The sequence below is a fragment of the Streptomyces sp. SCA2-17 genome, assembly GCF_044336695.1.
The window spans coordinates 2,453,329-2,508,663 of record NZ_CP117521.1 but is presented as its reverse complement, the minus strand read 5'-3'; the positions used below and the strand labels follow the sequence as shown (position 1 = coordinate 2,508,663).

Below are 55,335 nucleotides of genomic sequence, written 5' to 3'. Positions count from 1 at the left end.
GGCGGGTGGGACAGCTGATGGCGACCACGACAGCATCCGACTCCGAGCAGCAGCACCCGGTGCGCTTCTGGGCCGTGGAGGATCTCCGCGGGCTCGACTTCGACCCGTTCATGGCCGAGCGGCTCCGCGAGGAGCCCGTCTCCCGGGTCAAGCTCCCGCACGGGGAGGGCCACGCCTGGCTCGTGACGCGCTACGAGGACGTCAAGTTCGTCACCTCCGACCCCCGGTTCAGCCGCCAGGCCGTGCTCGGCCGCCCGATCACCCGGCTCGCCCCCCACTTCATCCCGCTCGACGAAGCGGTGGGCTTCGCCGACCCGCCCGAGCACACCCGGCTGCGCAAGGCCGTTGCCCGCTCCTTCACGCCCGCGAGCCTCGAACGGCTCCGGCCCCGCGCCGAGCGCGTCGCCGGTGAACTCCTCGACGCCATGGAGCACGAGGGCCCCCCGGCGGACCTGATGAAGCACCTGAACGGCCCCCTGCCGCTCGCCGTCATCAGCGACCTGATGGGCGTACCGGACGAGCACCTGCCGCGGATGGCGCGCTGGACGGAGATCCTGCTGTCCGCGGGCCACGGGCGGGAGGCCAGCGACACCGCCAAGGCGGAGATGGCCGGCTACTTCGTGGAGATGCTGGGGCGCAAGCAGAAGGAGCCGGGCCCCGACCTCGCGAGCGAGCTGGCCGCCTCCGTCGCCAAGGGCGACCTCAGCACGGAGGAGGCCGTCGCCATCGCCCTGCTGATCCAGGCCAGCGCCGCCCACGCCGTGCGCAACAACAGCAGCAACATGGTCTACGCCCTGCTCACCCACCCGCAGCACCTGGAGCGGCTGCGCCGCGAGCCCGGGCTGCTGCCGCAGGCCATCGAGGAGCTCCTGCGCTACATCCCGCACCGCAACGCCGTCGGACTCGGCCGCATCGCCATGGAGGACGTCGAAGTGGGCGGCGTGCTGATCAAGGCCGGTGAAGTGGTCCACTCCTCGTACCTCACGGCCAACCGCGACCCCTCCGTGTTCGACCACCCGGACGAGATCGACTTCGACCGGGAGCACAACCCGCACCTGTCCTTCGGACACGGGCCGCACTTCTGCCTGGGCTCGATGCTCGCCCGCCTGGAATCCGAGGTCATCCTCACGTCGCTGATCACGCGCTTCCCGGACCTGCGCCTCGCGGAGCCGGTGGAGAAGATCCGGTGGCAGAAGAGCGCGCTCATCAGGGGACCGGAACACCTTCCGGTGGTGTGGTGAGCGGGATGACGCAGCCTTCGAACGGGGCCGGCCCGAACGGGGCCGGCCCGAACGGGACCGGCTCGGAGGGGACTTCCGGATCCGGCGGGGAATCCTGCCCGATGGCCGCCGTCCGTACGCCGGGGGAGACGGTCCACGACTGGCCGGTCGACCATCTGCCCGCCCTGGCCTTCGACCCGCTCATGCACCGCCTGCTGCGCGAGGAGCCGATCGCCCGGATCCGGCTGCGGTTCGGTGAGGGCGACGCCTGGCTGGCCACGCGCTACGAGGACGTGAAGACGGTCGCCGCCGACCCCCGGCTGAGCCGCGCGCTCACCGTCGACCGGCCGGTCACCAGCATGACGCCGCACGTCGTGGCCCCGGCGGGCGGCGTGGGCCGCACCGACCCGCCCGACCACACCCGCATCCGCCGCCACGTGGCCCTCACCTTCAGCCGCAAGCGCGTCGCCGCCCTGCGCCCCCGCGCCGAGGAGCTCGCCGAGCAGATGCTCTCCCGCATGGCGGAGCACGGCGCCCCCGCCGACCTGACCGAGTGGCTCACCGGCCCCCTGCCCGCCCAGCTCATCGGCGAGCTCCTCGGCGTCCCGCCCCGCGACCTCGACCGGCTGCAGGACTGGCGCAGCGTCATCCTCTCCAGCAACCACTCCGAGAAGGAGAGCAACGCCGTCAAGGGCGAGATCGCGGGCTACTTCAAGGCCATGGCCGCGCACCGCCGCGAACAGCCCGGCGACGACCTGTTCAGCGCCCTGGTCGCGGCCCAGAAGGACGGCGGCCTCAGCATGCCGGAGCTGATCTCGCTCGCGGTGATGCTCGTCCTCAACGGCATGGACGCCGTACGCAACCAGGTCTCCAACATGGTGTACGCGCTGCTCACCCACCCCGAGCAACTGGCCGCCCTGCGCGCCCGCCCGGAGCTGCTGCCCCAGGCCGTCGAGGAGCTCCTGCGCTACATCCCGCACCGCAACGGCGTCGGCCTGCCCCGCATCGCCACCGAGGACTTCCAGGTCGGCGACGCGACGATCCGCAGTGGCGAGGTCGTCTACGTCTCCTACCTGGCGGCCAACCGCGACCCCTCGGTCTTCACCGACCCGGACCGCCTCGACCTCACCCGCGACGAGGCCCCCAACCTGTCCTTCGGTCACGGCCCGCACTACTGCGTAGGCGCGATGATCACCAGGATGGAAGCCGAAGTCATGCTCACGGCCCTCCTGAACCGCTTCCCCGACCTGCGCCTGGCCGTCCCCGAATCCGAGATGCACTGGCGCCGGGGCTCCATCAACCGAGGCCCGGAGTCCCTGCCGGTTGCCTGGTAGAGCGGATCACACTGTGAGTGCCTCGGGGAGCTCCGCCCGGGCGAACTCCTCACCCCTATGGGGATGCAAAACGGCCCCGGACGGGGAATCCGGGGCCGAACAAAGCACTTCGCCGGGGAGCGACCCCGGATCGGCGTGAGCCGATGAAGTGCCCCCGGGCAGATTCGAACTGCCGACACCCGCTTTAGGAGAGCGGTGCTCTATCCCCTGAGCTACGGAGGCGGGGCGGGGCTTGCTGATTGTTTCGGGGAAGTCCTGGCGGAGCTTCGCCGAGCCGCCTCAGCAGGCTCCTCGGCCGCTCGTGGGAGCGGTCGAGGACAGGTTAGCGGATGGGCGGGGCCGGGCGCTGGGGCCGGGGGCCCCGGTGGGCTTGCGGCCTTGTCATCCGGTCACGCGCCGAGGCTCCAGGAGAGGGTGTGGTCCGTCGTGGCCAGGGTGGCCAGGATGATCAGGTCGGCGGCGCCCAGGGTCAGGCCCAGGAGTGCACGGCCGCGGCGGGTCGTGCCGCGGAGGAGGGCCAGGGTCGCCAGGGCCAGGGCGAGGGGGCCCAGCACGACGTTGAAGATGAGGAGGCCCACCAGGCCCAGGACGAAGGAGGTCACGGCCATGCCGTCGGCCTCCCGGTGGGAGGTGCGCGGGGGCTGCGGCCTGCGGTCCGCGAGGTCGTCCGTGGTGCGGGGCGTCTGTCGCGTCAGTGTCGTCTGCATGTCAGTGCTCCCTCCTGCGTTCCCGTACGGCGAAGATCAGCAGCCACAGGGCGATCGCCGTGGCCGCCGGGACCACTACCGGGAGCGAGAGGTGGGCGGCGGCGCCCACGAGGACTCCCAGGAGGAGCACGGCCGCCACTAGGAAGATCATGTCCTTCCCCTTCTTGGGTGAACAGTTGGAATGACAGTTGTTCACTGAAATCCAGCGTAGCGCTTCTGGCGTCCTGTGGCAAACAGTTGTTTACTGAAACCATGAACAGCAGCACCCCCGCCACGCTCGGGGTCCGCCAGGCCCAGAAGCTGAAGACTCGTCAGGCCCTCCTCGACGCCGCCCTGGCACTGCTGGAGGAGCAGAGTCTGAGCAGCCTCGGTTTGCGGGAGGTCACCCGGGTCGTCGGGGTCGCGCCGGCCGCGTTCTACCGGCACTTCCGGGACATGGCGGAGCTCGGGGTCGCGCTCGTCGAGGAGTCGCTCGCGAGCCTGCACGTGATGATCCGGGCCGTGCTGGCCGACCAGCAGGAGGCGGAGGAGGTCATCGACCGCAGCGTCGAGGCCGTGGCGGATTACGTACGGCGGCATCCGGCGCACGTGCGGTTCGTAGCCCGGGAGCGGCACGGCGGGGTGCGGGCGGTGCGCGAGGCCATCGCGGCGGAGCTGGCCCGGTTCGGGAACGAGGTCGCCGCCGCGCTCGCCGTGCAGGAGGCGTCGGGGGGCTGGAGCGCCGAGGACGTACGGATGCTCGCCGGGCTCTACGTCGACCACCTCGTGATGACCGCGTCGGCGTTCGTGGAGGCCTCCGCGGAGGACCCGGCGGCGGAGCGGGCCATCGCCGACACCGCCCGGCGGCAGCTGCGGCTGATCAGTCTCGGCCGCCGTCACTGGCCGGCGGCCTCCTGACCGTCCGCACCCGTACGCGCCAGTCGCCCTCGTCCGTCGCGCCGAGCACGTCGACCGTCACGCCGGGCCCCGTGTACCGCTGCCCGGCCGCGTACGGGGCGTCGCTCAGCGCCGCGTTCACGTTCAGGTCGCTCGTGTAGCAGCCCCGGCTGCCGGGCGTGGCGTCGGCGACGCGCACCGGTCCGGAGCCCGTGTACATCGTGGTCGTGACGGCGGTGACCAGGACGCCCGGGCGGCACACCGCGTGGTCGAGCGGGCCGGGCGCCCGCGCCTCCAGCGTGATCGCGGTGTGCCGGGAGACGGGGAGCACGGCGAGCTTGAGGCCGCCGGGGAAGGCTGTTGGGGTCAGGGCGAACGAGTGGATGCCGGGCCGGTCCAGGCAGCGCACCTGCGCGGGGGCCAGCCAGCCCAGCTTCCACTTGTGCCAGGCCAGGAAGTCCTCGGACGGGCCCCAGTCCTCGTCCATCGGGTCCCAGTGCCCCACCGGCGTCTTCAGCAGGGCGGCGCCGCGGCCCGTGTAGTAGAGGTCGGGCAGGCCGAAGCTGTGCGCGTTCTCGTGGTTGAGGACGCGGAAGGGGCTGTCGCCGGTCTGGCGGCTCCAGATGAACGACACGTTCCGGAAGGGCGTGCCCTCGGCCGTCGTCAGACCGGTGGGGGTGCCGGCGAAGGTCACCGACCGCACGTCCTCCGTGGCCGGCGGGCCCGCGTCCGGCGTGACCAGCACGTTGATCAGGTCGTAGCGCCGGAAGTCGACGGTGTCGTCCGCCGCGTCGAGGATCTCCGCCGACAGCGCGGCGTAGCCGTCGTCGGTGCTCGCGTCGAAGGGCGTGCCGCGCTCGATCCCGTAGGCGCGGTACGGGCGGGACATCCGGATCCAGCGCAGGACGGGCGTGGAGCGGTAGTCGAGCCGGCCGTAGGAGCTGGTCCGGTAGTAGTCGGCGACGGCCGGGAAGAACTCGGCGTAGCGCTCCTGCGGGCTGATCGTGGCGGGGGAGTCCGGGAAGTCGATCAGGAAGGTGATCGCGCGGACGACGCCGCTGGAGGGGGCGTAGCCGGGCGGTGTGAGCGCGGTCTCCGAGACGTTGTCGGTGGCCCCGGGCAGGGCGCACGGGCCGGAGGGCGGCCGGGCCCCGGTGTCCGCGAGAGCCGGCGGGCCGCCCTGCGCGCCGGCGCCGCCGTCCGCGCCGGAGCGGCCCGCGGGCACGGGTGAGGTCATGGCGAGCGTGGTCACGGCCATGACGACGAGGGCGAGCGTCTTCACGGCCACGACGGCCGCGGTCCGCGTGGCCGTGGTCCGCAGGGCTGCGGTTCGCACGGCTACGGGTCGCGTGGCCGTGGACCTCATGGCCGCGGGCCGCGTGGCCGCATTCCGCACGGCCGGGCCCCTCATCGCCGCGGTGGCGGCATCTTCGCGGGCGCGGTCCTCGCCGCCGCGATGGCCAGCGTGCTCATGCCGGGCGCCTCCCAGGGGCGGCCGCCGCGCCGCCCTCTGTGATCACCTTCCGCCGCCGGCCCCCGGCGCGCTCCCCGGACTGCGGCAGATGGGGCATCGCGCACCGATCGCGGCCACACCCGTCACCGCCGCCCCCATCACCCCATCCCTCCAGGGAACCCTCCAGGAGACGTGATGCGCATCACTGCCCGCCGCCGAAATATCCGGGGACCCGATCCCCGTTTACCCCTCGTACGGACGAACCGGGGAGTCTCTCCCCGGTTGCCGGGCCCCTCTTCAGTCGCTCTTCAGCCCCTCTTCAGCCTCCTCGGAAGGAGTAAAGATCGTGGTCACCGCGCATCCGCCGCGCCTGCGCGCCGACGCCCTGCGTAACCGCGAGCGGATCATCGTCGCCGCGCGGGAGGCGCTCGTCGAGCACGGGGCCGAGAGCTCCCTCGATGAAATCGCTCGACGCGCCGGGGTCGGCAATGCCACGCTGTACCGGCACTTCGCGGACCGCCGCGAGCTGATCCACCATGTCACCCTCTCCGTCATGGCCCGCCTCGCCGAGCAGGCCGAGGCGGCACGAGCCGAGGAGCCCGATGCTTTCCGATCGCTGAGGCGGTTCGTCCACGCCGCCGCGGACGAACGCGTCGGTGCGCTCTGCACGTTGCTGGAAGAGGGCATGGACCCCGGCCACCCCGAGCTGGTGGCCGCGCGTGACCGCCTCGACGCCCAGATCGAGCAGATCATGGCCGACGCGCGCGCGTCGGGTCAGCTGCGGGATGACATCGCCGTCGGCGATCTCATGGTCGCCGTCACGCAGTTGACCCGCCCGCTGCCCGGCAAGGGCTGCGCGGTCTTCGATCAGTTCATCCACCGGCACCTGCAGCTGTTCCTCGACGGCCTGATGACTCCGGCCCGGTCCGAACTGCCCGGCTCCGCCGTCACCTTGGAGGAGCTGCGCCGCCAGAAGCACGGCGCGGCCGCCGGGTCCGGCCGGCCCGCCGGACCCGGGCATCCCGCCTGACACCGCAGACCGCCGGGCAGCCACAGACTTCGCGGGCCCGCCGGGCCCGCACCACTCGCACCACCCGCACCCCACCGTCCCGCTCCACCACCACCGCCGCCGAGGTAGGCCCACACATGCCAGACACCAGTACCCCCCTCGACCCCAAGCGCTGGAAAGCGCTCATATTCATCGCCCTGGCGCAGCTCATGGTCGTCCTCGACGCGACGATCGTGAACATCGCGCTGCCCTCCGCCCAGACCGACCTCGGCATCTCGGACGGCAACCGGCAGTGGGTCATCACCGCCTACGCCCTCGCCTTCGGCGGCCTGCTGCTCTTCGGCGGCCGCATCTCCGACCTGTGGGGCCGCAAGCGCGCCTTCGTCGTCGGCCTGATCGGCTTCGCCGCCGCCTCGGCCCTCGGCGGCGCCGCCGTCAACACCGGGATGCTGCTGGGTGCCCGCGCCCTCCAGGGCGTCTTCGGCGCCCTGCTCGCGCCCGCCGCGCTGTCGCTGCTCGCCGTCCTCTTCACCGAGGGCAAGGAGCGCGCCAAGGCGTTCGGCATCTTCGGTGCCATCGCCGGTGCCGGTGGTGGCGTCGGCCTGATCCTCGGCGGCCTGTTCACCGAATACCTCAACTGGCGCTGGACGTTCTTCGTGAACATCCCCTTCGCCGTCGTCGCCGCGGCCGGCGCGATCGCCGTGATCCGCGAGCCGGCCGGCAGCCGCAACTCTTCGAAGCTGGACGTCCCCGGCGTCATCCTGGCCACGCTCGGCCTGGTCTCGCTGGTCTACGGCTTCACCCGCGCCGAGTCCCACGGCTGGACGGCCGGCAGCACCCTCGGCTTCTTCATCGCCGCCGTGGTCCTGCTGTTCGCCTTCGTGGTCGTCGAGAAGAGGGTCAAGGCCCCGCTGCTGCCGCTGCGCGTGCTCACCGACCGCAACCGCGCCGGTGTCTACGTCTCGCTGGGCCTGGCCGCCATCGCGATGTTCGGCCTGTTCCTCTTCCTCACGTACTACCTCCAGGTCGTCCGCGGCTACTCGCCGGTCAAGACCGGTCTCGCGTTCCTCCCGATGATCGCCACGATGATCACCGGCTCCACGCAGATCGGCGCCCGCCTGATGAACCGCGTCCCGGCGCGCTGGCTGATGGGCCCGGGCTTCCTGCTCGCCGCCGTCGGCATGGTCCTGCTCACGCAGATCGACCTGGACACCTCCTACACGACGGTCGTCCTGCCCGGCCTGATGCTCATGGGCCTCGGCATGGGTACGGCGTTCATGCCGGCGATGAGCCTCTCCACGTACGGGGTGCAGGCGCGTGACGCCGGTGTCGCCTCCGCGATGGTGAACACCTCGCAGCAGGTCGGCGGCGCCATCGGCACCGCGCTGCTCAACACCATCGCCGCCAGCGCCACCACGGACTACTTCAAGTCGCACATGAAGTCCGCGGGTGACCCGAAGCTGCTCACCTTCCAGTCGATGGTGCACGGCTACTCCACCGCGGTGTGGTGGGCGGTCGGCATCCTGGCCCTGTCCGCGCTGATCGCGGTCACGTTCGTCAACGCCGGTCACCAGGGCGGCGTGGTCGCGGGCTCGGGCGACGGCGAGGGCGCGGAGAACTCCGTGCCGGTCATGGCGCACTGATCCGCAGGATCCCTACGCGCGAAGGCCCCCGCCGTCCAGGCGGGGGCCTTCGCCTATGTACATACGCGCATGCACATAGGCGACGTGCGTACGTACGTCAGCGCAGCCAGGGCAGGTCCGCCCCCGCCGGCTGCAAGCCCGCCGCGATCGTCCGGCACGTCTCGCCGAACTGGGCCGCCTGCTCGGGCGACAGCCGGTCGAAGAGCGCGGCCCGGACCGCGGCGACGTGGCCCGGCGCGGACCTGCGCAGCATCTCGAAGCCCTCGTCCGTGAGGACGGCCAGCTGGCCGCGCTTGTCGGACGGGCAGTCCTCGCGGCGCACCCAGCCGTTCTTCTCCAGCCGGGCGACGGCGTGCGAGAGCCGGGACCGGGTGATCTTGGCGTTCCGGGCGAGGTCCGTCATCCGCAGCCGCCGCCGCGGGGCCTCGGACAGCTCGACGAGCAGGCCGTAGTAGACGTGCGGCATCCCGGCGTCGCGCTGGAGCTGCCGGTCGAGGTGGTCCTCCAGGAGGGTGGTGGCGTGCAGGTACGCCCGCCAGACGTCCTGCTCGGCATCGGTCAGCCAGCGCGGCCCGGCGGCGGCGCTGCTGCTGCCGGCGGCGGCGGTCTCCCCCTCCGGACGCGCGATGTCCTCTTCGGGTCGCTTGGTCATGGCATCCACTGTTTCACCCACTGGTTTCCCGTCGCTCCCGCACTGTGTCCTTGAAGTTTAAATAAGCGAGAGCTAAGCTCGCTCTTAGAGCTTGAACATTCAAGCATCTGGTTGTTCAGGATTCTGTCCCATTCCGTTCCATCCCGTCCCATCCCGACACGTCTCGGAGGGCACCATGCCACGCATGCCCGCGCTCTACCTCTCGCACGGCGCGCCGCCCCTCGCCGACGACGCGCTGTGGACCGCCGAGCTCGCCGCCTGGTCCGCCGGCCTGCCCCGGCCGGCCGCGATCCTCGTCGTCTCCGCCCACTGGGAAGAGGCGCCCCTCGCCCTCGGCGCGACGGAGACCGTCCCGCTCGTCTACGACTTCTGGGGCTTCCCCGAGCACTACTACGACGTCCGCTACGCCGCCCCCGGCGCCCCGGCCCTCGCCGAGCGCGTGCGCAAGACGCTGCGCGGCGCCGGCACGCCCGTACAGGACGTCCCGGGCCGGGGCCTGGACCACGGCGCGTACGTCCCGCTCGTCGAGATGTACCCGGACGCGGACGTCCCCGTCCTCCAGATATCCCTGCCCACCCTCGAACCGCGCCGCCTGATGGAGATCGGGCGCAAGCTCGCGCCGCTGCGCGACGAAGGCGTGCTGATCGTCGGCAGCGGCTTCTTCACCCACAACCTGGCGGCGCTGCGGCACGCGGGCTCCGGGCCGCCCGGCTGGTCGGCGGAGTACGACGCGTGGGGGCGGGAGGCGCTCGCGGCGCAGGACGTCGACGCGCTGCTGGACTTCGAGCGCAAGGCCCCGGCGGGCCGGCTCGCCCACCCGCGGACCGAGCACTTCGCCCCGCTGTTCGTCACGCTGGGCGCGGCCGAGGGCGAACTGGACAGTCAGCGCAGCGTCATCGACGGGTTCTGGATGGGGCTGGCGAAGCGTTCGGTCCAGTTCGGGTAATCCTTCGGGTAACTCTTCAGGCAGGGCGCGGGCGCGGTCGGCGGCGTCGCAGGCGTAGGGGTGCATCGGCTGCATAGGCTGCATCGGCCTTCACGCTAAGGCCGGTTGCGGGGCCGCGAAACCGTCTGAGGTCCTACGTCGCAGGCCTCGTCAGCGCCGTCCGCTGCTCCGCCCGCCCGCCGCGTCACATGTCGGCCCGGTGCTCGTGCCAGTGGAAGACGTAGTACGAGGCCACCCCCATGCCCAGCGCCGTCAGTACGCCGATGCCCGCGGAGCGCAGCACCGAACCGCCGCTGAGGGCGTGCAGGAACCCCATGCTGCCGCCGAAGAGCGCCCCGAAGGCCGCCGCGCGGACCTCGGCGATCATCGTGTTGCGCTCGCGGAGCAGGGCGTAGCCGGCCGCCATGGCGATCAGGCCGGCGACCACGCCGATGACGACCGCGGCGCCCGTGGTGTAGCCGTTGTTGCCGGCCAGGAAGATGGCGAAGAGGCCGAGGACGATCCCGCCCGTGACGGGCACGGCCCAGGTCCAGCGGGCCCGCTCCCCGGCGGGGAGGTGAGTGCCGCGCGCCACCGGGCCGGGGCCCTCGTGGGCGGGGTGGTGGCGCCCGGGCATGATCGAGTGCGTCATCGCGGGGCTCCTCTCTCGTCCCACCAGCGCACACCCGCGCCGGGGCGTGAGCAAATCGATCAGAGGGAGCGTGGCAACCGCGGAGCCGCCCGCGCCGTCCTTGAGGGTGGGAGACCGGTCAAGGGCGACGCTCCCGCCGGTGTGACGACCGTCTCGGCCGGCCGCGGCCCCTGGGGTCCGAGGGGCTGCCGGGACACCCCCGCCGTGCTGTCTGACCTGCGCTTCCGTAGGTCTCATCGGCACGCCTCCAGGCCTGCGGCCGCGCAGGATACTGCATGATCACCAAAAAGAAGATGTTCCGTGGGAATTCTGTCCGGATTCCAGTCGTTCTTTCCATCGGACGGGGTAACCGTGGCAGGGTCCGCTCGTACAGGGAAGCCCTACTGGGCCGCGCGCCCCGCCCGTCCCGCGACCGACTCATCGCAAGGGAGTACGCATGGCAACCCGTGCCGTCGCCCGTCGTCAGACTGCCGACAAGGGCGCTGAGGGGGCGAGCAGTATGCGCGCCTCCGGGGAGATCGCCGACCGCGATCTGGTCGGCATGTATCTCGACGAGATCGCGCGTACGCCCCTGCTCGACGCCGCCAAGGAAGTCGAGCTCTCCCAGACCATCGAGGCGGGCGTCTACGCCCAGCAGATTCTCGACGGCCTGGAGGACCCGGGCAAGGGCGCGAAGGCTGCCTCGCGCGAGGAGCTGGAGGCCATAGCGGCCGAAGGCGCGCGGGCCAAGGACGTCTTCATCAAGTCGAACCTGCGCCTGGTCGTGGCGGTCGCCCGCCGCTATCCGCGCAGCGGCCTGCCGCTCCTGGACCTGATCCAGGAGGGCAATGCGGGTCTCGTGCGCGCGGTGGAGAAGTTCGACTACACCAAGGGCTTCAAGTTCTCCACGTACGCGACGTGGTGGATCCGCCAGGCGATCACCCGTTCCATCGCCGACCAGTCCCGCACGATCCGGCTGCCCGTCCACCTCGTGGAGGAGCTCGGGCGGATCCGGCGCGTCCAGCGCGAGTTCAACCGCGAGAACGGGCGCGACCCCGAGCACGCCGAGATCGCCGAGGAGCTGGGCACCACCGCCGAGCGCGTCGGCGACGTCCTGGACTGGGCCCGCGACCCGGTCAGCCTGAACATGTCCGTGGATGACGAGGGCGAGACCCAGTTCGGCGATCTGCTGGAGGACACCTCCGCGGTGTCGCCCGAGCAGTCGGTGATCGCCCTGCTGCGCAGCGAGGAGCTGGAGGACCTCATCGGCCGCCTCGACCAGCGGACCGCTTCGATCATCAAGGCGCGCTACGGCATCGAGGACGGCCGCGAGCGCACCCTCACCGAGGTCGGCAAGCAGCACGGCCTGACCCGGGAGCGGATCCGGCAGATCGAGAAGCACGCCCTGCTGGAGCTCAAGAAGATGGCCCACGACACGGGCTTTGACGCGGCGGCGTAGCGGGGCGCAGTGCGCGGCGTAGTGACGTAGCGGCTTAATAGGGCATAACCTCATAGACCGGGCCCCGGCGCCACCCCCCCTGCGTCGGGGCCCTCCTCTGCCGCTTTGTCGTCCGCTTTGCCGTCCGCTTTGTCGTCACCCGGCCGCGCGGCTGATCCGTGCCCCCAGCTCGCGCAGGTGCTCCACCAGCTCCCGCGGCTCGTGGACGGTGAAGTCGCAGTCCAGCAGGGCCAGCCGGAGGGCCAGCCACTCCAGGGAGTCGGCGACCTCCAGGTCGAGCCGGCAGGTCGTCCCGTCGACGGGCCGCGGGGCCCCGAGGTGCTGCGGGAGCCGCGCCGCGACGAACTCCGCGGGAGCGTGCACCGTCGCGACGACCCGGATCTTCGGCTGCATCCGGCTCAGCGAGCGGTTCATGAACTCGGCCGCGTCCGCCGCCGGCAGCTCGCGCGGGGCGAAGCGGGCGCCCGTGGCGAACGGCTCGCTGACCCGGTCGACCCGGAAGGTCCGCCAGTCGCCGCGGTCGATGTCGTAGGCGACCAGATACCAGCGGCGCCCGGTGCTCACCAGGCGGTACGGCTCGACGAGCCGCTGCATCTCGGTGCCGTCCCCCTTGCGGTACGAGAAGCGCAGGCGCTCGTTGCCGGTGGCCGCCGAGGCCATGATCGTCAGCGTTCGCGGGTCGACCGTCGCGCCGTCGCCGGAGGTGATCGGGACCGTGGCCGCTTGCAGGGCCGAGACGCGGTGCCGCAGCCGGGACGGCAGCACCTGTTCCAGCTTGGCGAGGGCCCGTACGGACGCCTCCTCGATGCCGTCGACGGCGTGCCCGGCGCCCGCCCGCAGCCCCACGGCGATGGCCACGGCTTCTTCGTCGTCGAGGACGAGGGGCGGCAGCGCGGCGCCGGCCGCGAGCCGGTAGCCGCCGACGGCGCCCATGGTGGCCTGTACGGGATAGCCGAGGTCCCGCAGCCGCTCGATGTCGCGGCGGATGGTGCGCGTGGTCACACCGAGCCGATCGGCGAGCTCGCTGCCGGGCCACTCGCGAGGGGTCTGGAGCAGGGAGAGCAGGTTCAGCAGCCGTGCCGGAGTGTCGGTCATGACACCAGGGTGGCAGCGAAGTGGGACACAAGCTGTCCTATATGAGGACTACGGTCGGTCGTACGCCGAAACGCCGAAACACCAGAGGTGCCTCTTCTGCGGAGGCGCCCCTTCCGCCCCACTGAAAGGCCAGGTCCGTCCATGACCACCGATTCACCGCCCACCGACCGCCGCCGCTGGCTGGCGCTCGCGGTAGTGATGACCGCTTCCTTCATGGATCTGGTCGACGTCACGATCGTCAACATCGCGATGCCCAGCATCAAGCGCGACATCGACGCCTCGTTCAGCGTCCTGCAGTGGCTGAGCGAGGGGTACGCGCTGGCCTTCGCGATCGGCCTGATCACCGGTGGCCGGCTGGGCGACATCTACGGCCGCAAGAAGGTCTTCCTGCTGGGCATGGGCGGCTTCACGCTGGCCTCGATGCTGTGCGGCATCGTCAGCGACCCGCAGCTGCTGGTCGGGGCGCGGGTGCTGCAAGGCCTGATGGGCGCGCTGATGGTGCCGCAGGTGCTGTCGATCATCCACGTCACGTTCCCCGCGCACGAGCGCGGCAAGGTCTTCGGCATGTTCGGCGCGGTCATCGGCCTGGGCGCCGTCTCCGGTCCGCTGCTGGGCGCGCTGCTCACCCAGTGGAACCTCTTCGGCCTCGAATGGCGCCCGATCTTCCTGATCAACCTGCCGGTCGGCATCGCCGGCCTGCTCCTCGGCCAGCGCTTCATCACCGAGTCCAAGGCCCCCAAGGCCCTCAAGCTCGACCTCGTCGGCGTCGCCCTCGCCAGCGTCGGCCTGCTGATGCTGCTCTTCCCGCTCACCCAGGGCCGCGAGCACGACTGGCCGCTGTGGGGCTTCATATCCATGGGCGCGTCCCTGCTCGTCTTCGCCGCCTTCATCGCGTACGAGCGCCACAAGACCCGCAAGGACGGCTCGCCGCTGGTCGAGCTGTCGCTGTTCAAGGTCAGGAGCTTCACGGGCGGCGTCGGCGTCCAGCTGGTCTTCGGCATGACCACGGGCATCTTCTTCATGGTCTGGACGATGTACATGCAGATCGGCCTCGGCTGGTCCGCGCTGCGGGCGGGCCTGACCGGCATCCCGTTCTCGATCGCCGTCTCGGCGGCGGCCGGCATGTCCGTGCAGAAGCTCGTGCCGCGCTTCGGGCGCAAGGTGCTCTCGACGGGCGCGGTCGTGATGGCCGCCGGCGTCCTGATCTACATCTGGGAGGCGAAGCACTACGGCGCGGGCATCGAGTCCTGGCAGATGGCGCTCCCGCTCATCGTGATGGGCGCGGGCATGGGCCTGATCGTCTCCCCGATCACCGACGCGATCCTCTCCGAGGTCCCGCGCGAGCACGCCGGCTCGGCGTCCGGCCTGATCAACACCACGATGCAGCTCGGCAACGCGATCGGGCTCGGCTTGGTCTCCGTGGCCTTCTTCTCGGTCGTGGACGACGCGGACCCGCGGCGCGAGCCGGTGGCCGACATCTTCGGCGGCGCGTTCACGAACGCGATGTGGTGGGTCGCGGGCGGCCTGGTGCTGGTCTTCGCCCTCCTGTTCCTCCTCCCGAAGCGACGGAGGGTGGAGGACGCTCCAGCGATGGAACAGGAGCCGGAGGCGGAGCTGGCGGCGGCCTGAGTGGTCGCTCTCTGACGTGCCCTGGGCGGGCTGGATGCATCCAGCCCGCCCAGGGCTTTTCTGGGCACCCTCCTGCGGCCCCACCGTGAGCGGACTCATGCCGGGCCAGCCGGCCCACGGGGCGTGCATACCGCAGTATGCTCGCTTCATGGCGGATACGACACGCATCACGGTGACGCTGCCGACCGAGCAGGTCGCCGAGCTGAAGAAGCTCACGGACAACGTCTCCGGCTATGTCGCCGAGGCGGTGGCGCGTCAGCTGCGGCACCAGCTGCTCGGCGCCGATCTGGAGCGCCACCAGGAGGAACACGGGGCCTTCACCGAGAAGGAGCTGGCAGAAGCTCGCTCGAGGATCCTCGGGGCGCCGGAGGCCGGCGGATCGGCGAGCGCGGCGTGAAGGAGCGCGTCGAGACCGTCGTCCTGGACTCCCAAGGACTCTCCGCCTGGATCGCACAAGACCGCAAGATCCTCGCGATGTTCCAGGTCTTCCACGCCATGGGCACTGATCTCGTCATCGGAGCCAACACCATCGTGGAAGTCAGCCACGCGCGGATGAACGTGCCTCGATTGCAGTGGGCGCTCTCACGCGTCAAGGTCGAGCCTGTGACCGAGGACGCGGCGAAAACGGCTGCGGAACTGCTCAAGACCGCAGGTCTGCACGGCCACAAGTACGCGATCGACGCGACCGTCGCCGAGGTAGCGCTGCGCCAGCCGGGTCCGGTGGCCGTACTCACCTCCGACGTCGACGACATGGCCCGGCTGTGCGGTGACCGCGTCCGGATCATCGGCATCTGAGGGGAGCGGCCCACTCATGGGTTCGCCTCCGTGAGTTGTGTCTGGAATTGCTGCGTGGCGACGGCGTGATGCCAGGCCGCGTCCCGGGCCTGGCAGGCTCGGAGGACGGTTCGGGCGTCTTCGAGAACGCGAACGCCGAGATCCTTGCTTTGGTCGTCGAAGACGAACTCCACGACGGTGCGCGCATCGAAGAGCCAGAAGTCGACGTCCGGCAGACCGATGCGTACGGCGTCCGCCCGGTACAGGTTCCGGATGTCCTCGCCCGCCTCGACGTTGCCCAGACCGGAGGCCAGCAGAAAGCGCTGCCCTTCTGTAGGCGGATCGTCCACGAGCCTGACCCGCTCGAACCGCTTTCCCTGGTCGGTTTGCCGCCGGACGTCGGCGTGCCAGGGCTGGCCCGGATCGTAACCCAACGCCTCCCCGCGCTGGAATCGCTCCCACCGCGGGCTCAGCAGGTCCGAGGCGTAACCGCGCCGGGTCTCCAGACGCCAGGCCGTGTGCTCGAAGTACTCGAAGAAGGGCGTGATCTCTTCGAAGGGGATGGTCTGTGCCACTTCACTCCTCGAATGCAGATGGGCGGCGCGCAGGCCCTCCCGCTCGCGGTCGGTAGGGCGCTCTCCTATGTATCGCCGTGGGCGTCCTGCTGGTGGCGTTCGCGCTGCTCGCTCAATGCGAGGAAGTCGTCCCAACGGCCGTCGCGTACGGCGGTCGCCCGCCTGATGGTGAGGACGAGGCACTTCTTGCAGACACCAGAAGGGCGCTCAGCCGCAGCCGGAGAGATGGGCGTGCCGCCCACCTCGCCGCTGGCTGCCGCATTGACCCGGCTCATGGTGTTGGCGGCTGCCAGGCGAGCGCTCAAGCCCTCGGGCGGTACGGGAAGCATGCCCCTGGAGGCAGGGACGTCTGTAGCGTGGGTCCGGGGCGTGCGGTCCGTGCGGTCCGTCATATGTCGTGTCCTCGTTCGTGAACGATCAGAGCGGTACGGAGGGTTGAGAGGGCTCTGGCCCGCAGCCAGTGAACGAGTTTTCTTCACGCCTACGTGACACCAAGAGGTGACCCCAAGGCGGAGTCGGGGCGGCAACACAACCGGAGGTGGCCCGGGTGGGGGCACAAACACCGAGCCCGCAGGACATCGTGGCGGGCCTGTTGGGCGACGAACACTTCAGGTCCGCCTGCGGCCGGCGCGACATGGGCACCGTGTTCCGGCTGCTCAACCGGCGTGGTGTGAGTACGCGGCGCCTCGCCGCCCTTGTGGAGATCACTCAGGGGCGTCTTTACGACTACATGAGCGGGAAGAGCAGAGTCGAGAAACTCGCTCTCTTCGAGCAGATCGCCGATGCCCTCCACATTCCCGGGGAGCTGCTCGGCCTCGCACGCCGGTCGTGGGAGCCGCCGGTTCCGTCGCCGACGGACGCGAGCCCTCCGCCACCGGATGCCGATGACCTGGATGCGGTGGGCGCATTCCGGGACGCGGACCGGCAGGCGGGCGGGGGACGGCTGTATCAGGCGGTCGTGCGCCACCTGAGCGAGAACGTCGCCCGGCGCCTCGTCGATTCGGCGGGCGGGCTCAAGGCCTTCGCCGCTGCCGCCTCGTTCACCGAAATGGCAGGTTGGATGGCCCACGACTCAGGGCTGGACGACCTCGCAGAGCGGCACTTCGTCCGGGCGCTTCCCCTGGCGCGCATGTCCGGCGACGCGCCGCTGACAGCCGGAATCGCTGCGAGCAGGAGCCACCTGGCCCTGCAGTCCGGTGATGCGGCACAGGCTATGCACTGGGCCCGGTCCGGTCTCGGCATGATGAGCCGGGGGCCTCGAATTCCCTCGCTCGCAGCGCGGCTCCACGCCATGGAAGCCCGAGCCCTGGCCGCCGCCGGAGAGGTGTCCGAGGCCGAGCGGTCTTTGGGGCGAGCGCAGTCCGCCTTGTGCGTGACACACGAGACGGGGTCGGGCCATTCCTGGACGAGCCCGTTCGATGCCGCTTCGCTCGCCAGCGAATCCGCTCTCGCGCTCCGGGACGCCGGGAGGTACGAGGATGCCCTGAAAGCGGCCCGGCAGGCGATTGACCTGCGTCTGGATGACCGGGCCCGCTCTCTGGGGTTCAGCCGCGTCACCTTGGTGGAGGTCCACCTTCGCCGGACGGACCTGGACGCCGCAGTGCATGCCGGCATCGAGCTGCTGACCACGACCACTGCGCTGGGATCCGTACGCTTCATCGGTCAATTGGCGGAACTTCGCCGGGCCTTCAGCGCGCACTGCGCTTACGCACCCGCGAGGGAATTCCTCGGTCTCCTGGACGACGACATGAGGAAGCGGTCGATGCTCCTCGCCGACATCATGCGCTCACCCGGCACGGGCGGGACCGTATGAGGCCCGGCCCGGAGGACTCGGCGGCTTGGACGGCTTACCTGGCGGAAGGCAACGCGAAGCAGGCCCGGAAGCGCGTCGCCGCCGATGTCCTTTTCCAGGACGATGCCGGGAGATTTCTGCTGGTCAAGCCCACCTACAAGCCCGGCTGGGACCTTCCTGGAGGCATGGCGGAAGCCAACGAGGCTCCCGACGACGCCGCGGCGCGCGAATTGCGCGAAGAGCTGGGTCTGACCGTTGTGATACGTGGTCTGCTGGTCGTGGACTGGGTGGCGCCGCACGGTCCATGGGACGACCAGGTGGCGTTCATCTTCGACGGGGGCGTCCTCGACAGCGGGGTGGCCGCCGCCCTCCGGCCCCGTGACGCCGAACTCTCTGAAGTGCGCTTCGTGTCCGCCCAGGACGCCGGGAAAATGCTGCGCCCCCGCCTCGCAGGTCGTTTTTCTGCCGCGGTCAAAGCTCTTGCCGGTAGCTGTCCGGCCTATCTACGGAATGGGCAGCGGACGGCAACCCCGCCTGGAACTCCCGCGTAGCGACCGCGTCATGCCAGGCCGCATCCCGTACCTGGCAGTAGCGCACGATCTTCACCGGGTCGGTGATCAGCGCGACGCGAGTCAGGCGGTCGGCGTCGTCGAAGTGCAGGAGGGCGGCCACCCGGGAGTCGAAGAGCCAGAAATCCTCGGCGGGCAGCCGAAGGCGTTCCGCATCGCTGCGCCAGAGATGGCGGATGTCCTCCCCGACGGCCGCGTTCCGCCGTGCTCCGTCGAGGAGGTAGAGCTGGCCGGGCGTGGGCGGGTTGTCGAGGACCCGTACGCGTTCGAAGCGCTTACCTAGGGCGGACTGTTCGCGGCGCGAGGTACACCACGGGTCGTCGAGGTCGTAGCCCGCGTCCCGGCCCTGCATGAATCGCCGGTAGGTCTCGGTCTCCTCGTCGGACCGGTAGGCGCGCCGGGTTTCGAGCCGCCATGCCGTGTGTTCGAAGGTCGTGAACATTCCGTCGAACTCGTCGAAGTCGATGTCGATGTTGATGGATGCAGGCACGTGCTCCACCTCCTGTTCCGTTCGGGGCGGCTTGAGCTCCGGGCTGCGGGGGTCGGAGTCCGAGCGTTGTTTGCAAGGAATGGGTAGTGGGCTCAAACCGCCCTCCCTCCCAACCCCGCCTATACCACGGCCGTTTCACTTTCGGTGATCGGGTTGCGACATCCTGTCGCCGCGCTCTAGCGTTCGCAGCAACAAACAACCCCGGTCAGGTGCGCTAACACCTGCCGGGGTTTGACCAACGAGATCGAAAGCAGTCGATCCCATGGCTGACGCCGACTGTAGCGCTGCCCCGCGCGCCCCGCACCCCCACCCCTCCGCCGTCCGTGGCTACGGCAAGCGGACCGTGCCCGATCAAGCCCCCCGCCGACGCGACGACTTCGGACATCTCCGGCCCCGCGAAGCGTCCATCGCCGCCTTCATCGACCGGCTTCCCGACGGGGCCGCGATGGATGCGAAGACCCTGGCGGCCCACCTCGCCGACTACGGGCAGGCCGCCTGCCGGACCGCTCTGCGGCGGCTCTCGGAGGCCGGGCATCTGCGGCGGGTGACAGAGCGGATCAAAGGTGACAGTGGCAGCTGGCACTGGGTTACTCGGACCTACTTCTCCCGTACCGTCCGGGATGACGCCTGGTGGGATGCCTTCCTGGCTGACGGCCTTCCGCCTCAGCCCGTCGACGACCGGCCCGCACCCCACCCGCCGCGCCGCGCCCGTTCTCGCGCCTACCTCCTCCTCGCCGGTCTCGGGCGTATCGACTCCCGTATGACGCTCTCCGCGGCCGAGTGTCAGGCCCTCGAAGGGCTTGTCACGCAATGGCTGGATCTCGGCGCTGACGACGAGGAAGTCGTACGGGCCCTCACCGCCGGGCTGCCGCTGGAAGTGCACAGTGCCGGGGCCCTCGCCCGGCGGCGGCTCACCGACAAGATGCCGCCGGAGAGGCCGTCACCGCCACAGCCGCAGGCGCCCCCGCACCGCCCCCTCCGCATCCTTGAGTGCACCGTCTGCCGTACGCCAGGCCGCCCCGAAGCGCTTCCCGGCGGGCTCTGCCGTGACTGCCGGGGGAGTGGGCCCGCCTACGCCGATCACCGGCCCGATCCGGCCGCCATCCGGTCCCGGGCCGACGGGATCCGGCGGCTGGTGCGGGCCGCCGCGCGGGCCACCGCACTGCCTTCGTAGCTCACTGTTACCACCCGCCCACACATTGTCTGATTTGACGACCCCCGCACCCCCTCCGCATCATTCCACTAACACGTTAGTGAAACGAGGGTGCCGAATGATCGCGTTCCGGATCGACCGGCGCAGCGGTGTGGCCACCTACCTCCAGCTCGTTCACCAGGTCAGGCAGGCGCTCCGGCTGGGCGTGCTGGTGCCGGGGGACCGGTTGCCGACGGCCAGGGACGTGGTGGAGGCCGTCGCCGTGAACCCCAACACCGTGCTCCGGGCCTACCGGGAGCTGGAGCGCGAGGGGCTGGTCGAGCCGCGGCCGGGGCGGGGCACGTTCGTGCGGCGGTCCCTGGCGCGGCCCGCCGCGGCCGCGGATGCGCCGCTGCGCGCCGAGGCCGCCGCCTGGGTGGGCCGGGCCCGCGCGGCCGGGCTGGAGCGGGAGGACATCGCGGCGCTCGCCGCCTCCGTCCTCGACGACTCCTTTCCGCTGCCCCAGCCACCGCCTCCCTTCATCCCGGGCCCCCGCTCACCGCAGACGCACACGCAGGAGGAAGACACGTGACCGACGACCCCACCACCGCCTTGCGGGCGACCCGCCTGGGGCGGAGGTTCCGCGGTGGCTGGGCCCTGCGCGACTGCGACTTCGCGCTTCCCGCCGGCCGGATCACCGCCCTCGTCGGCCCGAACGGCGCGGGCAAGAGCACGCTGTTCCACCTCGCCACCGGCCTGCTCCGGCCGACCTCCGGCGAGCTGCGTGTCTTCGGCGCCGAGCCGGGCACGCCGGCGGCCCGGGACCGCACCGCGTTCCTCGCCCAGGACAAGCCGCTCTATCCCCGCTTCACCGTCGACGACACCCTGCGCTTCGGCCGCGAGCTCAACAGCGACTGGGACCAGGCCTCCGCCGAACGCATCGTGCGCGCCGGCAACATCTCCCTCGACGCCCGCGTCGGCGCCCTCTCCCAGGGCCAGGCCACCCGCGTCGCCCTCGCGCTCGCCTTCGGCAAGCGCCCCGACCTGCTGCTCCTGGACGAACCGCTCGCCGACCTCGACCCGCTGGTCCGCATCGAGGCCATGGGCCTGGTCATGGCGGAGGTCGCCGACCGCGGCACCACCGTCGTCATGTCCTCCCACGTGCTCTCCGAGCTGGAGAACGCCTGCGACCACGTCCTGCTGCTCAAGGACGGCGCCGTACGCCTCGACGGCGACGCCCAGCGGCTGTGCGACACCCACGTCCGGATCACCGGGCTCGCCGACCCCGCCACGGACGACGGGCTGCCGCCGGACGTCGACCGCGCTGGCGTCGTCGAGGCCGCCGTCACCGGGCGGCAGGTGCACGCCCTCCTCCGTCACAGCGACTGGTCCCCGGGCGACCCGTGGATCGTCGAGAACCCCTCCCTGGAAGATCTCTTGCTCGCGTACCTGCGTTCCGACAGCACGCCCAGCACGCCCGCCGAGGCCGCCGCATGAAGGGCACCCTCTGGCTCGCCTGGCGCCAGCAGCGCGCACTGATCCTGACCGGCGCCGCCGTCCTCCTCGCCGTGGCAGCCTGGGTCGCCGTCATGCGCGCCGACATGACCGGCTTCATCAGCAGCCACCACATCCCCACCGCCACCTGCAAGGGCTGGGACGGCGACTGCCAGAGCGAAGCCGCCCGCACGCTGCTGGACGACAACAACGGCCCCCTGCGCGCCCTCGGCTCCCTCAGCACCGCCCTGCCCGTCCTGATCGGCATCTTCTGGGGCGCGCCCCTCCTCGGCCGCGAACTGGAGAGCGGTACGTGGAAGCTCGCGCTCACCCAGGGCGTCAGCATCCGCCGCTGGTTCACCACCCGTTACGCCCTCGCCGCCGCCTGCACGGTGCTCGGCTCCGCCGTCCTCGCCGCGCTCGTCGCCTGGTGGTGGTCGCCGGTCTCCAACATGCTCGACGGCCTCTACTGGCACGACGGCTACGTCTTCAACGCCACCGGCCCCGCCGCCATCGCCTGCGCCCTCTTCGGCCTCGCCGCCGGCACGGCCGCAGGCCTGCTGATCCGGCGCACGCTGCCCGCGATGGCCGCCGTGCTCGGCGCCGTCGTGGCCGTGCGGTTCGCGCTCCACACCTTCCGCTCCGACTGGATCTCGCCCCAGCTGTGGATCAGCAAGGGCGACGCGCCCCGCCGTGAGATCGGCAGCGGCTGGTCGACCGGGGAGTTCGGCTTCGTCGACGCCGCGGGCCGCCGGCACGCCGTCGCGGACGCCTGCGCCTGGGGCGAGGGCCTGCCCGACCTCAAGACGTGCATGGCCCAGAAGGGCTTCACCGGCCGCTACCGCACGGTCTACCCCAGCAGCGACTTCTGGACCTTCCAGTGGATCGAGACCGGCATCTTCCTCGGCCTGGCCGCGGTGCTGACCGTCCTCGTCGCTTACGTCCTGCGCCGCCGGCTCCTCTGAGCCCGCGGCCGGCCCCGTCCCGCGTTTGCCAACCCCCTACGGAGGTACCGCCCGTGTCCTCGCGCACAGCAGCCGCCCTGCTCAAGAACCGCAGCAACCTCTCCCACAAGGTCCGCTACGCGGTGACCCACCCCGCCCGCATCGCCCCGTACCTCAAGCGCACCGCCCGCGACGGCTGGCTGCGCCTGAAGCACCCCGACCACGTCGACTACTACCGCGCCGTGATGGCCTCCGACACCGCCCGCAACCCCGAGGCCGCCGTCGGCAGCAAGACCCACGACCGCTGGCTCGCCCTCGGCAAGATGCAGTTCGACTACCTCACCGAGCACGGCCTGGCCCCGCGCCACCGCATGCTCGACATCGGCTGCGGCAACCTCCGGGCCGGCCGGCTCTTCATCGACTACCTCGACGCCGGCCACTACTACGGCATCGACATCTCGCCCGACATCCTCATCTCCGCCAAGCGCACCCTCACCACGTACGGGCTCCAGGAGAAGCTCCCGCACCTCACCATCACCCAGAACCTCACCCTCGACTTCCTCCCCGACGCGCACTTCGACGTCGTCCACGCCCACAGCGTCTTCTCGCACTCGCCCGTCGAGGTCATCGAGGAGTGCCTGGCGCACGTCGGCCGGATCCTCGCGCCCGGCGGCTTCTTCGACTTCACGTTCGACCGTACGGAGGGCGCGGAGCACCAGGTGCTCCGCGAGGACTTCTACTACCGCACCGGTACGCTCATCGCCCTCGCCGAGAAGCACGGGCTGCGGGCCCGCTTCATGGACGACTGGGAGAAGCGGCCGCACGGCCAGTCGAAGATTCGGGTGAGCCTGCCCGAGTGAGGGCGGGGAGCGGTGGGAGCCTCGCTCTGTGAGCGATCAGACCCCCACCGCGCCCGCGCCCTCCGGCCGGGAACCCCACCAGGAACCCCACGAGGGCTCCCTCGGCAACCGCCTCAACCGGCTGCGGGCCGCCGTCCTCGGCGCCAACGACGGCGTGGTCTCCACGGCCGGGCTCGTCGTCGGCGTCGCCGGCGCCACCGACTCCCGCGGCACGCTGCTGACCGCCGGGCTCGCCGGACTGCTCGCCGGGTCCATGTCCATGGCCGCCGGCGAGTACGTGTCGGTGAGCACCCAGCGCGACTCCGAGCAGGCCGCGCTCGCCCTGGAGCGGTGCGAGCTCGCCGTCGAGCCGCAGGCGGAACTCGACGAACTCACCGGGCTCCTTGAGGGCAAGGGGCTCACCCATGACCTCGCCCGTGAGGTTGCCGAGCAGCTCACCGAGCACGATGCGCTGCGCGCGCACGCCGAGGTCGAGCTCGGGATCGATCCCGACGAGCTGACCAGTCCCTGGCAGGCGGCCGGGGCGAGCTTCCTCGCCTTCACGGCAGGGTCGCTGCTGCCGCTGCTCGCCATCGTGCTTCCGCCTCCGCACGTCCGGCTGCCGGTGACCGTGGTGGCGGTGCTTGCCGCGCTGGTGCTGTGCGGGTGGGGGAGTGCGCGGATGGGGGATGCGCCGGTGGGGCGTGCGATGTTGCGGAACGCGGCGGGTGGGGCGCTGGCGATGGGGGTGACGTACGGGGCGGGGTCGTTGCTCGGCGCGGCCGGGGTGTGAGCCGTGTTGCGGCTCCGCCGGGGGGTGTGGATTTCGGGTGCGGGTCGTACGTGGCTGGTCGCGCAGTTCCCCGCGCCCCTATCGGGGCGCGGGGGCCCCGCAGAATGACACCGTCCCGCGCCCCTATCGGGGCGCGCGAACGCTCTGCTCAGCCGTACAGCTCCCCGTACGACGGGAATACCCCGCCCGGGCCGTCCACCGTTTCCGCGGCTCGTACTCCCTTTGCCACCGCGCGCGTTACCGCGTCCGCTCCCGCCGCCAGGATTTCGTTCACCGCTCCCGCCGCCAGCAGCGTGGCCGTGTCGCCGAAGACGTCTTCGGCGATCAGGGGGCGGTCGCCCGTGGCCAGGGCGAAGACCGTGTCGCCGTCGTTGAGCAGGTGCACCGGGCGGATGGCGCGGGCGAGGCCGTCGTGGGCCGTGCCGGCGAGCTTCCGGGCCTGGGCGCGGGTCAGTTCGGCGTCGGTGGCGACGACGACGAGCGTGGTGTTGAGCGGCGGCCGCACCGACGCGGCCGAGCGCTTCGCGGACTCCTCCCGGGCCGCGGCAAGCCGCTCCTGCGCGGCCGCGTGGCGGTCCGCCGTCGGGTACTCGACCCGGCCCTCGTAGAGCTGTCCGTACAGGACGCCCGTCGCCGGATCGGCCGGCGAACCCGCGGCGTTGACGACCGCCAGTGCCGCGACCGTCGTGCCCGAGGGCAGCACGACGCTCGCCGTGCCCACGCCGCCCTTCATGCCGCCGGCCACCGCGCCCGTGCCCGCGCCGACGTTGCCCTGCGCGACGGGCGCCCCCACGTCCTCGCGGGCCGCGGCCTCGGCGGCCTCGCGGCCCAGCGCGGCGTCCGGGCGGGCCCGCCAGTCGCCGCCGCGGCCGAGGTCGAAGAGGGCGGCGGCGGGGACGACCGGGACGACCTGCGCGGGGTCGGGGCCGACGCGGAAGCCGCGGCCGCAGTCCTCCAGCCAGGCCACCACGCCGGACGCGGCGTCCAGCCCGTACGCGCTGCCGCCGGAGAGGACGACCGCCTCCACGCGCTGGACGAGGTTGCGCGGGTCGAGGGCGTCGGTCTCGCGGGTGCCGGGGCCGCCGCCGCGGACGTCCACGGCGGCCACGGCGCCGCCCTCCGCGGTGAGGATGACGGTGGTGCCGGTGAGCGCGCCGGGGCCGGAGCGACGGGCGTGGCCCACGCGGATGCCGGGGACGTCGGTGAGCGCGTCCATGGGCCCGCGGGCGGGTGCATTCGTCATACAGCCATGCGTATCACGCCGCTGCGGGCGGCGGGTTCTTTGTGGACAACCAGACCCCCGCCCCCACGGTCGCCGACGCCACCAGCCCCGTCAGCAACACCGCGCTGCCACCCGCGAACGTGCAGGCCAGAATGGCCAGTGCGGACACCGGGAGCACCAACTGCTGGGCCGTGCCGCGCTTGTAGTGCCGGGAGTGGAACAGCCAGACCAGGAACATGAACAGCGCCCCGGGGACCGTCACCGCGCCGGACGCCGCGAACGTGGAGACGTGCGCCTTGCCGACGGCCTGTTCGACCGCCACCTCGATGCCGGCGCCGATCGCCGCCGCCGCCGCGAACACGAAGTAGTGCCCGTAGCCCCACAGGAACGACTGCCGGTTGGAGGCCAGGTGCTGGTGGATGGGGACGGCGAAGTAGATCCAGAACGCGGCGAAGATCAGCAGCAGGCCGCCCGCCGCCATCGGCAGCAGCTCGCCCAGCTCCTCGCTCTCCTCCAGCGCCGACTGCACGGCCACGGTGGCCGCCGAGACCGTCTCGCCCAGCACGATGATGGTGAACAGCCCGTACCGCTCGGCGATGTGGTGCGGGTGCCAGGCCGTCTGCCAGTCCTTCTCGGCGACGACCGGCACCGCCAGCTCGGCGCAGGCCATCACCAGGAACACCCACGGCTTGGCCCGGTCCGGCAGGAACAGCAGCCCCAGCCAGCCCACCTGGCACAGCGAGACCCCGGCCGCGTACTTCAGCGCCGTCCGCCGCTCCGCGCCCCGCGTGGAGCACGCGGCCCGCAGCCACTGCGACACCAGCGCCAGCCGCATCACCAGATAGCCGAACCACACCACCGCGAAGTCGCTGCGGTCGAAGGCGCGGGGGATGCCCGCCGCCAGGATCAGCACGCCGGTGATCTGGATCAGCGTCACCACGCGGTAGAGGACGTCGTCCGTGTCGTACGCGGACGCGAACCACGTGAAGTTCAGCCACGCCAGCCAGATCGCGAAGAACACCATCAGATAGCCGGGCACGCCGTGCGCCGCGTGCCCTTCGGCGAGCGCGTGCACGAGTTCGCGGCCCGCGACGGCCACCGCGACGACGAAGCACAGGTCGAAGAAGAGCTCCAGCGGCGTGGCCGCCCGGTGCTCCTCCTCGCGCCCGCGGCCCGCCATCCGCCGCAGCACGGGGCCGCCTCCCGGCGGGGCGGGTCCGCCGTCCGGCGGGGGTGCGTCCTCGCTCATACGGCGATTCTCGCCGGGCAGGGGTTCGCCCGCGCGGCGGAGCCGTACGTACGGGTTCGCTCGCGCGGTGGAGCAGACGTACGGGGTTCCGCCCGGTCCGGCACCGCCGACTCCCGTACGTGGTGGTGGCTCGCCGTTGCGGCGGAAACGACGTGGCCGGGGCAGTCGCTGCCCGACCCGTACCCTGGGCGTATGAGTGACACCGCCCCCGAGGCCGCCGCGCAGCCCGCCCCGCGGCCGCGTAACCCCGCCGCCGCGCTGATCTTCGACGACCCGCTGGCGCAGCAGTCCTCGGACGACACCGACCGCGGCTGGGGCGACCGGCCGGCCGGCGGCGGGTCCGCCGCGGACCTCGCCCGCTTCCTGGACGAGAAGCCCCCGCACCACATCTGACGGCGGACACCCGCGCCGGAGGCGCCCGGCGCTACCGCTGCGCCGGCACCGTCTCCGAGCCCGGCTCCCGCCGCTGTTCCACGAGCGCGTCGCGGATCTGGGCGAGCAGCTCCAGCTCGGTCTCCTTGGCCGGGGCGGCCGGCTGCCGCGCCGCCTGCCGGTCCTGCCAGCGCTTCATGGGCAGCAGCATCAGGAAGTAGACGACCGCGGCCGTGATCAGGAAGGTCAGCGAGGCGCTGAGCACCGAGCCCCACTGGATGAAGACGCCCTTGGTGACCTCACCGGCCGCGTTCTTGACGCAGGGGCCCTTCAGGCAGGACGCGTAGTGATCGAGGTCCTTCGTGCCGAAGGCCCCCACCACGGGGTTGATCACGCCCTTGACCACCGAGTTCACGATGTTCGTGAACGCGGCGCCGATGACGACGGCGACGGCGAGGTCTATGACGTTGCCCCGCATGAGGAACGCCTTGAATCCGCCGAGGATCCCTGTCTTCGTCGTCGTCACCGCACAGCCCTTCTGCTCCTGTCTCCGGCCGAATGTCCCGGAACTTCCGGAATAGAGGATTCCACATCGGCCGGGGACGCCGTCGTCAAGGCAGTTCGATACCCAGGTCCCAGCCCTGGTGCGCGTCCGCGCACAGACAGTTCCGCTCCTTGGTCTCCGGCAGCGCCGTGACCGCCGCGAAGAGCACCTCGCGCAGCCGGCCCACGTTCTCCCCGAAGACCCGCATGACCTCGTCGTGCGAGACGCCCTCGCCGCTCTCGGCGCCCGCGTCCAGGTCCGTGACCAGCGCCATCGAGGTGTAGCAGAGCTCCAGCTCGCGGGCGAGGACGGCCTCGGGGTGCCCGGTCATGCCGACGACCGACCAGCCTTGCGCCGCGTGCCAGCGCGACTCGGCGCGCGTGGAGAAGCGCGGCCCCTCTATGACGACCATCGTGCCGCCGTCCACCACCGGCTCCCAGCCCTTGCCGCGCGCCACCGCGACCGCCACCGCGCGGCCGGTGGGGCAGTAGGGGTCGGCGAAGCTGGTGTGGACGACGTTGGGCACCCGGCCGTCGGGCAGCATCTCGCCGTCGAAGTAGGACTGCGCCCGCGCCTTCGTGCGGTCCACGAGCTGGTCCGGGACGACGAGCGTGCCCGGCCCGTACTGCGGCTGGAGCCCGCCGGTCGCGCACGGGGCGAGGACCTGGCGCACGCCGAGCGAGCGCAGGGCCCACAGGTTGGCCCGGTAGTTGATGCGGTGGGGCGGGAGGTGGTGGCCGCGGCCGTGGCGGGGGAGGAAGGCGACCCGGCGCCCGGCGAGCTCGCCGACGAAGACGGAGTCGCTCGGCGATCCGTACGGGGTCATCACCGTGACCTCGGTCACATCCTCCAGGAAGGAGTAGAAGCCCGACCCCCCGATGACGCCGATGTCCGCCCGTGCGCTCTGCATTTCGACCATGGACGTCACCCTAACGGCGGGTACCCGTACGCCACAGGGCCCTTCACCTCCGTCCGGGATCCGTAAGGGATCCGCAGGGAGGTGAAGGGCCCTGTGGGAAAGCGCGGGACGGCCTCAGGCGGCCGACGTGCCGGTGGCGGCGGGCGTCGACGAGGACGACTTCGACTCGCCGCTCTTCGCGGCCGGAGCCGCGGTCGAGGTGCTGGACGAGGACGACGACGGCTTCGCGGGCGAGCTGCTGGACGACGAGCCGCGGCTGTCGTTCCGGTAGAAGCCGGAGCCCTTGAAGACGATGCCGACCGCAGAGAAGACCTTCTTCAGGCGCCCCTCGCAGCTGGGGCACTCGGTCAAGGCGTCATCCGTGAACTTCTGCACCGCCTCGAGGCCCTCGCCGCACGCGGTGCACTGGTACTGGTAAGTCGGCACTTGCTCCTCCTGGCACTCTCACTCATTGAGTGCTAACGACGCTCCATAGTGCAGTATTCCGGTCCGTCAGTCCACCGATACCGGCTCACGGTGACCGACCCCACGTGCCGCGACGACCGACTCCGAGCGCGGGGTCAGCGCCTTCCGCAGCGTCAGCAGGACCAGCAGCGCGATCGCCGTACCGCCCAGCGGCACCAGGAAACCGGCGCTCGCGTCGTGGGCGTCGATCAGCCGGCCGCCCACGGTCGCACCGGCCGCCTGGCCGAGGCCGACGGAGCCGGTGAGCCACGTGAACGCCTCGGTACGGGCGCTCGCCGGGACCAGCTTCTCCACCAGCGTGTAGCCGGTGATCAGCGACGGTGCGATGCACAGGCCCACCAGCATGCCCAGGGCGCCCAGCAGCACCATGTGGTGCGCGGCCCACAGCGGGGTCGTGGCCAGCACCAGCAGCGGGAAGCCCAGCAGCAGGCGGCGCTGCGGGCTCAGCTTCCAGGCGATGATGCCGCAGGCGACGCCCGCGATCATGTTCCCGGCCGCGAAGGCGCCGTACATCAGGCCGTTGAGGCCCGGCTCGCCCATCTCCTTGGTGAAGGCCGTCATCGACACCTGCATGCCGCCGAAGACGGTGCCGATGCCCAGCATGACGACCGCCAGCACCCGCACGCCCGGCACGGACAGCGCGGAGACGCGCTCGCCCGCCCCGGCGGCGCCCGCGGCCCCGCGGCTCGCCTGCGGCTGCGTGCGCCGCTGCGAGGCGAACAGCAGACCGCCGGCCAGCGTCAGCACGGCCTCCGCGACGAGGCCGGCGGCCGGGTGGACGCCGGTGCACAGCGCCGTGGCCAGCACCGGGCCGATCACGAAGGTGAACTCGTCGGTGACGGACTCGAAGGCCGCGGCGGTGGACATGAGCGGCGAGCCGTCCAGCTTGGCGGCCCAGCGCGCCCGCACCATCGGGCCTATCTGCGGAGTCGAGGCACCGGCCGGGACGGCCGCCACCAGCAGCGCCCACAGGGGCGCGTCCGACAGCGCGAGCACCGTCAGCAGCGAGATCGCCGCCGCGTGCACGATGACGCCGGGGATCAGGACCGCGGCCTGGCCGAAGCGGTCCGCGAGCTTGCCGCCCTGCGGCGCGAACAGGGCCATCGCCACGCCCGCGGTCGCCGAGACGGTGCCCGCGGTGCCGTACGAGCCGGTGGTGTCGTTGACCAGCAGCAGGATGCCGATGGTCAGCATGGCGAACGGCTGCCGGGCCAGGAAGCCCGGCAGCAGGAACGTCCACGCGCCGGGGGTGCGCAGCAGCTGCCCGTATCCGGGCCGTTCGTTGACCGTGGATGCCACGGCCCAGGCCTTTCCGCCGCCTGGTAGCGCGCCACCGGGACGGCAAGCCGCCACGGAGCGCGCCGAGAGCTGTCCTCTCGCGCAGGACCGTGGTAGATGCCTTCCGGCCGCCTCGTGCGACCGCGGCCGCCGTGCGGTCGCGCCAGCCCTGCATCAGGCAGAGTTGGTTCGGTGTGAATCTGGGGAATCCTCCCGCGGGGAGCGGGAGTGAATGATTACTTCCTCTTTATCATACGGGGGCCCTTGGATATGCCTATGGCCTTCGTCACAGAGGGCCCCGCGGAGGCCTCCGCGCGCTCCTCACGGCCCCCCAGCCAGCCCGCCAGCTTGCCGCCCTCGCCGACCGCCCGCAGCCGCTTCTCGGTCGCGTCGCGCACCGGGTCCGTGGCCACCACCAGCAGCTCGTCGCCCAGCCGCAGCACCGTCGAGGGCCCGGGCACGAAGCTCTTGCCCTCCCGTACGACGAGCGTGACCGCCGCCCCGGCGGGCAGCCGCAGCTCCGAGACCTCGACGCCGTGCATGCGCGAGCCCTCCGGGATGGAGACCGACAGCAGGTGGCCGCGCAGCCGCTCCAGCGGCGCGGACTCGATGCCGAGGTCCTCCGGCGGCTCGTTCTCGCCCAGCCGCAGGTGCCGGGCCAGCCACGGCAGCGTCGGCCCCTGGACCAGCGTGTAGACGATCACCAGCACGAAGACGATGTTGAAGATCGTGCGGCTGTCCTCCACCCCGGCCACCATCGGGATGGTGGCCAGGACGATCGGCACGGCGCCGCGCAGCCCGGCCCACGACAGCAGCGCCTTCTCCTGCCAGGGGGTGCGGAAGGGCGCCGTGCTGAGGAAGACGGACACCGGCCGCGCGACCATCGTCAGGACCAGCCCCACGACCAGCGCGGGGATGATGTCGTCGCCCAGCTCGTGCGGGGTGACCAGCAGGCCCAGCAGGACGAACATGCCGATCTGGGCGATCCAGCCGAGCCCCTCGGCGAAGCCGCGGGTGGCCGGCCAGTGCGGCAGCTTGGCGTTGCCGAGGATCAGCGCCGCGAGGTAGACGGCGAGGAAGCCCGAGCCGTGCGCGAGGGCGCCGCCCGCGTAGGCGGCGGTGGCGATGGCCATCACGGCGATGGGATAGAGGCCGGAGGCGGGCAGGGCCACGTGCCGCAGCGTGTACGCGCCGAGGAAGCCGACGGCGAGGCCGACGGCGGCGCCGATCGCCAGCTCCAGGGCGATCTTCCCGAGGAGCAGGTACCAGTGCTCGACGGGCCCGGCCGCCGAGAAGGCGACGACGAGGATGACGACGGGGGCGTCGTTGAAGCCGGACTCCGCCTCAAGGACACCGGTGAGCCGGGACGGCAGGGGAACGTTGCGCAGGACGGAGAAGACGGCAGCCGCGTCCGTCGAGGACACCACCGCACCGATGATCAGGGCCTGCCGCCACTCGACGCCCGCCAGGTAGTGCGCGGCGGCGGCCGTGAGGCCCACGCTCACCGCGACACCGAAGGTGGACAGCACGGCCGCGGCGGGCAGCGCGGGTTTGATTTCGTGCCACTTCGTCCCGAGTCCGCCCTCGGCGAGGATGACGACCAGGGCGGCGTAGCCGATGACCTGGGTCAGCCCCACGTCATTGAAGGAGACGCCGATGCCGTCCTGGCCGATGGCGACCCCTATGCCGAGGTAGATGAGCAGGCTGGGCAGCCCGCTGCGCGAAGAGATGCGCACCGCCGCCACCGCGACGAGCAGCACGAGGGAGCAGATCAGCAGGAGTTCGTTGAGGTGGTGGACAGTCAGGGGCCAGGTCCCTTCACGCGCGCACCGGAGTGCGTGGTCGGTGCAATGGCGGAGCGCATTGCCATGGGCAGGGCCGGAACGTTCCTCCGGCCAGGCGGTAGTTCATTTCCTCATCTAATATTTTACGGGTTCTTAACGCGTTACGGGCGGGTGAGGGCGCCAAGAGGGATTGATGTCACTGCACGGTCCGGCATCCGCGTCCGGCCGCTCAGCGCCCTGCGCCTATGGTTGCTTCCAGCACTCCAGGACCACCCTGCCCCTCTAAGGACAGCGATGCCCTCCAACAAGACCGGCCCTTCCGGCAAGAAGAAGGGGCGCCGCGCCCGCCTGCTCGCGATCGTCGTCGTGCTGCTGCTCGTCGCGGGCATCGGCTACGGCGCGTACTGGAGCGTCAGCACCGTGCGCGCCTCCTTCCCGGAGACCAGCGGCACCCTCCAGCTCAAGGGTCTCAGCGGGGAGGTCAAGGTCAAGCGCGACGACCACGGCATCCCGCAGGTCTACGCGGACAACGCCGAGGATCTCTTCCGCGCCCAGGGCTTCGTGCAGGCGCAGGACCGGTTCTGGGAGATGGACGTCCGGCGCCACCTGACGGCGGGCCGCCTGTCCGAGATGTTCGGCGAGGACCAGGTCGAGACCGACGCGTTCGTCCGCACCATGGGCTGGCGGAAGGTCGCGCAGGAGGAGTACGACACCAAGCTGTCGGCCACCACCAAGAAGTACCTCCAGGCCTACTCCGACGGTGTCAACGCCTACCTCAAGGACCATCAGGGCAAGTCGCTGTCCGTCGAATACGCGGCCCTGGAGTTCCAGAACGACTACAAGCCCGAGCAGTGGACCCCCGTCGACTCGGTCGCCTGGCTCAAGGCCATGGCCTGGGACCTGCGCGGCAACGTGCAGGACGAGATCGACCGCTCCCTCGCCTCGACGCGGCTGAGCCCCCAGCAGATCGACCAGCTCTACCCGGCGTACCCGTACGACCGGAACAAGCCGGTCGTCGAGGGCGGCGGCATCGACCCGGCGACGAAGGAGTTCGACCCGAAGGCCGCGCCGTCGGCACCGGGCTCGACGACCGGTGAGCCGGGCGGGACCGGAGGGACCGGGCGGACCGGCGGAGCGCGTACGGGCAACCAGGGCAACGCCGGCACGCCGGGTACGCAGGGCGGTGCCAGCAACAACGGCAGCGCGGCCACCGGCGGGGGTGCCGGCGCGGCCGGCGGCCTGCACACCGGCCTGACGGCGCTGTCCAACACCCTCGACAAGATGCCCGCGCTGCTCGGCAAGTCCGGCAACGGCCTCGGCTCCAACGCGTGGGTCGTCTCCGGCCAGTACACGACGACCGGCAAGCCGCTGCTCGCCAACGACCCGCACCTCGCGCCGCAGATGCCCTCGCTCTGGTACCAGATGGGCCTGCACTGCACCAAGACCGGCCCGTCCTGCCCGTTCGACGCCGCCGGCTACACCTTCGCCGGCGTGCCCGGCGTCGTCATCGGCCACAACCAGGACATCGCCTGGGGCATGACCAAGATGGGGGCGGACGTCTCCGACCTCTACCTGGAGAAGGTCACCTCCGGCAGCTACCTCTACGACAACAAGCAGGTCCCCTTCGCCACCCGCAAGGAGACCATCAAGGTCGCCGGCGGTGACACCCGCACCATCACCGTCCGCTCCACCCGCAACGGCCCCGTCGTCTCCGACCGCAACAGCGAGCTGGGCAAGGTCGGCCAGGACGCCCCCGTGAAGGACCCGGCGCCGGACCGCGCCGAGGGCTACGCCGTCTCCCTGCGCTGGACCGCGCTCGAAGCCGGCCGCACGATGGACGCGCTGCTCGACATCAACCGCGCCACCGACTTCCCGTCCTTCCGCAAGGCCGCGGCGGGCTTCGACGTCCCCTCGCAGAACCTGCTCTACGCCGACACCAAGGGCAACATCGGCTACCAGGCCCCCGGCCGCATCCCCGTCCGCAAGGGCGACGGCCGCATGCCCGCGCCCGGCTGGGACCCCGCCTACCAGTGGACCGGCTACCTCAAGCCGGGCGAGCTGCCCTGGGAGCTCAACCCCAAGCGCGGCTACATCGTCACCGCCAACCAGCCGGTCACCGACAAGAAGTACCCCTACTCCCTCACCGGTGACTGGGGCTACGGCGCCCGCAGCAAGCGCATCGACGACCTGATCCAGTCGAAGACCAAGGACGGCGGCAAGATCTCGACGGACGACATGCAGAAGATGCAGATGGACAACAGCAGCGAGATCGCCAAGCTGCTCACGCCCTACCTGCTGAAGATCGACGTCAAGGGCTCCAACGAGCGCGAGACGAAGTACGTCCGCGAGGCCCAGAAGCTCCTGGAGGGCTGGGACTACAACCAGGAGGCCGACTCGGCCGCCGCCGCGTACTTCAACGCCGTCTGGCGCAACACCCTCAAGCTCGCTTTCGGCAACAAGCTCCCCAAGGAACTGCGCGTCAAGGGCCAGTGCCTGCGGGTGCGCCCGGCCAACGACGCCGGCCCGCAGGAGGACCTCGACGGCAACGCCCGCCTGGTGCGCGAGTGTGGCGAGCGCGAGCCCGACGCCGCGCAGCCGGACGGCGGCGACCGCTGGTTCGAGGTCGTCCGCTCCATCCTCGACAAGCCCGGCGACGACTGGTGGAAGACCAGCGGCACCCGCGCCAACCCTGGCGCCGCCAACCGTGACGAGCTGCTGGCCCGCGCCATGAAGGACGCCCGCTGGGAGCTGACCTCCAAGCTCGGCAAGGACGTCAACTCCTGGAGCTGGGGCCGCCTCCACCAGCTCAACCTGAAGAACCAGACCCTCGGCAAGGACGGCCCCGGCATCGTCCGGTGGATGCTCAACCGCGGCCCGTGGAACCTGGCCGGCGGCGAGGCCGCGGTCAACGCGGCGGGCTGGAACGCGGCGGGCGGCTACGAGGTGACCCGGGTCCCGTCCATGCGGATGGTCGTCAACCTCGCCGACCTCGACAAGTCCCGGTGGATCAACCTCACCGGCGCGTCCGGGCACGCGTACAACGCGCACTACTACGACCAGACGGACAAGTGGGCCAAGGGCGAGCTCCTGCCGTGGGCTTTCAGCCCGGATGCGGTGAAGAAGGGCACGGACGCGGAGCTGACCTTGAAGCCGTAAGGCTTGTGGCCGGTGTCCCGGACGGGCTGGTTTTGCTGAGACCTCAGCAAAACCAGCCCGTCCGGCGTTTGAGGACGAGCGCGTCAGCGCGAAAAACGCCGCACGCCGGACGGCGTCACCACCGCGTCCACGGGACGATCGTGCGCCTCTGCCGGGACTTCGGCGATCACCTCGCTGTCGTACAGCAGGACAACCCGCACCGGGGCGGCCCCGGACGCGGCCAGCCGCGCCAGCACCCGGTCGTACGACCCCCCGCCGCGGCCGAGCCGCATCCCCCGCCCGTCCACGGCCAGCCCGGGCAGCAGCACCGCGTCCGCGGACGTCACGGCCTCCGGCCCGAGCCGGGGGCCGTCGGGCTCCAGAAGCCCCCGCCCGGCCCGTACGAGACGGTCCGGGCCCCCGTACACCGCCCAGTCGAGATCGTTGTCCTCCAGGAGCACGGGAAGCAGCACCCGTACCCCCCGCCGGCGGAGCGCCTCCAGGAGCGCGCGCGTGCCCGGCTCGCGCCCCACAGACACGTAGGCCGCCACCGTTCCCGCCTCCGCGAGCTCCGGGAGCTCCAGGGCGCGGCGGGCCAGCGCGTCGCCCGTCACGACCACGTCATCCGTGGTCAACGCGGATCTCACCGCCAGGAGATCCCGCCGCAACTCAGCCTTCGTACCGTCGTACTTGATCACTGTGCGTACAAACTCCTTGCGTGGGGGCATACTCGGTGGAGCCTCATCTTCCGCTCAATCTCAACGGATAGTGTTCGGCCCATGACTCATTCGCGTCCTCGGATCAGCAAGGCTGTCATCCCCGCAGCCGGTCTCGGCACCCGGTTTCTGCCTGCCACCAAGGCCACGCCCAAGGAGATGCTGCCGGTCGTCGACAAGCCGGCGATCCAGTACGTGGTGGAGGAGGCCGTCCTCGCCGGACTCTCGGATGTCCTGATGATCACAGGGCGTAACAAGCGCCCGCTGGAGGACCACTTCGACCGCAACTACGAGCTGGAGGAGGCGCTGCGCCGCAAGGGCGACGAGTCGCGGCTGGCGCGCGTCCAGGAGTCCAGCGACCTGGCGACGATGCACTACGTCCGCCAGGGCGACCCCCGGGGCCTCGGCCACGCCGTCCTGTGCGCCGCCCCGCACGTCGGGAACGAGCCCTTCGCCGTCCTCCTCGGCGACGACCTGATCGACATCCGGGACCCGCTGCTGTCCCACATGGTCGCGATCCAGCGCAAGCACGGCGGCAGCGTGATCGCGCTGATGGAGGTCGAGCGCGCCCAGATCGGGATGTACGGCTGCGCGGCCGTGAAGCCGACCGACGCCGAGGGTGTGGTGCAGGTCACGGGCCTCGTCGAGAAGCCCGAACCGTCCGAGGCGCCCAGCAATTACGCGGTGATCGGCCGGTACGTCCTCGATCCGGCCGTCTTCGACGTGCTGCGCGAGACCCCGCCCGGCCGCGGCGGGGAGATCCAGCTCACGGACGCCCTCCAGGCGCTGGCCGCCGAGCCCGGCCTCGGCGGGCCCGTGCACGGCGTGATCTTCAAGGGCCGCCGCTACGACACCGGTGACCGCGGCGACTACCTCCGCGCCATTGTCAGACTGGCCTGCGAGCGCGAAGATCTTGGTCCGGACTTCCGCGCCTGGCTCCGTCGCTATGTGACCGAGGAGATGTAGCCCCTTGAGCAGCACCGCCGACACGGCAGCCGCCGGCCCGCGCCCCGGCCCCGCCCCCGCCGAGAGGGACAAGCGGGACGAGCGGGATGAGCCGGGCCGCCTGTGGACGGTGGACGAGCACCTCGCCGACATCCTGGCGAAGGTCCGGCCCCTGGAGCCGATCGAGCTCCAGCTGCCCGAGGCCCAGGGGTGCGTCCTGGTCGAGGACGTCACCGTCCCGGCCGCCCTCCCGCCCTTCGACAACAGCTCCATGGACGGCTACGCGGTCCGCACGACCGACGTCGAGGGCGCCACGGAGGAGTTCCCGGCGGTCCTCACCGTCATCGGCGACGTCGCGGCGGGCAGCGGCACACCGCCCACGGTCGGCCCCGGCGAGGCCGCCCGGATCATGACCGGTGCCCCGCTGCCGCCCGGCGCCGAGGCCGTCGTTCCCGTCGAGTGGACGGACGGCGGCGCGGGCGCCGGCCCCGCCGCCGCCATGGCCGCCCACAGCGCCGTCCCCGAGCGCTCGGGCGGCGAGGTCCGCATCCACCGTCCCGTGGCCGCCCGCGCCCACGTCCGGGCCCGCGGCAGCGACGCCTGTACGGGCGAGCTCGCGCTCGCCGCCGGGACCGTCCTCGGCCCGGCCCAGATCGGGCTGCTCGCGGCCATCGGGCGCGCCACGGTCCTGGTGCGGCCGCGCCCGCGCGTGGTGGTCATGTCCACCGGCAGCGAGCTCGTCCAGCCCGGCGAGGAGCTCGCGCCCGGCCGGATCCACGACTCCAACAGCTACGTCCTCTCCGCCTGCGCGCGGGACGCCGGGGCCATCGCGTACCGCGTCGGCGCCGTCGACGACGACGCCGCGACCCTGCGCGCGACCCTGGAGGACCAGCTCATCCGCGCCGACGCCGTCGTCACCAGCGGCGGCGTCAGCGTCGGCGCGTACGACGTGGTCAAGGAGACGCTGTCCGGGCTGGCGGGCGAGGAGGGCAGCGTCGCGTTCCGGGCGCTGGCCATGCAGCCCGGCAAGCCGCAGGGCTTCGGGCGGATCGGCCCCGACCGGGTGCCGCTCTTCGCCCTCCCGGGCAACCCCGTCAGCTGCTACGTCTCCTTCGAGCTCTTCGTCCGCCCCGCCCTGCGGGCGCTCATGGGGCTCGAACCGGTCGACCGCACCACCGTCCGCGCCGTGTGCACCGACGCCGTCACGTCCTCGCCGGCGGGCCGCCGCCAGTTCCTGCGCGCGCGGTACGAGGCGGGCGACGGCACGGTCTCGCTCGTGGGCGGCGCGGGCTCGCACCTGGTGAAGGCCCTTGCGCAGGCCGACGCGCTCGTCGTCGTCCCGGAGGCGGTCACGGCGCTGGAGGCGGGCACGGAGGTCGACGTCATCCCGCTGGGCTGACCTCTCCTGCCCGCCCCGCGCCGGGGCGCTGCCGGTACGGTGTCTGCCCACACAGGACCCGGACCAGGAGAAGCATGAGCAGCGCCGCCGCCCAGGACCCGCCCGAGCCCTTCCGCCTCACCCACCTCGACAGTGCGGGAGCGGCCCGGATGGTCGACGTCTCGGCCAAGGAGGTCACCGCGCGCACGGCCCGCGCCGCCGGCCGCGTCCTTGTCTCGCCGCGCGTCGTGGAGCTCCTCCGCGGCGAGGGCGTGCCCAAGGGCGATGCCCTCGCCACGGCCCGCATCGCCGGCATCATGGCCGCCAAGCGCACTCCCGACCTGATCCCGCTCTGCCACCCCCTGGCGCTCTCGGGCGTGAAGGTCGAGCTGACGGTCACCGACGACGCCGTCGAGATCACCGCCACCGTGAAGACGACGGACCGCACGGGCGTGGAGATGGAGGCCATGACCGCGGTGAGCGCGGCGGCCCTGACGGTCGTGGACATGGTGAAGGCCGTCGACAAGGGCGCGGTGATCACGGACATCAGGGTGGAGGAGAAGACGGGCGGGAAGTCGGGCGACTGGAGCCGGTCATGAAGGCGCCCATGAGGGCGCTGGTCGTCACGGCGTCGAACCGCGCCGCCGCGGGCGTCTACGAGGACAAGGGCGGCCCCCTCCTCGCCGCCGGCCTCACGGCCATGGGGTTCGCTGTGGACGGGCCCGTCGTCGTGCCCGACGGGGAGCCCGTCGCGGCGGCCCTGCGGGACGGGGTCGCCGCCGCCTACGACGTGATCGTCACCACCGGCGGCACCGGCCTGTCCCCGACCGACCGCACGCCCGAGGCGACCCGCCCCCTCCTCGACCGCGAGGTCTCCGGCATCGCCGAGGCCGTCCGCGCCGAGGGCCTGGCGAAGGTGCCCACGGCCGCGCTCTCCCGCGGCCTGGCCGGGCTGGCCGGCCGGACGCTGATCGTGAACCTGCCCGGATCGACGGGCGGCGTCCGCGACGGCCTCGCCGTGCTGGGCCGGCTGCTGGTCCACGCGGTGGAGCAGGTCCGCGGGGGCGACCACCCGAGACCGGGGGGCCCGCACTGAACGCCGGCTGGCCGGCCGAGCCGGCGGACGGGGACGTCGTCCTGCGGCCCATCCGGATGCGCGACCAGCACGCGTGGCGCGAGGTCAACCGGCGCAACCGCGACTGGCTGCGGCCCTGGGAGGCCACGATCCCGCCGCCCCCGCCGGGCGGCCCGGTCACGCACCGCCCCACGTACCGGCAGATGGTGCGGCACCTGCGGGCCGAGGCGCACGCGGGGCGCATGCTGCCGTTCGTCATCGAGTACCAGGGCCGGCTGGCCGGGCAGCTGACCGTGGCGGGGATCACGTGGGGCTCGATGTGCTCGGCCCACATCGGCTACTGGGTGGACGAGGCCGTCGCGGGCCGCGGCGTGATGCCGACCGCGGTCGCGCTCGCGGTGGACCACTGCTTCCGCTCCGTCGGCCTGCACCGCGTGGAGGTCTGCATCCGGCCGGAGAACCTCCCCAGCCGCCGCGTCGTGGAGAAGCTGGGCTTCCGGGAGGAGGGGCTGCGGCCCCGCTACCTCCACATCGACGGCGCCTGGCGCGACCACCTGGTCTACGCACTGACGGCCGAGGAGGTCCCGGAGGGGCTCTTGCAGCGCTGGCACCGGTCCCGCCCCGGCACCCCTCAGAAATAGAATAGATATTCGAAAGTGACCGTCAATGGACGGTATTCGAGTGGACTCGGTCCCAACAATCACAAAAAAAGTTCGAGATATCAGCCGGATCGTGCGACACACCGGGCCAATTGGCGGAATCCCCTGCGCGTACCCCTCTACGGTGTGAAGTGTGAGCAGCAGCGGCCTCATCTACGCAGTCATCGTCGGGGCCTGGGCCGCCTACTTGGTGCCGATGTGGCTCCGTAGGCAGGACGAGCTCAATGAAGCCCGTCCGACGGAACGCTTCAGCACCGCCATCCGGCTCTTGTCCGGACGGGCGGGGATGGAGCGCCGTTACGCCAAGGACCTGGAAGTGCGCGCCGCCGACGACGCGCCGGTCTCAAGCGACCCCGCGGAGCCGGCGGCCCGCGGGCCCGAGCCGGAAGCGCCGACCGAAATGGTCGACGTCCGGCCCTTCGGCATGCCCGGGGGTGTGCCCGGAGCGGGCGGCGGAGCCCCGGCGGAAGCGCCGGCCCCGGCGGGCCCGCCGGCGGGCCACGCAGGCTCCCCGGGCGCCCAGGGAGCCGCGGGGGAGCGTGCCGGGTCCTCCGCGACCCCGGCGGCCGCCGCCGCCCGCGCCCGGCGCACGAAGGTCCTCGCGCGCCGGCGCCGCACCACGGTCGTCCTCTTCCTGGCCTTCACCCTGGGCGCGGTCGTCGCCGGCGTCGGCGGGCTGGCGTTCCTGTGGGTGCCGGCCGTCCCGGCGGGGCTGCTCAGCGCCTACATCGTCTACCTGCGGATGCAGGAGCGGCGGCGCTTCGCCTTCACCATGGACCAGCGGCGCGCCGAACTGGCCGCCCAGCGCCTTCGCGAGGGCCGCGTCCGCCCTCGCCAGGCGGCGGACCCCCACGCCGCCGCCGACCCCGTTGACACCGTCGCCCACCCGGCGCCCCCCGCCGACCACTCGGTCGAGCCGTCGCCCGCGGCGGGCCGCCGCGCCCTCGTGGAGCAGACGGACCACGCGGAGTGGGTCGACCAGCAGCGCGACCGCGGCGCGGCCGAGAGCTGGGACCCGGTCCCCGTCCCCCTGCCCACGTACGTCACCGCGCCCGTCGCCCCGCGCGCCGGCGACAACGTCGACCTGGGCGCCCCCGACACCTGGAGCTCCGCCCGCTCCTCCACCGCCGACCCGGCCGCGGACCGCGCCCGCGCCGCCGCGGAGGAGCGCCGCCCCTCCCGCCCCCGCCGCCGCACCCGCGAGGGCGGCCGCACCCCCCTCTTCGACCAGTACGCCGACGACGACCGCCCCCGCGCCGCCAACGAGTGATCCATGCCACTCCACCCGCCCCGGCCGCCTGACCAGCGGGGAGCGGATTACCGAGCACCCGGATGGAGCTGCTAGAGTTTCACTCGTTGCAAGGGCCTGTGGCGCAGTCCGGTAGCGCACCTCGTTCGCATCGAGGGGGTCAGGGGTTCGAATCCCCTCAGGTCCACAGCAATGGATCCCGTCCGATCTGATAGATCGGGCGGGATCTTTTTATGTTCCCCTGCGGGCGCCGCAGTTGTGCGGCCGGGGCCGGGGTCGCTGCGCTCGCTGCGGTCAGAGTTTGCGGGCCACCTTCCGTGCCACCTTCACCACGTCTCCCGATGGCTTTGTCCTGAGGGTGGGGTGGTGGTGGAGCCAGTCTTCTTCCAGGGCGTACCAGTCGATGGGCTTCGGTTTGCGGCGAGTGGTCAGGGCCGCGTCCAGTTCCGTGAAGTAGGCCGTCCAGCGCTTGCGGTAGAGGCCGCCGACCAGGCCCGACCACTCGCGGTTGGCGTAGTCGTGGAGCTTGCCGGTGTCGGCGGAGGCGCGGGGGCCCCAGGTGGTGAGGAGGGTGAGGGCGTCCTGTTCGAGGCGGTCGCGTTCGGCTTCCGAGGAGCCCCAGGCGCGGGCGGCGGCCGTCCAGTGGCTGAGCAGGTGGCGTTCGTCGGTGGCGACGGTCTCTTCCAGGAGGGTCATCCAGTCGAGCCACTGGCGGGTCAGGTCGCGCAGGCGGGCCCGGTCGCCCGCCTCGTAGGCCGCCTTGATCCGGGGGAGGAGGATGCGGCTGCGCTGGGAGATGGACTGGCGGGTGACGTCCAGGAGGTCGTAGCGGTAGGCCGGGCTGGCGCGCAGGGCCGGGGCCACCGCCAGGAGTTCGGGGAGGGCTTTGTCGAAGGCGTCCGGGTCGTAGCGCAGTTGGCGCGGTGACCAGTTGGCGGCGTGGGTGACGGCCAGGTCGGGGCGGGCGCCGAAGAGGCCGTCGGCGGCCTCGCTCCAGCCGTCCTCGCGGGTCGTGCCGTAGGCGGTGCGGCGCAGGACGTCCCAGGCGCGGACGGCGTGCGGGTCGGCGGCGCCGTAGCGGTAGCGGGGCCACTGCCGGAACCAGTCCTCCAGGTCGATCCGGCCGTCGGTCCAGGCCAGGTCGCTGAAGAGGGCGAACGCCGCGGGGTTGTTGTCGGCGGCCTCGGGCATCAGGGCGATGCCCTTGAGCGCGCTGCCGGGTTTGGTGCGCCAGTCCTCGTAGAGCTTCGCCCAGTCGCGGGTGTTGGCGCCCATGGCGGTGTGCCCGCCGAAGTTCCAGATCGAGCCGAAGGCGTACGGGGTGCCGCCCCAGTCGTCCTCGCGGTCGGTGACCTTCGGGTAGTGGTCGGGGACGCCGTCCAGGACGAGCATCCGGCGGCGGTCGACGGCGTCGAGGATGGCGCGGCGCGGGTTCTCCTGCCAGCCGAGGATGGCCCAGGTGGCGTGCGGGTGGGCGGCGCGCAGGGCCTTCTCGACGGCGCGGGCGGCGTCGGCGACGGGCACGTCGCCGGGCTTTCCGCCCTCGTGCAGCAGGTCCATCTTGTACATGGACGTGGCGCCGTAGAGCTCCTTCTGGACCCGGTAGAACGTGGCCGCGACGCGGCGGAAGTGCGCGGTGCGCGGGTCGAGCCAGTCGGGCCGGCGGAAGCCGCCCCAGGTGCCCTGCGGGACGGTGCGGGCACCGGGGTTGTGCTGGGCGAAGCCGGGCGGGACGGTGCCGTAGTAGCCGGGGAGGACCGGGGTCATGCCCAGTTCGCGGAGCCGGCCGACGATTTTCTGCGCGAGGGCCGTGCGGCGCTTCAGGAGCTCCGCCGACAGCGGGCCGCCGTAGCCCTCCATGTTCTGGAGCAGCCACCACGGCTGGTGCGCCGGGCCCGGCAGCCACGCGCGCAGCTCGGCGTCGCCGTAGCCGTGTTCGCGGAACGTGCGGTGGTAGACCGCGTCCGCGCCCGCGTAGACCAGCACCTCGTTGAAGCCGTGCAGCGCCAGCACGTCGATTTCGCGCTGCCAGTAGTCCCAGCCGTTGTACGGGCCGGTGTAGCCGTCGCTGGTGTCGTTGAGGACGAAGCGGTGGGGGACGTTCGCCGCCCTGACGACGGGGGTGCGGACGCCGGGGAGGCGGGCGGGCAGGGCGGCGGTCTGCGCGCCGTTCCAGGAGAAGTGGGCGTGGGCGACGTGCCTGAGGTACCAGTGGAAGCCCGTGAGCTGCACGGCGGGCGTCGTCCCCGACACCTCCAGCGCGCCCTCCCGCCCGGACACCCGGAAGGCGTCCGCGCCGCCCTTGCGCGGCACCGTGCGGAAGGTGACCTGCCGGTGGTGGCGGGGCAGCAACCGGGCGAGGGCGGCCGCGGCCGCTCCCGCGGCTCCGGCCGCCGCACCCTCCGCGTCCGGGAGGCCGGCCGCGGCGCTCCCGTCCCCGGCGGAGACCACGGCGTCGAAGTCGGAGGAGGCGGAGGAGGCGGCGGAGCCGGAAGAGGCGGAGGAGGCCGCGGAGCCTGCCGCGCCGGAGCCCCCGTCCGGGCCGCCCGGCCCGCCGGCGCTCCCCCGCCCGGCCGCCGCGGCCACCCCGGGCACCGTCCCCAGAGCCGCCGCCCCCGCAAGGGCACCCAGGAGCCTGCGACGGGCCATGTACATGAGTGACCTCCACCGTGACGAGCGCGATGCCCCTGCGACAGGAGCGAGGCAGGAGTGAACGGACCGGACCACTGGGGCGCTTTACACGCATTAGGCGCGGCGATCCTACGAGCAGATGAGCGCCACGCCGCAAGGACGCGGGCGCCGAACCAGCCACGCCGGTTACATTTGGCACGAATGGCCCCATCGGAACGCCCGGCCTGCTAGGCGCCACCGCTCCGGCCACCGGCCGCCGGCCCCGCCGGCCCGACCCGAGGAACCGCGTGCGACCGCTCACCGCAGCGCCCGGCGCCGTGGCCCTCGCCGCGGGCCTGCTCGGCACGGCCGTCCTGCTGGGCGGCTGCGCCGACCCCGGCGGCCTGGAGGTCTCCGGGCCGGCCCTCAGCCCCTCGCCGGGCACGGACGCCGTCTACGTCGCCGAGCCGGGCGGCAAGCCGCCGCTGCGCCGGCCCGCCGCCCTGACGCTCTCTCCCGCGGCCACCCTCACCGAGCTGCGCTGGCAGTCCTGGGGCGGCCCGACGGCGGAGGCGTACGGCAGCGTGCACGGCACCTGGTGCCGGCCCGCCTGCGCCCCCGACCGGCCGTACGCCGCCAAGGTCACGCTCAGCGGCCTCGTCAGCCGCGCCGCCGACGGGAACGGCGGGGAGAGTGGGAATGGCGGGAACGGCGGGGACGCTGGGAACAGCGGCGCCGGCGAGGACACCGCCTACTACACCCGTGTCACCGTCGACCCCGAGGGACTGCCCGCCTCGCTCGCCCACGAGCTGCGCGACCTGCGGCTCCCCGTCCCCCCGCGTTAGCCGCCGAGGAGCTGGAAGCCATGGGACTGCGCACGAAGATCGGCGTGGCGATCACCGCCACCGCCGCCCTGGTCGCCGTCATCATGGGCATCGTCGTGCACCACCGCACCGCCACCAGCCAGCTGGAGACCGCGCGGGAGTCCCTGGAGAGCCGGCTCGCCGCGGCCGTCGAGGACCACGCCGCGGGCGCCGACCGGCCGCGCACGCTCATCAACCCCGAGCGCATACCCGGGCCGCTGCGGAAGGCCGTCGAGGCGGGCAAGCGCGCCACGTACCTCGACCGCAGCGGCCCCGTACCGATGCTGTGGGCCGGCAGCCGCCTCGGCCGCGACACGATCGTCGTCAGGCACCCGTACACCCGGCAGACCGCCAACCTCCGCAAGCTCGACGAGGCCCTGTGGTGGGCCGGCGGACTCGGCACCGCCTTCGCCGGCGTCGTCGGCGTGGGCCTCGCGACCGTCGCCGGGCGGCGCCTCAACGCCTCCGCCCGGACGGCCGAGCGCATCGCCGACGGCGACCTCAGCGCCCGCCTCAAGCCGCGCGGCGGGCAGGACGAGATCGCCCGCCTGATCGTCGCCGTCAACACCATGGCCGACGCGCTCGCCGCCCGCCTCCAGGCCGAGCGCGAGGTCACCTCGAACATCGCCCACGAGCTGCGCACGCCCGTGGCCGGCCTGATCGCCGCCGCGGAGGTGCTGCCGCCCGGGCGGCCCGCCGAGCTGGTACGGGAGCGGGCGGAGCGGCTCCGGGCGCTCATGGAGGACGTCCTGGAGGTCGCCCGGCTGGACGGCACCGCCGAGCAGGCCGACACCGAGTTGCGGACGCTGGGCGAGCTGACGCGGCGCGCCGTCCGCGCGGCCGAGATGGACGGCAAGGGCGCCGCCGCGGAGGTGCGGGTCGTGCGGGACTGCCTGGTCGAGACCGACGCGCGGCGCGTCGAACGGATCCTCGCCAACCTCGTCGCCAACGCCTTCCGGCACGGCGGCGCGCCCGTGGTCGTGGAGATCGACGGCGGCACCGTCCGGGTCCGCGACGGCGGCCCCGGCTTCCCGCCCGAGCTGCTGACCCGCGGACCGCAGCGCTTCCGTACGGGCTCGCGCGCCGGACTCGGCCTGGGCCTGACGATCGCCGCGGGCCAGGCGCGGGTGCTGGGGGCGGGCCTGTCCTTCGCCAACCCGGAGGGCGGGGGCGCGCTGGCCACGCTGGACCTGACGGCGTCGGTCCGGGACGGGGAGGACCCGGTTGGTGAGGCCTCCGAGGCCTCCTGAGGTGCGGGGAGGGGCCGCAGCCCCAACAGTGGAAGCCATGAAAGACGACAACGTCCTCTTCCTGAACGTCTCCTCGCCCGAGAAGGGCCACCGGGCCCTGGACGCCCTCCGCGAGGCGCACGCCGCGGGGCGGCTGGGGCTCCGCGAGGGCGCGGTGATCTCCCGCGCCGACGACGGCAGCCTCGACTTCCCCGACGCCGTCGACAACTCCGGCACGGCCCGCGCCTTCGCCGTCGGCGGCCTGATCGGCGGCCTCCTGGGCATCCTCGGCGGCCCCCTCGGCGTCATGATCGGCTTCGGCGCGGGCGGCCTCATGGGCGGCGTCCGCGACGCACGCGAGGCCACGGCCGCGAACGCGGCCCTGGAGATGCTCGCGGCGGAGGTGCCGCCGGGCAGTACGGTCCTGGTCGCGGAACTCGTCGAGGACGGCCCGGCGGAGGCCGACGCGATCCTGGAACCGTACGGGGAGGCGACGCGCTACCGGACGGAGGACATCCGCCACGAGGTGGAAGCGGCGATCGCTTCGTCTTGACGTACGTGCGGGTCACGGCGGCGCCGCATTCCGCCGGACTCTCGCCGCGGGGGCATTTCGCCGCGGCGGCGGGAGGGATTGGCGGGGCCTGCCCCCCAGAGCCCGCCGCAGCGGTGCGCAACCACATCGCTCCTGACCGGCGGTGCCGGACTGCGCTCGGCCGCCGGGTATTCCGCCGGACCCTCGCCGCGGGGGCATTTCGCCGTGGCGGCGGGAGGGGATTGGCGGGGCCTGCCCCCGGATCCCGCCGCAGCGGTGCGCCACCACGTCGTGCTCGACCGGCGGTGCCGGGCCGCGCCCCGGGCCGGCGGGCCGCCCCGTGAGTTACAGCCGCTTCGTGAAGCAGCGGCTGCTCTCGTACGTGCGGTACATGCCGAACTTGTCCCGCGCCGGCACCGGCGCGTACCCGCTCGACACGTACAGCTCGATCGCCTCCGGCTGCTTGTCGCCCGTTTCCAGGACCATCCGGGTCCGGCCCGCCGCCCGGGCGTCCCGTTCCAGTTCCGCGAGGATCCGCCGCGCGAGCCCGCGCCCGCGTGCCTCCGGTATGACGTACATCCGCTTCAGCTCGGCGTCGCCGTCCGCGTAGCCCTCGCCGCCCGCCGCCTCGCGGGCGCGCCAGCCGCCGGTGGCGACGGGCGCGCCGCCGGGCTCGTAGGCGATGAGATACAGGCCACACGGCGGGGCGAACTGGGCCGGCTCCAGCGGGGTGACATCACCGTCTCCGTACCGCTGCGCGTACTCGAGTTGCACCCGGTCCTGGAGCTTCAGCGCGTCGGGATGGTCGTATGCGACCGGCAAGATCTGCATTCAAGGCATCGTACGGAAGTCGGTATCGTGCCGGAATGCTGACCGTTACGAGCGTAAATGTGAATGGACTCCGCGCGGCCTCCAAGAAGGGCTTCGTGGAGTGGCTGGCGCAGACCGAGGCGGACGTCGTGTGCCTCCAGGAGGTCCGGGCCGAGCCGCACCAGCTGCCCGACGAGGTGCGCGAGCCGGAGGGCTGGTTCACGCTCCACGCCCCGGCGGCGGCCAAGGGCCGCGCGGGCGTCTCGGTCTACTCGCGCCGCGAGCCGGAGGCGGTGCGGGTCGGCTTCGGCTCGGCCGAGTTCGACGGCAGCGGCCGCTACGCCGAGATCGACCTCCCCGGCGTCACCGTCGCCAGCCTCTACCTGCCCTCCGGCGAGGTCGGCACGGAGCGGCAGGACGAGAAGGAACGCTTCATGGCGGAGTTCCTGCCGTACCTGGTGGGGCTCAAGGCGCGGGCCGCGGCCGAGGGGCGCGAGGTCCTGGTCTGCGGCGACTGGAACATCGCCCACACCGAGGCCGACCTCAAGAACTGGAAGGCCAACCGCAAGAGCGCGGGCTTCCTGCCCGAGGAGCGCGAGTGGCTCGGCAAGGTCTTCGGCGAGTACGTGGACGTGGTCCGGGCCCTGCACCCGGGCGTCGACGGGCCGTACTCGTGGTGGTCGTACCGCGGGCGGGCCTTCGACAACGACTCGGGCTGGCGCATCGACTACCTGGTCGCGACGCCGGGCCTCGCCGAGCGGGCGCTGAAGGCGAGGGTGGAGCGGGCGGCCTCGCACGACCTTCGGTGGTCGGACCACGCGCCGGTCACGGGCGTCTTCGGCTGAGGCCGGGACCGAGGCCGGGTCCTGAGGCCCGGTCGCCCGGTTTCCTGATCGCCGCGTCCCGGCATTCGGCGCAATCACGCCGTTTGCGCGCGCGGACTCCGGCTTCCCGCCCACTCGCGGGCGCGGGGCTGCTTCAATTCACCTCTGTGGAGGCACAGTTGGCCTGACCGGCCGGCGTGCGGGCGTGGTCGCGGCATGGCGCGCCCGTGCGTCCCCGCCGCCGTCAGCCGGGCCTGGCGGGTCCCGGTTCGCCGGCGGCGCCGTGCGCACCGAGCCGGACAGCGGGCTCGGTGCGCACGCGCCGGTCCAGGGCCATGGTGAACTCCGCGTCCATGACCGTCTTGGCGATGCCCCGCAGCTCGTCGAGCGCCGCGGCCGTCGCGGGCTCGCCCGGTTGCAGCCCGGGCAGGACGTGGGTGCGGATGAGCTCGGTGAACGTCCCGGCGAGGGCGTCCGCGTGGGCCCGCACCTCGCGGCCCGCGGCGAGCACCGCGGCCAGCGGGACGCCGTGCCGCACGAGCGCGGTCGAGGCGTCGAGGAGGCGGCGGCTGACGTGCACGATCTCGTCGCCTTCGCCGCCGCTGTCGAGGCCGAGGTAGCCCATGTCGAGCGAGGCGGTCACGTTCTCCGGGGTGATCTCGCCGCCGAAGCGGTCGGCCAGTTCCGCCGGGGTGAGGCGGACGGCGGCCTCCTCCTGCCAGGGGACGGCGACGGCCGTGCCCGTGCCCGCCAGCCCCAGGAGCTCGCCCATGTCGCGCCCGCACTCGAAGGCGCTGATCAGCTCGGCGATGCCGCCGAGAGTGTGCCCGCGTTCCAGGAGTGCGGCGATCGTCCGCAGCCGGGCCAGGTGCGGTGGGCCGTACCAGGCGATGCGGCCCTCGCGCCGCGGCGCCGGCAGCAGCTTGCGCTCGCGGTAGAAGCGCAGCGTGCGCGGGGTGATCCCGGCGGCGTCGGCGAGCTCGGCGGCCCGGTACTGCCGCGAGGCGGCCTCGGCCGGCCCGGCCGCCTCAGTCGACTCCGGGCCGTGGGCCTCCCGCTCGCCCGCGCCCACCACCCCGCGGCCCCCTCCGTCACCCATCGCGTCGCCCCCTCGTCCGTGGTCACGCGCGAAGCGTAAGCGTACGTGCGACCGGCGGTAACTTCCGTTCCCCGTACCCCTATCGCTTCTCCCGGCTCTGCCCTACGCTCCCCATCGTGCCAGTGATTGCTGGCGCAGTTGTGTTGAATCCGGGAGGCTGCGGCATGGCCGAGCAGATGCGTCAGCACGTACGGGTGGCGGTGATCGGGTCCGGCTTCGGCGGGCTGGGGGCGGCGGTCCGGCTGCGCCGCGAGGGGATCACCGACTTCGTGGTCCTGGAGCGCGCGGACTCCGTGGGCGGCACCTGGCGCGACAACACCTACCCCGGCTGCGCCTGCGACGTGCCGTCCCACCTCTACTCCTTCTCCTTCGCCCCCAACCCCGCCTGGCCGCGCAGCTTTTCCGGCCAGCCGCACATACGGGCGTACCTGGAGCACGTCACCGACACCTTCGGCCTCCGCCCGCACCTGCGCTTCAACTCCGAGGTGCAGCACCTGCGCTGGGACGAGGAGCGGCTGCACTGGGAGGTCACCACGGCCGGGGGCGACTGGACCGCCGACGTCGTCGTCTCCGCCACCGGCCCCCTCGCCGACCCGCGCGTACCGGAGATCCCCGGCCTGGACTCCTTCCCCGGCACGGTCTTCCACTCCTCCCGCTGGGACCACGACGCCGACCTGCGCGGCAAACGCGTCGCCGTGATCGGCACCGGCGCCTCCGCGATCCAGATCGTGCCCGGCATCCAGCCCGAGGCGGGCCGCGTCACCCTCTTCCAGCGCACCCCGCCGTGGGTGCTGCCCCGCTTCGACCGCCCCGTCTCCGCCGCCGAGCGCCGGCTGCACACCCTGCTGCCCGCGACGGCGGCCCTGCGCCGCGGCATCCTGTGGGGCATCCGGGAGCTCCAGGTCAGCAACTTCACCAAGCGCCCGGAGCGGATGCGCGTGGTGGAGAAGCTGGCGCTGGCCCACATGCGCAAGGGCATAGCGGACCCGGCCCTGCGCGCCCGGCTGACCCCGGACTACCGCATCGGCTGCAAGCGCATCCTGCTCTCCAGCGACTACTACCCGGCGCTCGCCCGCCCCAATGTGGACCTGGTGGCGTCCGGGCTGGCCGAGGTGCGGGGCTCGACGCTGATCGCCGCCGACGGCACGGAGGCCGAGGCCGACGTCATCGTCTTCGGCACGGGCTTCCGGGTCACGGACATGCCGATCGGCCACCGGGTCACCGGCGCGGGCGGCGTGACGCTCGCCGAGTCGTGGAAGGACGGCATGGCGGCCCTGCGCGGCACCAGCGCCGCCGGCTTCCCCAACTTCCTCACCGTCATCGGGCCCAACACCGCGCTGGGCAACAGCTCGATGATCCTCATCATCGAGTCCCAGCTGAACTACCTCGCCGACTTCATGCGGCAGCTGGACACCCTCGGCGGCAAGGCGGCCCTCGATGCCCGCCCCTCCGCGGTCAACGCGTGGAACCGGCACATCCAGCGCCGCATGGAACGTACGGTCTGGAACACCGGCTGCCAGAGCTGGTACCTGGACGCCAACGGCCGCAACACCACGGTCTGGCCCGGCACCACCGCCGAGTTCCGCAAGGTCACCCGCCGGGTCAACCTCGCCGAATACCAGGTGCTGCGGCCGCCGCGCACGCCCCGCACCGCCGTCTCCGCGGCGGCCGGGACCGGGACGGAGGCCGCGCGATGAGCCGGGTGGGCCTCGAAGGCCAGGTCGCCGTCGTCACCGGCGCCGCCCGCGGCGTGGGCGAGCAGCTGGCCCGCAAGCTGTCGGCGCGCGGCGCCCGCGTCGCGCTGGTGGGCCTGGAGCCCGACGAACTGGCCCGCGTCGCGGCCTCGCTGCACGAGGACGCCGCGCACTGGCACGCGGACGTCACCGACCACGAGCGCATGGCGCAGGTCGCTCGCGAGGTCAAGGCCCGCTTCGGCAAGACCGACATCGTCGTGGCCAACGCGGGCGTCGCCGGGGGCGGCCCGTTCATCTCCTCCGACCCCGAGCGCTGGCGCCGCGTCGTGGACGTCAACCTCGTCGGCAGCGCCGTCACGGGCCGCGCTTTCCTGCCCGTCCTCGCCGAGAGCCGCGGCTACCTGTTGCAGATCGCCTCGTTCGCCGCGATGGCACCGGCGCCGATGATGAGCGCCTACTGCGCGTCGAAGGCGGGCGTCGAAGCGTACGCGCGCTGCCTGCGCGGCGAGGTCGCCCACAAGGGCGTCCGGGTCGGCGTCGCCTACCTGACCTGGACCGACACGGACATGGTGCGCGGGGCCGACGAGGACGACGTGATGCGTGAGATGCGGCAGCGCCTGCCCTGGCCCGCCAACCGCACCTACCCCCTCGGCCCGGCCGCGGACCGCCTGGTCGACGGCATCGAGCGGCGCGCGGCGCACGTGTACGGGCAGGGCTGGCTGCGGGCGGTGCAGGGCGCCCGGGGCTTGCTGCCCGGTCTGCTCGCCCTGGGCGCCCAGCGCGAGATGCGGCGGTACGAGCCGAGGCTCGCGGGCGTGCGCGGGGGGCTGGTGGGCGCGGGCGGGGCGGCGGACGAGCGGGAGCGTACGCGGGCGTAGCACAGCGTAGTCATCCGATATGCGGGCTAAGATGGGGCATGTCAGGCTGTTCCGGGGCAAAACGTCCCCATCCCCTCTCGCTGAGGAGTGAGAACAGCCATGGGCATCAAGGACGAGATGCAGGGCAAGGCGCAGCAGGCCAAGCAGAAGCTGGAGCAGTCCAAGCAGCAGGCTCAGCAGAAGGGCCAGCAGGCGCAGGACAAGCTCCGGGAGCGCAAGCAGCAGGGCCGCGAGCAGCAGGAGGGTCAGCAGCGGTCCTTCGACGACATCCAGGACGAGCTCGACGACCGCACCTGAGGGAGCTGAGTCCCGTGGCCAAGGGAGACAAGGCCAGGAGCAAGGCGGAGCAGCAGCAGGCCGGGAAGGCCGCACAGACCGGTAAGAAGTCCCAGCAGAACGCGAGCGAGAAGGCCCGCCAGGAACTGATCCGCAAGGAGCAGGAGGAGTGGGACCGGCGCGACACGTTCGACGAGAACTTCGAGATCTGACAGCGGACCGGCATCAGGGGCGCACCCCGCAAGGAGTGCGCCCCTGTTCCGTGCTCAGCTCCGCGGCGGGCTCAGCTCCGCGGCGGGCTCAGCTCCGCGGCGGCAGCTTCGGCCGCCGCAGGTCCGGCACGCCCGAGTAGTCCGGCGGCTGCGCGGCACCGTGCCGTTCCAGCAGGTCGAGCGCGATCTGCACCGCGTCGTCCAGCTGCTTGTGCCGGCCCTCGGCCCAGTCGAGCGGCGTGCGGTCGATCTCGACGTCGGGTTCGACGCCGCGGTTCTCGATCGTCCAGCCGTACGCGTCGAACCACGCCGCGTTCATCGGCACCGTGATCGCCGTGCCGTCCCCGAGCCGGTGCCGGCCGGTCATGCCGACCACGCCGCCCCAGGTGCGCAGGCCGATCACCGGGCCGATGCCCTGCAACTTGAACGCGGCGGTGATCATGTCGCCGTCGGAGGAGGTCATCTCGTCGGCGATGGCGACGACCGGCCCGCGCGGGGCGTTGCTCGCGTACGACACGGGCTGGGCGTCGCGCGTGAGGTCCCAGCCGATGATGGTGCGGGTGAGCTTCTCCACCACCAGCTCGCTGATGTTGCCGCCCGCGTTGCCGCGCACGTCCACGATCAGGGCCGGGCGGGACATCTCCATGCGCAGGTCGCGGTTGAACTGGGCCCAGCCCGAGCCGCCCATGTCGGGGATGTGGAGGTAGCCGCACTTGCCGCCGCTGAGCTCGCGGACGACCGCGCGGCGCTTGGCCACCCAGTCCTGGTAGCGCAGCGGGCGCTCGTCGACGAGCGGGACGACGGCGACGCGGCGCGGGTGCCCCTCGGGCCCGGGGGAGCGGAACGTGAGCTCCACGGTGGTGCCGCCCGCCGCGGCCAGCAGCGGGTACGGGCCGGCCACCGGGTCGACGGGGCGGCCGTCGACGTGCGTGAGGGCCGCGCCCTCGCGGATGCCCGAACCGGCCAGCGGGGAGCGGGCCTTGGAGTCGGAGGAGTCGCCGGGCAGGATGCGCCGGACCGTCCAGGAGCCGTCCTTCTGGTGGGTGAGGTTGGCGCCGAGCAGCCCGATGGCGCGCTGGTAGTGCGGCGGGCCCTCGTTGCGGCGGGCGGGGGCGACGTAGGCGTGCGAGGTGCCCAGCTCGCCGAGGACCTCGCGCAGCAGGTCGGCGAAGTCGTCGGGGGTGGCGACCCGGTCGACCAGGGGCCGGTACTGGCCGAGCACCGCGTCCCAGTCGATGCCGCACATGCCCGGCTCCCAGAAGTACGCGCGGACGATCCGCCCGGCCTCCTCGTAGGCCTGCCGCCACTCGGCGCCCGGGTCGACGTCGTGCAGGATGCGCCGCATGTCGATGAAGACCGTCGACTCGGGGTCGGGGGTGTCCGTGGCGGGCACGGCCCGCAGGTCGCCCTCGTCGTTGATGACGAGGCGGGTGCCGTCGCCGCTGACCGCGAACCAGTCGAGGGAGCTGCTGAGTTCGGTGCGCTTGGCCTTGGTGAGGTCGAAGTGCTCCAGGGTGGGGCGGCCCGAGGTGTCGGCGGGGTTGGCGAAGGTCTCGCCGAGCGCGCCGGAGATCGGCCAGCGCAGCCACACCAGGCCGCCGCCGCTGACCGGCCGCAGCGCCGAGTACTTGGAGGCGGCCACGGGGAAGGGCGTCACCCGGCTCTCCAGGCCCTCCGCCTCGACCAGCGTCGGCCCGGCCCCGGTGTCCTCCAGGTCCAGGCCGCCCGCCGCCGGCCGGCCCTCGGCGGACAGCGCGAACGGCGAGGGCGTCGCCGAGGACAGCGGGACCAGGTAGGGGCGGCAGCCCAGCGGGAAGGACAGGTCACCGGTGTGCACGTCGTAGACGGGGTCGAAGCCGCGCCAGGAGAGGAAGGCGAGGTAGCGGCCGTCGCGGGTGAAGACCGGCTGCTCGTCCTCGAAGCGCCCGTTGGTCACGTCGACGACCAGCCGGTCCTTCAGCCGCGCGATCTTGATCTGGCGCAGGGAGCGGCCGATGCCGGGGTGGGACCAGGCCAGCCACTCCGAGTCGGGCGAGAAGGCGAGGTCGCGCACCGGCCCGTTGACCGACCGGATCAGCTCGCTCACCTCTCCGGTGCCGCCGCCCGGTTCCGCGCCCTCGCCGGAATCTGCGCCCTCGTCCTCGTCCGGTCCCGCGCCCACGCCCTCGCCCGGCCCCGTGCCCTCGGCGGAGTCGCTCGCCTCTCCGGCGCCCTCGGCCGAGGTGTCCACGAGCAGCAGCCGCCCGTCGTGCGTGGCCAGCGCCAGCCGTTCCCCGTCGGGGGAGGCCAGGGTCTCGTGCACCCGCCCGATCCGGCCCGCGCCGAGCCGCCGCGGCTCGGCCGGGCCCGCGGCGCGCGGCAGCTGGGCGATCTCGATCGCGTCCTCGCCCTCCGCGTCCGTCACGTAGGCCACCCGCCCGGACGCGCCGAGCATCTCCGGCAGCCGCACCCGGACGCCCGGGGTGTCGGCGATGGTACGGGCGGGGCCGTCGCGGTGGGTGAGCCAGTAGAGGCTGCCGCGGACCTGGACGGCGCTCGCCCGGCCCGTGGTGTCCACGCTCACGCCGTCCACGTTGGAGGCGGCCTGCACCTGGTACGGGCGGCGCCCGGCGCGCGGCCCGCCCAGCGTCACCTCCAGGCGCCGCGGCCGCCCGTCCGGCCCGAGGTCGTCCACCAGCCACAGCTCGCCCGCGCACTGGTAGACGACGCGCTCGCCGTCGGTCGAGGCGTGCCGGGCGTAGAAGTCGTCGTGGTCGGTGTGGCGGCGCAGCTCCGAGCCGTCGGGCAGGCAGGAGTAGAGGTTGCCGACGCCCTCGTGGTCGGAGAGGAAGGCGATCCGGCCGCCCGCGAACATCACCGAGTCGAGGTGGCCGCCGATGTCCGGCACCAGCCGCCGCTCCTTCGCGCCCAGCAGCCACAGCCGGCCCGTGGCCCCGCCGCGGTAGCGCTTCCAGGCGGCCGGCTCGTGCGGCGGCTTGCCGGCCAGCAGCAACGTGCGGTGCTCGCCCTCCGCCTCGCCGATCGCGATGTCGGACACCGGCCCCCAGGGCAGCCGCAGCCCCGGGCCGCCGCCGGTCGGCACCCGGTAGGCCCACGAGAAGTACGAGAACGGCTGGCCGTGCGAGGAGACGGCGAGGACGTCGTGGCCGCCGTTGCGGTCCGAGGGGGCCCAGCCGCAGACGCGGGCATCGGTGCTGCCCCAGTAGGTGAGCCGGCGGGCGGGGCCGCCGTCGACCGGGGCCAGGTGGATCTCGGGGTCGAGGCTGCGCCAGTTCGTGTAGGC

55 protein-coding genes and 2 tRNA genes (1 of these 57 only partly in view) are annotated in these 55,335 nt (G+C 72.5%); 35 read left to right on the top strand and 22 right to left on the bottom strand.

Features of this window, described 5'->3' with window-relative positions:
- The first annotated feature begins 17 nt into the window (after positions 1 to 17).
- Together PS271_RS11125 and PS271_RS11120 are read left to right on the top strand one after the other, a co-directional pair.
- A complete protein-coding gene (locus PS271_RS11125) occupies positions 18 to 1,241 on the top strand; it encodes a cytochrome P450 (RefSeq protein WP_398381799.1) in 1,224 nt (407 codons plus the stop codon).
- 101 nt (positions 1,242 to 1,342) lie between these two features.
- On the top strand, positions 1,343 to 2,554 hold the full coding sequence (locus PS271_RS11120) for a cytochrome P450 (RefSeq protein WP_398381798.1): 1,212 nt from the start codon (positions 1,343 to 1,345) through the stop codon (positions 2,552 to 2,554).
- 149 nt (positions 2,555 to 2,703) lie between these two features.
- Here PS271_RS11120 and PS271_RS11115 read toward each other — a convergent pair.
- The 3 genes from PS271_RS11115 to PS271_RS11105 form a co-directional block, all read right to left on the bottom strand.
- Positions 2,704 to 2,776: transfer RNA gene (locus PS271_RS11115), tRNA-Arg, on the bottom strand.
- A gap of 167 nt (positions 2,777 to 2,943) precedes the next feature.
- Positions 2,944 to 3,261 carry a hypothetical protein gene (locus tag PS271_RS11110; protein WP_398381797.1) on the bottom strand — a complete coding sequence of 106 codons (318 nt, stop codon included), beginning with the start codon at positions 3,259 to 3,261 and terminating at the stop codon, positions 2,944 to 2,946.
- A 1-nt stretch (position 3,262) separates the two neighbouring features.
- Positions 3,263 to 3,412, bottom strand: coding sequence for a hypothetical protein (locus PS271_RS11105; protein ID WP_398381796.1), 150 nt, complete (start codon positions 3,410 to 3,412; stop codon positions 3,263 to 3,265).
- A gap of 101 nt (positions 3,413 to 3,513) precedes the next feature.
- On the opposite strand from PS271_RS11105, the gene PS271_RS11100 reads away from it, so the two are divergent.
- Entirely contained in the window at positions 3,514 to 4,158 is a 645-nt protein-coding gene (locus PS271_RS11100) for a TetR family transcriptional regulator (RefSeq protein WP_398381795.1), read from the top strand.
- On the opposite strand, the gene PS271_RS11095 is transcribed toward PS271_RS11100, so the two are convergent.
- Complete coding sequence (locus PS271_RS11095) at positions 4,121 to 5,473, bottom strand: M6 family metalloprotease domain-containing protein (RefSeq protein WP_398381794.1); 1,353 nt, start codon at positions 5,471 to 5,473, stop codon at positions 4,121 to 4,123. The genes PS271_RS11100 and PS271_RS11095 overlap by 38 nt on opposite strands.
- A 463-nt stretch (positions 5,474 to 5,936) precedes the next feature.
- Here PS271_RS11095 and PS271_RS11090 point away from each other — a divergent pair, with 463 nt between their 5' ends.
- Both PS271_RS11090 and PS271_RS11085 read left to right on the top strand, forming a co-directional pair.
- Positions 5,937 to 6,620 carry a TetR/AcrR family transcriptional regulator gene (locus PS271_RS11090; RefSeq protein ID WP_398381793.1) on the top strand — a complete coding sequence of 228 codons (684 nt, stop codon included), beginning with the start codon at positions 5,937 to 5,939 and terminating at the stop codon, positions 6,618 to 6,620.
- 116 nt (positions 6,621 to 6,736) lie between these two features.
- The gene (locus PS271_RS11085; protein WP_398381792.1) at positions 6,737 to 8,242 is read left to right on the top strand and encodes an MFS transporter; all 1,506 of its coding nucleotides are present in this window, start codon (positions 6,737 to 6,739) and stop codon (positions 8,240 to 8,242) included.
- Between the two features lie 97 nt (positions 8,243 to 8,339).
- On the opposite strand, the gene PS271_RS11080 is transcribed toward PS271_RS11085, so the two are convergent.
- The gene (locus tag PS271_RS11080; RefSeq protein ID WP_398381791.1) at positions 8,340 to 8,894 is read right to left on the bottom strand and encodes a MarR family winged helix-turn-helix transcriptional regulator; all 555 of its coding nucleotides are present in this window, start codon (positions 8,892 to 8,894) and stop codon (positions 8,340 to 8,342) included.
- 184 nt (positions 8,895 to 9,078) lie between these two features.
- Here PS271_RS11080 and PS271_RS11075 point away from each other — a divergent pair, with 184 nt between their 5' ends.
- Complete coding sequence (locus tag PS271_RS11075; RefSeq protein WP_398381790.1) at positions 9,079 to 9,840, top strand: DODA-type extradiol aromatic ring-opening family dioxygenase; 762 nt, start codon at positions 9,079 to 9,081, stop codon at positions 9,838 to 9,840.
- 184 nt (positions 9,841 to 10,024) lie between these two features.
- Here the strand turns inward: PS271_RS11075 and PS271_RS11070 are convergent, their stop codons facing one another.
- Positions 10,025 to 10,471, bottom strand: a complete 447-nt coding sequence (locus PS271_RS11070) for a hypothetical protein (RefSeq protein WP_398381789.1) — start codon at positions 10,469 to 10,471, stop codon at positions 10,025 to 10,027.
- Positions 10,472 to 10,907: 436 nt separating this feature from the next.
- Here PS271_RS11070 and PS271_RS11065 point away from each other — a divergent pair, with 436 nt between their 5' ends.
- The gene (locus tag PS271_RS11065) at positions 10,908 to 11,909 is read left to right on the top strand and encodes a sigma-70 family RNA polymerase sigma factor (RefSeq protein WP_398381788.1); all 1,002 of its coding nucleotides are present in this window, start codon (positions 10,908 to 10,910) and stop codon (positions 11,907 to 11,909) included.
- A gap of 135 nt (positions 11,910 to 12,044) precedes the next feature.
- Here PS271_RS11065 and PS271_RS11060 read toward each other — a convergent pair whose 3' ends face one another.
- Complete coding sequence (locus PS271_RS11060) at positions 12,045 to 13,004, bottom strand: helix-turn-helix transcriptional regulator (RefSeq protein ID WP_398381787.1); 960 nt, start codon at positions 13,002 to 13,004, stop codon at positions 12,045 to 12,047.
- Positions 13,005 to 13,145: 141 nt separating this feature from the next.
- Between PS271_RS11060 and PS271_RS11055 the strand changes: the two genes are divergently transcribed.
- The 3 genes from PS271_RS11055 (at position 13,146) to PS271_RS11045 (ending at position 15,428) form a co-directional block, all read left to right on the top strand.
- Positions 13,146 to 14,633 carry an MFS transporter gene (locus PS271_RS11055; protein ID WP_398381786.1) on the top strand — a complete coding sequence of 496 codons (1,488 nt, stop codon included), beginning with the start codon at positions 13,146 to 13,148 and terminating at the stop codon, positions 14,631 to 14,633.
- Positions 14,634 to 14,781: 148 nt separating this feature from the next.
- The gene (locus tag PS271_RS11050) at positions 14,782 to 15,030 is read left to right on the top strand and encodes a type II toxin-antitoxin system CcdA family antitoxin (protein WP_398381785.1); all 249 of its coding nucleotides are present in this window, start codon (positions 14,782 to 14,784) and stop codon (positions 15,028 to 15,030) included.
- Positions 15,027 to 15,428, top strand: a complete 402-nt coding sequence (locus PS271_RS11045) for a DNA-binding protein (protein ID WP_398381784.1) — start codon at positions 15,027 to 15,029, stop codon at positions 15,426 to 15,428. The genes PS271_RS11050 and PS271_RS11045 overlap by 4 nt, the downstream gene beginning before the upstream one ends.
- 14 nt (positions 15,429 to 15,442) lie before the next feature.
- Here PS271_RS11045 and PS271_RS11040 read toward each other — a convergent pair whose 3' ends face one another.
- Both PS271_RS11040 and PS271_RS11035 read right to left on the bottom strand, forming a co-directional pair.
- Complete coding sequence (locus PS271_RS11040; RefSeq protein WP_398381783.1) at positions 15,443 to 15,982, bottom strand: DUF6879 family protein; 540 nt, start codon at positions 15,980 to 15,982, stop codon at positions 15,443 to 15,445.
- A 65-nt stretch (positions 15,983 to 16,047) separates the two neighbouring features.
- On the bottom strand, positions 16,048 to 16,374 hold the full coding sequence (locus PS271_RS11035) for a hypothetical protein (protein ID WP_398381782.1): 327 nt from the start codon (positions 16,372 to 16,374) through the stop codon (positions 16,048 to 16,050).
- A gap of 155 nt (positions 16,375 to 16,529) precedes the next feature.
- Here PS271_RS11035 and PS271_RS11030 point away from each other — a divergent pair, with 155 nt between their 5' ends.
- Positions 16,530 to 17,795, top strand: coding sequence for an NsdA family TPR-like regulatory protein (locus PS271_RS11030; RefSeq protein WP_398381781.1), 1,266 nt, complete (start codon positions 16,530 to 16,532; stop codon positions 17,793 to 17,795).
- Complete coding sequence (locus tag PS271_RS11025) at positions 17,792 to 18,325, top strand: NUDIX domain-containing protein (protein ID WP_398381780.1); 534 nt, start codon at positions 17,792 to 17,794, stop codon at positions 18,323 to 18,325. The genes PS271_RS11030 and PS271_RS11025 overlap by 4 nt, the downstream gene beginning before the upstream one ends.
- On the opposite strand, the gene PS271_RS11020 is transcribed toward PS271_RS11025, so the two are convergent.
- The gene (locus tag PS271_RS11020) at positions 18,246 to 18,833 is read right to left on the bottom strand and encodes a DUF6879 family protein (RefSeq protein WP_398381779.1); all 588 of its coding nucleotides are present in this window, start codon (positions 18,831 to 18,833) and stop codon (positions 18,246 to 18,248) included. The genes PS271_RS11025 and PS271_RS11020 overlap by 80 nt on opposite strands.
- 262 nt (positions 18,834 to 19,095) lie before the next feature.
- Between PS271_RS11020 and PS271_RS11015 the strand changes: the two genes are divergently transcribed.
- The 6 genes from PS271_RS11015 (at position 19,096) to PS271_RS10990 (ending at position 24,035) form a co-directional block, all read left to right on the top strand.
- A complete protein-coding gene (locus tag PS271_RS11015; protein ID WP_398381778.1) occupies positions 19,096 to 20,007 on the top strand; it encodes a hypothetical protein in 912 nt (303 codons plus the stop codon).
- Positions 20,008 to 20,104: 97 nt separating this feature from the next.
- The gene (locus tag PS271_RS11010; protein WP_398381777.1) at positions 20,105 to 20,557 is read left to right on the top strand and encodes a GntR family transcriptional regulator; all 453 of its coding nucleotides are present in this window, start codon (positions 20,105 to 20,107) and stop codon (positions 20,555 to 20,557) included.
- Entirely contained in the window at positions 20,554 to 21,462 is a 909-nt protein-coding gene (locus PS271_RS11005; RefSeq protein ID WP_398381776.1) for an ATP-binding cassette domain-containing protein, read from the top strand. The genes PS271_RS11010 and PS271_RS11005 overlap by 4 nt, the downstream gene beginning before the upstream one ends.
- Positions 21,459 to 22,424, top strand: a complete 966-nt coding sequence (locus PS271_RS11000) for an ABC-2 membrane transporter-related protein (RefSeq protein ID WP_398381775.1) — start codon at positions 21,459 to 21,461, stop codon at positions 22,422 to 22,424. The genes PS271_RS11005 and PS271_RS11000 overlap by 4 nt, the downstream gene beginning before the upstream one ends.
- Before the next feature lie 53 nt (positions 22,425 to 22,477).
- A complete protein-coding gene (locus PS271_RS10995; RefSeq protein ID WP_359593189.1) occupies positions 22,478 to 23,263 on the top strand; it encodes a class I SAM-dependent DNA methyltransferase in 786 nt (261 codons plus the stop codon).
- A 28-nt stretch (positions 23,264 to 23,291) separates the two neighbouring features.
- Entirely contained in the window at positions 23,292 to 24,035 is a 744-nt protein-coding gene (locus PS271_RS10990; RefSeq protein WP_398381774.1) for a VIT1/CCC1 transporter family protein, read from the top strand.
- 148 nt (positions 24,036 to 24,183) lie between these two features.
- On the opposite strand, the gene PS271_RS10985 is transcribed toward PS271_RS10990, so the two are convergent.
- Together PS271_RS10985 and PS271_RS10980 are read right to left on the bottom strand one after the other, a co-directional pair.
- A complete protein-coding gene (locus PS271_RS10985; RefSeq protein WP_398381773.1) occupies positions 24,184 to 25,278 on the bottom strand; it encodes a P1 family peptidase in 1,095 nt (364 codons plus the stop codon).
- A 13-nt stretch (positions 25,279 to 25,291) separates the two neighbouring features.
- Positions 25,292 to 26,506, bottom strand: coding sequence for a low temperature requirement protein A (locus PS271_RS10980; protein WP_398381772.1), 1,215 nt, complete (start codon positions 26,504 to 26,506; stop codon positions 25,292 to 25,294).
- A 192-nt stretch (positions 26,507 to 26,698) separates the two neighbouring features.
- Here PS271_RS10980 and PS271_RS10975 point away from each other — a divergent pair, with 192 nt between their 5' ends.
- Positions 26,699 to 26,899, top strand: coding sequence for a hypothetical protein (locus PS271_RS10975; protein WP_398381771.1), 201 nt, complete (start codon positions 26,699 to 26,701; stop codon positions 26,897 to 26,899).
- 31 nt (positions 26,900 to 26,930) lie between these two features.
- Here the strand turns inward: PS271_RS10975 and mscL are convergent, their stop codons facing one another.
- The 5 genes from mscL to PS271_RS10950 all read right to left on the bottom strand — a co-directional run bounded on the left by mscL (position 26,931) and on the right by PS271_RS10950 (position 31,844).
- On the bottom strand, positions 26,931 to 27,404 hold the full coding sequence (gene mscL / locus PS271_RS10970) for a large conductance mechanosensitive channel protein MscL (protein WP_120756694.1): 474 nt from the start codon (positions 27,402 to 27,404) through the stop codon (positions 26,931 to 26,933).
- A gap of 85 nt (positions 27,405 to 27,489) precedes the next feature.
- Complete coding sequence (locus PS271_RS10965; RefSeq protein WP_398381770.1) at positions 27,490 to 28,341, bottom strand: S-methyl-5'-thioadenosine phosphorylase; 852 nt, start codon at positions 28,339 to 28,341, stop codon at positions 27,490 to 27,492.
- A gap of 114 nt (positions 28,342 to 28,455) precedes the next feature.
- Entirely contained in the window at positions 28,456 to 28,767 is a 312-nt protein-coding gene (locus PS271_RS10960; protein ID WP_398381769.1) for an FmdB family zinc ribbon protein, read from the bottom strand.
- A gap of 66 nt (positions 28,768 to 28,833) precedes the next feature.
- A complete protein-coding gene (locus tag PS271_RS10955) occupies positions 28,834 to 30,105 on the bottom strand; it encodes an MFS transporter (protein ID WP_398381768.1) in 1,272 nt (423 codons plus the stop codon).
- 215 nt (positions 30,106 to 30,320) lie between these two features.
- Entirely contained in the window at positions 30,321 to 31,844 is a 1,524-nt protein-coding gene (locus PS271_RS10950) for a potassium/proton antiporter (RefSeq protein ID WP_398381767.1), read from the bottom strand.
- A 318-nt stretch (positions 31,845 to 32,162) separates the two neighbouring features.
- Here PS271_RS10950 and PS271_RS10945 point away from each other — a divergent pair, with 318 nt between their 5' ends.
- Positions 32,163 to 35,024, top strand: coding sequence for a penicillin acylase family protein (locus tag PS271_RS10945; protein ID WP_398381766.1), 2,862 nt, complete (start codon positions 32,163 to 32,165; stop codon positions 35,022 to 35,024).
- A gap of 83 nt (positions 35,025 to 35,107) precedes the next feature.
- Here PS271_RS10945 and PS271_RS10940 read toward each other — a convergent pair whose 3' ends face one another.
- Positions 35,108 to 35,731: a 5-formyltetrahydrofolate cyclo-ligase gene (locus tag PS271_RS10940; protein WP_398381765.1), complete on the bottom strand. Its 624-nt coding sequence runs from the start codon at positions 35,729 to 35,731 to the stop codon at positions 35,108 to 35,110.
- Positions 35,732 to 35,782: 51 nt separating this feature from the next.
- Here PS271_RS10940 and galU point away from each other — a divergent pair, with 51 nt between their 5' ends.
- From galU to PS271_RS10905, 7 genes are all read left to right on the top strand, one after another.
- Positions 35,783 to 36,685, top strand: a complete 903-nt coding sequence (gene galU / locus PS271_RS10935) for a UTP--glucose-1-phosphate uridylyltransferase GalU (RefSeq protein WP_398381764.1) — start codon at positions 35,783 to 35,785, stop codon at positions 36,683 to 36,685.
- Between the two features lie 100 nt (positions 36,686 to 36,785).
- Positions 36,786 to 38,063 (top strand): molybdotransferase-like divisome protein Glp, encoded by a 1,278-nt coding sequence (gene glp / locus PS271_RS10930; RefSeq protein ID WP_398386802.1) that lies wholly within the window; start codon positions 36,786 to 36,788, stop codon positions 38,061 to 38,063.
- A gap of 74 nt (positions 38,064 to 38,137) precedes the next feature.
- Entirely contained in the window at positions 38,138 to 38,641 is a 504-nt protein-coding gene (gene moaC / locus PS271_RS10925; RefSeq protein ID WP_398381763.1) for a cyclic pyranopterin monophosphate synthase MoaC, read from the top strand.
- Entirely contained in the window at positions 38,638 to 39,138 is a 501-nt protein-coding gene (locus PS271_RS10920; protein ID WP_398381762.1) for a MogA/MoaB family molybdenum cofactor biosynthesis protein, read from the top strand. Before moaC ends, PS271_RS10920 begins: the two co-directional genes overlap by 4 nt.
- A gap of 56 nt (positions 39,139 to 39,194) precedes the next feature.
- A complete protein-coding gene (locus tag PS271_RS10915; protein WP_398381761.1) occupies positions 39,195 to 39,758 on the top strand; it encodes a GNAT family N-acetyltransferase in 564 nt (187 codons plus the stop codon).
- A gap of 151 nt (positions 39,759 to 39,909) precedes the next feature.
- Positions 39,910 to 41,046, top strand: coding sequence for a divisome protein SepX/GlpR (gene sepX / locus PS271_RS10910; RefSeq protein WP_398381760.1), 1,137 nt, complete (start codon positions 39,910 to 39,912; stop codon positions 41,044 to 41,046).
- Positions 41,047 to 41,138: 92 nt separating this feature from the next.
- Positions 41,139 to 41,212: transfer RNA gene (locus tag PS271_RS10905), tRNA-Ala, on the top strand.
- 107 nt (positions 41,213 to 41,319) lie between these two features.
- Here PS271_RS10905 and PS271_RS10900 read toward each other — a convergent pair.
- The gene (locus PS271_RS10900; RefSeq protein ID WP_398381759.1) at positions 41,320 to 43,680 is read right to left on the bottom strand and encodes an alpha-N-acetylglucosaminidase; all 2,361 of its coding nucleotides are present in this window, start codon (positions 43,678 to 43,680) and stop codon (positions 41,320 to 41,322) included.
- 263 nt (positions 43,681 to 43,943) lie between these two features.
- Between PS271_RS10900 and PS271_RS10895 the strand changes: the two genes are divergently transcribed.
- The 3 genes from PS271_RS10895 to PS271_RS10885 are packed head-to-tail and all read left to right on the top strand — an operon-like array spanning position 43,944 to position 46,280.
- The gene (locus PS271_RS10895; RefSeq protein WP_398381758.1) at positions 43,944 to 44,480 is read left to right on the top strand and encodes a hypothetical protein; all 537 of its coding nucleotides are present in this window, start codon (positions 43,944 to 43,946) and stop codon (positions 44,478 to 44,480) included.
- 20 nt (positions 44,481 to 44,500) lie between these two features.
- Positions 44,501 to 45,748, top strand: coding sequence for an ATP-binding protein (locus PS271_RS10890; protein WP_398381757.1), 1,248 nt, complete (start codon positions 44,501 to 44,503; stop codon positions 45,746 to 45,748).
- A 37-nt stretch (positions 45,749 to 45,785) separates the two neighbouring features.
- Complete coding sequence (locus tag PS271_RS10885; RefSeq protein ID WP_398381756.1) at positions 45,786 to 46,280, top strand: DUF1269 domain-containing protein; 495 nt, start codon at positions 45,786 to 45,788, stop codon at positions 46,278 to 46,280.
- Positions 46,281 to 46,604: 324 nt separating this feature from the next.
- On the opposite strand, the gene PS271_RS10880 is transcribed toward PS271_RS10885, so the two are convergent.
- Positions 46,605 to 47,090 carry a GNAT family N-acetyltransferase gene (locus PS271_RS10880; RefSeq protein ID WP_398381755.1) on the bottom strand — a complete coding sequence of 162 codons (486 nt, stop codon included), beginning with the start codon at positions 47,088 to 47,090 and terminating at the stop codon, positions 46,605 to 46,607.
- Between the two features lie 35 nt (positions 47,091 to 47,125).
- Between PS271_RS10880 and PS271_RS10875 the strand changes: the two genes are divergently transcribed.
- Positions 47,126 to 47,914: an exodeoxyribonuclease III gene (locus tag PS271_RS10875; protein WP_398381754.1), complete on the top strand. Its 789-nt coding sequence runs from the start codon at positions 47,126 to 47,128 to the stop codon at positions 47,912 to 47,914.
- Between the two features lie 223 nt (positions 47,915 to 48,137).
- Here the strand turns inward: PS271_RS10875 and PS271_RS10870 are convergent, their stop codons facing one another.
- The gene (locus PS271_RS10870; protein WP_398381753.1) at positions 48,138 to 48,992 is read right to left on the bottom strand and encodes a MerR family transcriptional regulator; all 855 of its coding nucleotides are present in this window, start codon (positions 48,990 to 48,992) and stop codon (positions 48,138 to 48,140) included.
- A gap of 164 nt (positions 48,993 to 49,156) precedes the next feature.
- Between PS271_RS10870 and PS271_RS10865 the strand changes: the two genes are divergently transcribed.
- The 4 genes from PS271_RS10865 (at position 49,157) to PS271_RS10850 (ending at position 52,052) form a co-directional block, all read left to right on the top strand.
- Positions 49,157 to 50,689, top strand: coding sequence for a flavin-containing monooxygenase (locus PS271_RS10865; RefSeq protein ID WP_398381752.1), 1,533 nt, complete (start codon positions 49,157 to 49,159; stop codon positions 50,687 to 50,689).
- Positions 50,686 to 51,564, top strand: a complete 879-nt coding sequence (locus PS271_RS10860; RefSeq protein ID WP_398381751.1) for an SDR family oxidoreductase — start codon at positions 50,686 to 50,688, stop codon at positions 51,562 to 51,564. Before PS271_RS10865 ends, PS271_RS10860 begins: the two co-directional genes overlap by 4 nt.
- Positions 51,565 to 51,663: 99 nt before the next feature.
- Positions 51,664 to 51,861: a hypothetical protein gene (locus PS271_RS10855; protein WP_398381750.1), complete on the top strand. Its 198-nt coding sequence runs from the start codon at positions 51,664 to 51,666 to the stop codon at positions 51,859 to 51,861.
- 14 nt (positions 51,862 to 51,875) lie between these two features.
- Complete coding sequence (locus PS271_RS10850) at positions 51,876 to 52,052, top strand: hypothetical protein (protein ID WP_398381749.1); 177 nt, start codon at positions 51,876 to 51,878, stop codon at positions 52,050 to 52,052.
- 88 nt (positions 52,053 to 52,140) lie between these two features.
- Here PS271_RS10850 and PS271_RS10845 read toward each other — a convergent pair whose 3' ends face one another.
- Positions 52,141 to 55,335: the 3' portion of a S41 family peptidase gene (locus PS271_RS10845; protein ID WP_398381748.1), read on the bottom strand. 180 nt of this gene lie beyond the right edge of the window; 3,195 of the gene's 3,375 nt are visible here — the last part of the coding sequence; its start codon lies beyond the right edge, outside the window; it ends in the stop codon at positions 52,141 to 52,143.

Coding starts and splice junctions, on each gene's coding strand:
- PS271_RS11125 (WP_398381799.1), top strand. CDS start 18: ATGGCGACCACGACAGCATCCGACTCCGAGCAGCAGCACCCGGTGCGC.
- PS271_RS11120 (WP_398381798.1), top strand. CDS start 1,343: ATGGCCGCCGTCCGTACGCCGGGGGAGACGGTCCACGACTGGCCGGTC.
- PS271_RS11110 (WP_398381797.1), bottom strand. CDS start 3,261: ATGCAGACGACACTGACGCGACAGACGCCCCGCACCACGGACGACCTC.
- PS271_RS11105 (WP_398381796.1), bottom strand. CDS start 3,412: ATGATCTTCCTAGTGGCGGCCGTGCTCCTCCTGGGAGTCCTCGTGGGC.
- PS271_RS11100 (WP_398381795.1), top strand. CDS start 3,514: ATGAACAGCAGCACCCCCGCCACGCTCGGGGTCCGCCAGGCCCAGAAG.
- PS271_RS11085 (WP_398381792.1), top strand. CDS start 6,737: ATGCCAGACACCAGTACCCCCCTCGACCCCAAGCGCTGGAAAGCGCTC.
- PS271_RS11080 (WP_398381791.1), bottom strand. CDS start 8,894: ATGACCAAGCGACCCGAAGAGGACATCGCGCGTCCGGAGGGGGAGACC.
- PS271_RS11075 (WP_398381790.1), top strand. CDS start 9,079: ATGCCCGCGCTCTACCTCTCGCACGGCGCGCCGCCCCTCGCCGACGAC.
- PS271_RS11070 (WP_398381789.1), bottom strand. CDS start 10,471: ATGACGCACTCGATCATGCCCGGGCGCCACCACCCCGCCCACGAGGGC.
- PS271_RS11065 (WP_398381788.1), top strand. CDS start 10,908: ATGGCAACCCGTGCCGTCGCCCGTCGTCAGACTGCCGACAAGGGCGCT.
- PS271_RS11060 (WP_398381787.1), bottom strand. CDS start 13,004: ATGACCGACACTCCGGCACGGCTGCTGAACCTGCTCTCCCTGCTCCAG.
- PS271_RS11055 (WP_398381786.1), top strand. CDS start 13,146: ATGACCACCGATTCACCGCCCACCGACCGCCGCCGCTGGCTGGCGCTC.
- PS271_RS11050 (WP_398381785.1), top strand. CDS start 14,782: ATGGCGGATACGACACGCATCACGGTGACGCTGCCGACCGAGCAGGTC.
- PS271_RS11035 (WP_398381782.1), bottom strand. CDS start 16,374: ATGACGGACCGCACGGACCGCACGCCCCGGACCCACGCTACAGACGTC.
- PS271_RS11025 (WP_398381780.1), top strand. CDS start 17,792: ATGAGGCCCGGCCCGGAGGACTCGGCGGCTTGGACGGCTTACCTGGCG.
- PS271_RS11015 (WP_398381778.1), top strand. CDS start 19,096: ATGGCTGACGCCGACTGTAGCGCTGCCCCGCGCGCCCCGCACCCCCAC.
- PS271_RS11010 (WP_398381777.1), top strand. CDS start 20,105: ATGATCGCGTTCCGGATCGACCGGCGCAGCGGTGTGGCCACCTACCTC.
- PS271_RS11000 (WP_398381775.1), top strand. CDS start 21,459: ATGAAGGGCACCCTCTGGCTCGCCTGGCGCCAGCAGCGCGCACTGATC.
- PS271_RS10985 (WP_398381773.1), bottom strand. CDS start 25,278: ATGACGAATGCACCCGCCCGCGGGCCCATGGACGCGCTCACCGACGTC.
- PS271_RS10980 (WP_398381772.1), bottom strand. CDS start 26,506: ATGAGCGAGGACGCACCCCCGCCGGACGGCGGACCCGCCCCGCCGGGA.
- PS271_RS10975 (WP_398381771.1), top strand. CDS start 26,699: ATGAGTGACACCGCCCCCGAGGCCGCCGCGCAGCCCGCCCCGCGGCCG.
- PS271_RS10965 (WP_398381770.1), bottom strand. CDS start 28,341: ATGGTCGAAATGCAGAGCGCACGGGCGGACATCGGCGTCATCGGGGGG.
- PS271_RS10945 (WP_398381766.1), top strand. CDS start 32,163: ATGCCCTCCAACAAGACCGGCCCTTCCGGCAAGAAGAAGGGGCGCCGC.
- PS271_RS10940 (WP_398381765.1), bottom strand. CDS start 35,731: ATGCCCCCACGCAAGGAGTTTGTACGCACAGTGATCAAGTACGACGGT.
- galU (WP_398381764.1), top strand. CDS start 35,783: ATGACTCATTCGCGTCCTCGGATCAGCAAGGCTGTCATCCCCGCAGCC.
- moaC (WP_398381763.1), top strand. CDS start 38,138: ATGAGCAGCGCCGCCGCCCAGGACCCGCCCGAGCCCTTCCGCCTCACC.
- PS271_RS10920 (WP_398381762.1), top strand. CDS start 38,638: ATGAAGGCGCCCATGAGGGCGCTGGTCGTCACGGCGTCGAACCGCGCC.
- PS271_RS10915 (WP_398381761.1), top strand. CDS start 39,195: ATGCGCGACCAGCACGCGTGGCGCGAGGTCAACCGGCGCAACCGCGAC.
- PS271_RS10900 (WP_398381759.1), bottom strand. CDS start 43,680: ATGTACATGGCCCGTCGCAGGCTCCTGGGTGCCCTTGCGGGGGCGGCG.
- PS271_RS10890 (WP_398381757.1), top strand. CDS start 44,501: ATGGGACTGCGCACGAAGATCGGCGTGGCGATCACCGCCACCGCCGCC.
- PS271_RS10885 (WP_398381756.1), top strand. CDS start 45,786: ATGAAAGACGACAACGTCCTCTTCCTGAACGTCTCCTCGCCCGAGAAG.
- PS271_RS10880 (WP_398381755.1), bottom strand. CDS start 47,090: ATGCAGATCTTGCCGGTCGCATACGACCATCCCGACGCGCTGAAGCTC.
- PS271_RS10875 (WP_398381754.1), top strand. CDS start 47,126: ATGCTGACCGTTACGAGCGTAAATGTGAATGGACTCCGCGCGGCCTCC.
- PS271_RS10870 (WP_398381753.1), bottom strand. CDS start 48,992: ATGGGTGACGGAGGGGGCCGCGGGGTGGTGGGCGCGGGCGAGCGGGAG.
- PS271_RS10865 (WP_398381752.1), top strand. CDS start 49,157: ATGGCCGAGCAGATGCGTCAGCACGTACGGGTGGCGGTGATCGGGTCC.
- PS271_RS10860 (WP_398381751.1), top strand. CDS start 50,686: ATGAGCCGGGTGGGCCTCGAAGGCCAGGTCGCCGTCGTCACCGGCGCC.
- PS271_RS10855 (WP_398381750.1), top strand. CDS start 51,664: ATGGGCATCAAGGACGAGATGCAGGGCAAGGCGCAGCAGGCCAAGCAG.